This is a genomic window from Paenibacillus thiaminolyticus (genome assembly GCF_003591545.1).
GTDB classification, from domain to species: domain Bacteria; phylum Bacillota; class Bacilli; order Paenibacillales; family Paenibacillaceae; genus Paenibacillus_B; species Paenibacillus_B thiaminolyticus_A.
The window spans coordinates 1-57,671 of the sequence record NZ_QYZD01000001.1 but is presented as its reverse complement, the minus strand read 5'-3'; the positions used below and the strand labels follow the sequence as shown (position 1 = coordinate 57,671).

Below are 57,671 nucleotides of genomic sequence, written 5' to 3'. Positions count from 1 at the left end.
CTGCAGCCGTCCGCGCAGCAGGTTCATTCGCTCGGGAACGCCATAACAATCCGACCGGGTACGGAGAATCTGGCCTTCTTCCTCCAGCCGGGCAAGCATTGCAAGAAATGCTTTGAAATCGGCAGCATCCTGAATATCGAAATGCTGCTCCAGTTCTTGATAGGTCATCGGCTTATAAGCGGTTTCGCGCATAAAATCCAACAACTGTTGTTCCGTTATCATGTCCTCACCTCACACCTCGCCATGACCTTGCTTGTAACAGTATACCAATATATACCCCCGTATACACGTAATAAATGCGAAAACATCAGCAGCCGCGGCGTTCCTTCCATTCGATTGCTTCCAGCAGATTCAAGAGCCGCTCCTCTGGCACAGAAGAAGGCTTAGTACCCAGTCTTCCCGGAGAGGCGGAAATCGTGCCATGCAGTTTTTGCCGTACCTCAGCCGGTCCATCCGTTCGCCACCTGCTAACGACAACCCGTTCAAGCCGTCCCTTCACAGACCGGCATTCAAACAGCAAAAAAGCGGAGACGTCCGTCCCCGCTTGCTCATTTCATTATTTCGTTCCCAAATAAGCCACAATCATCGATACAATCATAAAGCCTGCAGCCGTTACGATGGTTGCACGCTGCATGAACAGCTCCAACCCACGCGCCTTTTGCTTTCCGAAGAGATGTTCCGCACCGCCGGAGATGGCGCCTGACAGGCCGGCACTTTTCCCTTTTTGCAGCAGGACTATGCCAATTAATCCGATTGAAAAGATGACGAGCAATATTTTCAAGAAAATTTCCACAACTTCCACCTCCAATGCGATAACACCTTCGAAAACGTTCAGCTGCATGAAAACAGCAATATTATTGTAGCACAGGACTACACATTAGGCAAGGACCTCGCCCTGCTGCCACTAAAAAGTTGAACAGGGCTTCCCGAAGGCTTGCCCCGCTTCCGGATGCCCGCAGCCCAACTTCCCTTACTCCTGCTCGCCGTGCTGAACCTGGCGCAGCGCATTATGCCGAACCGGTCCGACATACTGGTTCAGGCGGAACGAATGGCGGATCGCTTCCGTAATGAACCGCTTCGCCGTATGGACGCTGTCGCGCACCGAATGGCCCTTCGCCAGCTCGGCGGCAATCGCGGCCGAATACGTGCAGCCTGCACCGTGCGTGAAGGTGGTGTCGATGACTTCCGCCTCCAGCAGCTCGAAGTCCGCTCCGTCATAGAGCACATCGACCGAGGTCGGCAGGCCAATCTTGGAGCCGCCCTTCACGAGTACATACTTGGCGCCTTTCTCATGGATCAGAGCCGCCGCCTGCTTCATCTCGTCCAGCGAACGGATCGGAGCCATGCCTGCCAATTGCGAGGCTTCGAACAGATTCGGCGTAACGACAGTCGCCTTCGGAACAAGAATGTCGCGCAGCGCGTCATTCGTCTCCGGATGTAGAGCTTCATCCGCTCCTTTGCAGACCATGACCGGGTCTACGACCACGTTCGGAATGTTATGCTTCTCCATCGTCCGCGCAGCCAATTCAATGATATCAATCGAACCCAGCATCCCCGTCTTCATGCCTTGAATGCCTACGCTCAAAATCGTCTTCAACTGTTCTTCTATTGTCGACAGCTCGATCGGGAAGACGCGGTGTGCCCAAGAGTCGTCCGGGTCCATCGTAACAATAGTCGTAAGCGCGGTCATGCCGTATACACCGCGTTCCTGGAATGTCTTCAAATCGGCTTGAATGCCTGCGCCCCCGCTGGAATCAGAGCCTGCCAATGTGAGTACTTTCTGAATCGGTTTCATCGTATTGCCCCTTTTCATGCCGCAAAGTTAAAATGAATTCATTATAGAGGTTGTTCAAAAAATCGTCTTTTAACCGCAGCCGGCCGCCGACGCCTTGAACATTCGCTTATAACCGATTATAATCACATCTCCCGAGATCACAAGCTATTTTTCGACAATGGTAATCTCCCCAAGATCCGCTCTTGCCCGAATCACCATATCGCTTTTCATTTTCGAATCCGGCGCGTCGATATCTCCCAGATTCGTACGCAGATCATATACGCCGTCGAATTGAGGCGATACCGATATTTTGATGCTGCCGAGATTGCTGCTGGCCGTTATCGGATGCGGTTCCTTCTGATCGATGACGATATTGCCGGCATCCGCCTTGGCCGTGACGGGCTGAATAGTATGCAGCAGCTTGACCTGGCCGAGAGAGGAGCTTGCATCGATCACCGCATCCACGTCCTCCGCCAGCACCGAGCCGGCGTCCGAGGACAGCTGCACTCGGTTACCTTGCAGCTGCTTTACAATGACTTCCCCGAGATTGCTGTTCGCCTCCAGTTCATCTACCCGGCCGCCGGAGATGTGAATTGTTCCCATGGCTACATTAGCCTTCAGACGCTCCAGTACCTGTGTCTCCGTCGCATGAATCGTGATTTCATGCTTCTGACTTTGCGTGTTGACGCCGATAAGCCGAATCCATTGCTCCGGCTCCCTGGTTCGGTAGTCGAGAACAAGTGTTCCATTTTTCACCTTCGCCTCGCTCAGGTTGGATACCACCTTATCCGGTGCCTGCCCGTTAATCTCGATTTTGTTCTCCCCGTCGAACACCCAATTGACCTGAATACTGCCGCGGTCTCCTTCCAGCTCGAGCCGCTTCAAATCCGTTCCGGCCTCGATCGTATATTCATAATGCGGGAGCTGGGAAGTGGTCAGCGTCTTGGTCCCGAATGCAAATAGACCTAATACACCGGCAGCAATGCAGCCGATTCCGACCATATTCAGAATGGACTTATTCATCTATCTTCTCTCCCTTCCTGCAACCCAATAGAAATACATGCTATTCAGGCGGCCATAGGCGCGGAACAACAGGCCGATGCCCTGAATCATGAAAATTCCGATACCGAACATGATGAACATGATGGACAGTTCCGCTCCGTAGAAAGCTCCCCCGAAGGCCAGCTTCAACAGATACAGCAGTGGAGCAATCAACAGAGTGAACCCGACGCCAGCCAGGGCAACGCATAATCCCCATCCGGCGATAAGCAGCGGAACAGCGAAAAAACAAGAGAAGATAGCGCCGATAATACTGATCGCGCTTCTCGGTGGAGGGCCATACCCGTCCCTGTAAGGCATATCATACATCGGCGGCGGCATAGGCGGCGTTCCGTGCGGTGTTCCGTGCGGTGTTCCTTGCGGCACATCATGCGGCCCACCATGATGGCCACCATGCGGGCCGTAGCCTGCCCCCTGCATGTCCGGCTGGTAAAAGCTTGCAGGCTGGTCTGCCCGGCCTTCGTTCCCTCCGGCATTCCCCTCATCCCGGGCCCCCAGCAGCTCGACCGCCAGTTCTTCCGGATCGCCGAGCTCCCTTGCAATCTCCTCTTCCGTCCGCCCTTGCTGTTCGCCGAATGCGAAATGGGCGCTGTATTCCGCTAAAATCTCGTCCCTATCTTCAGGCGGGAGCGACATCAATCCATACTTCAGCTTTAATAAAAAATACTCTTTATGCACTCTTTCTCACCCCTGCAATCAAATGTTCTACCTTCTTAGACTGAAAAAATCAGACGTTCCCTTCCGCCTCTGCGTGAACGGCCTCGCCGTTGTCTTCGTTATCAAGCTCCTGGTCTCCATCGGCAGCCGTATCCAGCAGCCTTTGCACGCCGTCGACGAACTTCTCCCATTCGCTGACCAGCTCCATCATGTACGCCTTGCCGGCAGGGGTCAGCTTGTAATATTTGCGCGGCGGTCCTTCCGTGGATTCCTGCAGGTAGGTCGTGCAGTGCCCATCCGCGACCATGCGGCGAAGGACGGGGTATAATGCCCCTTCCGCTACCTCCACATGCTTCGATATTTGCTGCGCGAGCTCGAAGCCGTACCGATCGCGCTGATTGATCAGCACCATCACGCATAAGCCGAGCACGCCTTTTTTGAACTGAATAATTTCCTTCAATATCGTTCACCTGCCTTATATCGCAATACTCTGCACTACTCTATGTTATGATCAACAATCAGTATTGTTCATTGAATAGTAGCTGATATACATTATATCCAGACCGCGACCCTCACCGCAAGAGGCAAATGTAAAAACTAGCCTCAGGTCCAGCTTATGCCTGAACTTTCGTTTTAGGACAACTGTTGACCAGCACCCTATCATTTCAAGGGGCTCTATCCCTAAGCAATAAAAAACCGGACCCCCTCAGGAGTCCGGTTCGCTTAGACGTCCGCTTGTTTCGGCTCGTCTTATTTTTTGAGGTTGTAGAACGACTTCAGGCCATCGTAGCGGGAAGTTGTGCCCAGGTTGTCCTCGATGCGGAGCAATTGGTTGTACTTCGCTACGCGGTCCGTACGGGAAGGTGCGCCCGTTTTGATTTGACCAGCGTTCGTTGCCACGGCGATGTCGGCAATCGTGCTGTCTTCGGATTCGCCGGAACGGTGAGAGATAACCGCTGTGTAGCCTGCACGCTTCGCCATTTCGATCGCATCGAACGTTTCGGTAAGTGTACCGATTTGGTTCACTTTGATCAAGATGGAGTTGCCGATGCCTTTCTCAATACCGGTAGCCAGACGCTCGGTGTTCGTTACGAACAGGTCGTCGCCGACGAGCTGAACTTTACCGCCCAGCTTGTCAGTGAGCAATTTCCAGCCATCCCAATCGTCTTCGGAGCAGCCGTCTTCGATCGTGAGGATTGGATATTTGTCCACCCAAGAAGCGAGCAAGTCAACGAATTCAGCGGATGTGAAGGATTTGCCTTCGCCAGCCAGCGTGTATTTGCCGTCTTTGTAGAACTCAGTGGAAGCGACGTCCATGCCCAGGAATACTTCTTCGCCTGGTTTGTAGCCTGCTTTTTCGATTGCTTCGATGATGATTTGGATAGCTTCTTCGTTCGAACCGAGGTTCGGCGCGAAGCCGCCTTCGTCACCTACAGCCGTATTCAAGCCTTTGCCTTTCAATACGGATTTCAGGTTGTGGAAAATTTCCGCACCCATGCGAAGCGCTTCTTTGAAGTTAGGAGCGCCAACAGGCAGAATCATGAACTCTTGCACGTCTACGTTGTTGTCCGCATGCTCGCCGCCATTGATGATGTTCATCATCGGAACAGGCAGCTGCTTCGCGTTGAATCCGCCCAGGTAAGTGTAGAGAGGCATATCAAGCGCATGCGCCGCTGCGCGAGCTACCGCCATCGATACCGCCAGGATCGCGTTAGCGCCCAGCTTGCCTTTGTTCGGCGTGCCGTCCAGCTCGATCATGGTGCGGTCGATCAAGACTTGATCCAGCGCGTCCATGCCGATAATTTCAGGAGCGATAATTTCGTTTACGTTTTTCACGGCGTTTTCCACGCCTTTGCCGAGGTAACGGCCTTTGTCGCCGTCGCGAAGCTCAACCGCTTCATGCGCGCCAGTCGATGCGCCGGATGGCACGATCGCATGGCCGAAGCCGCCGGACTCAAGCTTTACTTCGACTTCTACTGTAGGGTTGCCGCGGGAATCAAGCACTTCGCGTGCGTATACGTCCATAATCATCGTCATAGGGGATACATCTCCTTTGTCATTCATCTTCTTAGCTTTCACAATAGCTGTATTGATTATTTCTTGTCAATTAACGAAGTCCCGGTCATTTCTTCCGGCTTCGACAGCTGCATCAGATCGAGAATCGTCGGCGCGATATCGGCCAGGATGCCGCCTTCGCGCAGCTCGACGTCCTTCGCGGTGACGATGAACGGCACCGGATTCGTCGTATGCGCCGTGAATGGACGGCCTTCCTCGTCGAACACCATATCGGCATTGCCGTGATCCGCCGTAATCAGGCAGACACCGCCCTTGGCCAGTACCGCTTCGACGACGCGGCCCATGCACTCATCCGTCGCCTCGACCGCCTTGATCGTCGGCTCCAGCTTGCCGCTGTGCCCGACCATGTCCGGGTTGGCGAAGTTGAGAATAATCGTGTCATGCACATCCGATTCAATCTCGCGCACAGCCGCTTCGGCCACCTCATACGCGCTCATTTCCGGCTGCAGGTCGTAGGTCGCAACCTTAGGGGAAGCGATCAGAACGCGCTTCTCGCCTGGAAGCTCCACGTCACGGCCGCCGCTGAAGAAGAACGTCACATGCGGATACTTCTCCGTCTCGGCAATGCGAAGCTGCTTCTTGCCCTGCTGGACAAGCACCTCGCCAAGCGTATTATCAAGCTGCTTCGGCTTGTACGCCACGAATCCCCCGACGGTCTCCGCGAACAGCGTCAAGCAGACGAAGTACAGGTTCTTCGGGAACTGGTCTCCCCGGTCGAAGCCGCGGAAATCTTCGTTCGTGAACACCTGGGACAATTGAATCGCCCGGTCCGGGCGGAAGTTCGAGAACACAACCGCGTCGTTGTCCCGCACGAGGCCGACCGGTTCATTGTTCTCGTCGACGATAACCGTCGGCATGACGAATTCGTCAAATACCGACTGCTCGTACGATTCCTTCACCGCTTGCAGCGGATCGCGGTATCTCGGCCCGTCGCCGTATACCATCGCGCGGTATGACTTCTCCGTCCGCTCCCAGCGCTTGTCGCGGTCCATCGCATAGTAACGGCCTTGCACCGTTGCGATGCGGCCGACGCCAAGCTCGTCGATTTTGGCCTGCAGGCGCTCGATATAACCGATCGCACTGTCCGGCGCGACGTCGCGGCCATCGAGGAAGGCGTGAATATAGACCTTCGTCAAGCCGGCCTTCGCAGCCATTTCAAGCATAGCGAGCGTATGGTCAATATGACTGTGCACGCCGCCGTCCGACAGCAGGCCGTACAAATGAAGCGCCGTATCGTTCGCTTTCGCATGCTTGACAGCCCCGAGCAGCGTCTCGTTCTCGAAGAATTCCCCTTCGCGGATCGATTTCGTAATCCGGGTCAGATCTTGATAGACGATACGGCCCGCGCCGATGTTCAGATGGCCCACTTCGGAGTTGCCCATCTGGCCTTCCGGCAGACCGACCGCTTCACCACAGGCGGTAAGGGTCGTATGCGGGTACGTATTCATATAACGATCGTAATTCGGCTTCTTCGCCTGCGCGACCGCATTGCCTTCCGTCACGTTGCGCAGTCCGAAGCCGTCCATAATAATCAGAGCTACAGGTCTAGGTGCAGACATCTTACTTCGCCCCTTCCACCAGTTGAATGTACGAACCCGGCTGCAAGCTGGCGCCGCCTACCAATGCGCCGTCTATATCGCTCGCTCCCATATATTCGCGAACATTCTCTGGCTTCACGCTTCCGCCGTACTGAATGCGGACCGCTTGCGCCACTTCCTCATTGTACAAGCCGGCGACAACGCTGCGGATGTAGCTGATCGAGTCATTTGCATCTTGAGCCGTCGAAGATTTGCCCGTGCCGATCGCCCAGATTGGCTCATAAGCGATGACGACAGTCTTCGCCTGCTCCGCGGACAGGCCTTGGAACGCCGCTTCCGTCTGCACTTTGCACACGTCGTTCGTCTTGCCGGCTTCGCGCTCTTCCAGCGACTCGCCGACGCAGACGATAGGCGTCAGGCCATGCCGGAATGCGGCATGCATCTTCTTATTCACGATCTCGTCCGTCTCCGCGAAGTACGCGCGGCGCTCGGAGTGACCGATGATGACATAATCTACGCCGAGGTCTTTCAGCATCGCACCGCTGATCTCCCCCGTGAATGCGCCGGAATCCTCAAAATGAAGGTTCTGCGCGCCAATCTTGATAGATGTTCCCTTCGCTGCTTCCACCAAAGCCGGCAAGTTCGTGAACGGTGCGCAGATGACGCTTTCTACGCCTTCTACTTCCGCCTTCCCTTTCACGTCTTGAATGAAAGCGACGGCTTCCGGGACCGTTTTGAACATTTTCCAGTTCCCTGCAATAATCGGTTGTCTCACGCAAGCTCAACTCCTTCTGCACAGCAGAAGCGGCGGGATCGCCGCTGCCGCTTCACTTCCTTACTTATCGTTCAATGCCACTACGCCAGGCAACTGCTTGCCTTCCATGAATTCGAGGGACGCGCCGCCGCCGGTCGAGATATGATCCATCTTGTCTTTCAGATGGAATTTCTCTACCGCTGCCGCAGAATCGCCGCCGCCGATGACCGTATAACCTTCGGTCTCTGCGCAAGCCTGAGCGACTTCGAGCGTTCCGTGAGAGAACGGTTCGATCTCGAACACGCCCATTGGTCCGTTCCATACGATCAACTTGGAGTTCTTGATGACATCCGCGTAGATTTCGCGCGACTTCGGCCCGATGTCAATACCTTCCCAATCCGCCGGGATCTCGTCGATAGCGACGATCTTCGTATTGGCATCCGCGCTGAAATCATCCGATACGACGATATCGACCGGCAGGTAGAAATTCTTGCCGAGCTGCTTCGCCTTCTCGATGAAGCCAAGCGCGACATCCAGCTTCTCATTGTCGCACAGCGATTGGCCGATCTCGTAGCCTTGCGCTTTGAAGAATGTGTAAGCCAGACCGCCGCCGATAATGACGTTGTCCGAGATTTCCAGCATCTTGTTGATGACGTCGATTTTGTCTTTGACTTTGGAGCCGCCGATAATCGATGTGAACGGACGTTCCGGATTGGACAACGCTTTGCCCAACACCGACAATTCCTTCTCCATCAGCAGACCGGATACGGCTGGCAGATGATGCGCGATGCCTTCAGTCGAAGCATGCGCCCGGTGCGCTGCACCGAAAGCGTCGTTCACATACACGTCCGCAAGCGCTGCGAACGCCTTCGCCAGTTCCGGATCGTTCTTCTCTTCGCCTTTGTGGAAGCGAACGTTCTCCAATACGACAATGTCGCCGTCGTTCATGCGGTTGATCTCCGCTTGCACCTGCTCGCCGATCGATTCGTCCAGCTTCTTGACCGGCTTGCCGAGCAGCTCGCTCAGTCGGTTCGCCGCAGGCGTCAGACGCATCGACTCGACCACCTCGCCTTTCGGACGTCCCAGGTGGCTCGCCAAAATAATCTTGGCACCTTGCTCCGCCAAATACTGAATCGTAGGCAATGTCTCGCGAATCCGGGTATCATCGGTAATCTTGCCGTCTTCCAACGGCACGTTGAAGTCTACCCGCACAAATACGCGCTTGCCTTTTACGTCGATGTCACGCACGCTTTTCTTGTTCATCTCGCGTTCCTCCTATCACTCGCATGAACGGGCCTCTCTTCGAGAAGCTTGCGTTCATCGGCTCCATACGGTTCTGTTCTCTGTCCGGTATGCGGTGCTGCCGCGGCAGCTTCGCTCTCTATTCGCTCTCTATTCGTTCTGTATTTGTTCTGTATATCTTTCGTTGCCGTCTCTTTCTAAGTCTAAGCGGGCTCTATCTATTTTATATCTTGTACGGTTCGGTTCGTATTCCTTACGGAATCGTTCACGGGCTCTCTCCAGCCCTGCCGCCCTGCTTCCAGTCCACGGATGGACCTGACAGGAGCGTCTCTATCTATCGTGCGGCGCCGGATTCGGTACGTTCATGTCCGGCTTCTCTATTCATTCTTGTATCTATTCGGTCAGGTTCTCGATATGCCGTACGCGCACGTATGCATGGATCAAAGAGGAGCCCTTTGCGGTTACTCCTCTTTGATTGTCAATGCTATGCGATTACAGGCCTTTTTTGGCGATAAAAGCTACCAGGTCAACAACGCGGTTGGAGTAGCCCCACTCGTTGTCATACCAAGATACGACTTTTACCATATTGTCGCCTACAACCATCGTCGACAGCGCGTCGATTGTGGAAGAAGCTGGGTCGCTGTTGTAGTCGCTGGATACGAGCGGCTCTTCGGAATAGTTCATGATGCCTTTCAGCGGGCCGTTAGCCGCTTCTTTGAGGGCACCGTTCACTTCTTCAACCGTTACGTTTTTGGACAGTTCAACGACCAGGTCCGTTACGGATACGTTAGGCGTAGGAACACGCATAGCCATACCGTTCAATTTGCCTTTCAGCTCAGGCAATACCAAGCTAACCGCTTTTGCAGCGCCTGTAGTGGAAGGAATAATGTTCTCAGCAGCTGCGCGAGCACGACGCATATCTTTGTGCGGCAGGTCAAGAACGTTTTGGTCATTGGTGTAAGAGTGAACGGTTGTCATCATGCCTTTCACGATGCCGAACTTGTCGTTCAACACTTTCGCGAATGGAGCCAAGCAGTTCGTTGTGCAGGAAGCGTTCGAAATGATGGTGTGGTTAGCAGCATCGTATTTATCTTCGTTAACGCCCATAACGATCGTGATATCTTCGTTCGTAGCAGGTGCGGAAATGATAACTTTCTTCGCGCCGCCTTTCAAGTGCATTTCAGCTTTGTCTTTCGCTGTGAAGATACCCGTCGCTTCAACAACGATTTCAACGCCGTTAGCGCCCCATGGCAGGTTCTCAGGGTTGCGCTCAGCGAAGACTTTCACTTCTTTGCCGTTAACGACAATCGCGCCTTCTTTGGCCTCTACCGTAGCGTCCAGTTTGCCGTGAGTCGTGTCATATTTCAACAGATGAGCCAGAGTTTTGACGTCTGTCAGATCATTGATTGCGACAATTTCGACTTCCGGATTACCCAGAGCTGCACGGAACACGTTACGACCAATTCGACCAAAGCCGTTAATACCCACTTTCACCATGATGATTCCTCCCATTTCCTAAGTAGATTGATTTTTATTGCTCAAGACGGCCCGTAGGCACATCGAGACCACTATGCTTCAATACTTCAACCGCTGCCGCTTCATCAATGACCAGAATGTCTTCATGCCCGTGGCGCAGCACGGCTGCAATGGCTTCGCCCTTGCTCTTCCCGCCTGCGACGGCGATTACCACTTCAGTACGCGTTATGTCCTCCAGGCGCAAGCCCAGAGACAACATCGTATGTACGACGCGGCCATCCCGGTCGAAGTAATACCCTAGCGCTTCGGCGACAGCTCTCTTGTGCTTCAATTCTTCCCGTGTGGCTTCGTCTACCTTCCGGCGCGCAGCCATCACTTGGGCGTCTCCGATGCCGTGCACGATGATGCGCGCTTGCCGGATAACCCGCAGAATCTCCTGAATATTGGGCTCTTGCTTCAACGATTGGTACGCTTCTTCACTCAATTGATCGGGTACATGAAGCAGCCGGTATTGAGCTCCTACGCGCTTAGCCATCGTCGAGGCAATCGTATTCGCCTGGTATTCCAGACTCTCTCCCAATCCCCCTCGGGCCGGTACGAACCAGTTGCCCTTCCATGGTGTGGCGCTCGTCAATTGATCTGCCACCGCAGCCAATGTGGAGCCGCCGGTCACCGCGACAACATCTTCCTTGCCCATGACGCTGCTGAGAGCGCTGCATACTGCGGTGCCCAATTCATCCTTCACGGCGGGCGACACATCCGAATCGCCAGGCACGACGATGACCTGAGTCAGTCCGAAGGCCTGACGGATGCTCTCCTCCAGATGGCGCATGCCGAGCAGTTCGCCCATCAAGGGCTCCAACTGGCGGACAAGCTGCCTGCCTTCCTCGCTGATGCGCATGCCCATGCTGTCGATCTCGATCAGGCCCTGCGCCTTCAGCAGGTCCGTCTCCGCCCGCAGCACGCGCTCGGTCATCTGCAATGACGTCGCGAGCGTCCTCCTGCCGATACAGTCGGACAACATGATCTGATGCAGGATGGTGTAACGCTTCTTCAACAGTTCGATGAGTTCGGGCAGTAGTCGCTTCTGTAATTGTAACCAATCACGCATTTCTCTCCACTCCTGCTCCGTAACCAACCATTGGACCAAAAACGTCCCATCGCAACGATTTGTGTCCCACCATTATTCTAGCGAATAATCGAGCAACTTGCAAGTATCCCGCCTCTATAATGGGCAAGGAAAGAATAACTTATTCATTGTATTGCCCAGCAGACGGCTGATTATATCTCCGCCTATCGTATCTTACCCATTTGCAGCTCTTTTTGGACAAGGCAAGAGTCCGGCTCCGGCCGCGAAACCGCATAGATTCGGGAATGGCCTTTACGAAAAATCAATGATGGTGTAAAATGAATGACAGTCAGTCACCCCGTTTCCGGCAAACTATGATTTACTACGGCGGTGAAAGCACATCTTTAATTCGCTGGCCGGATGAACCGCACCGCCGGCAAGAAGAATTATTTGTATCATCACGCGTTCCGTGCAGTACACCATTCTCACGCATGAATGTCCTGCTGCATTGGCATTGTAAGACAACAGGAGGTTTTATTATGGCTTGGCTGCTTGTTCTTGTCGCCGCCTTAATGGAGATTGTGTGGGCTTCCGGCCTGAAGTACGCATCAACGACATGGGAATGGATCGGCGTTATCATACTCATTACAGTCAGCTACCTATTGCTTATCCAGTCCTATCGGAGGCTGAATGTCGCTATCGCCTATACCGTGTTCGTCGGCATCGGCACGATCGGCACCTATGTGGCCAGCATCTATCTGGGTGAAGCGTTCAACGGGCTGCAAATAACGTTCCTGCTCGTGCTGCTGACCGGCATTATCGGCATGAAGCTGTCGACCCCGAACCGCGAGGAGAGCGGGAACCGTGAAGGGAGTGAGTCCTAATGGCCTGGTTTTATTTAATCTTGTCCGGTCTGGAGGAGATCATTTCGGTCGTCGCCATGAAGTATGCTGATGGCTTCAAGAAGAAGACGCCGCTTGTCATTATCACGCTCGGGCTCGTCGCTTCCATTTATTTGCTGACCCACGCGATGAGCGTCATCCCTGCCGGGGTCGCGTATGCGGTCTGGGCCGGTGTCGGTGCCGTCGGGATTACGCTCGTCAGCTTGTTCTGGTTCAAGGAGCACTATACCCGGAAGCAATTCTTTTTCCTGGCGCTGATCGTCGTCGGTATTATCGGACTCCGCCTGACAACCTGAGCGTTGTTCTGGTGTTCGCTGCCTGTCATTATCGAGTCTTATTTATTTCATTTATTTTACTCTTGCATTCCTGTGGCCTATCCACTATAATAAATTTTGCGTCTTCTGATTGTGCGCCCGTGGTCCAATGGATATGACGTAGGCCTCCGGAGCCTGAGATCAAGGTTCGATTCCTTGCGGGCGCGCCATAAGCATCTTGATGATGCCTTTGTTATGAAGCGATATATTTAACGAATAGCCTACAGACATTCAGAACATCTCGAACCGCTCCTTCCGCATAGGGAGCCGGGGACGGATGTTTTTTCGTTTTTGCTGTAAAAAGAGAGACGGCCAAGCGGCCGTCTTTTTTAGATCTCCGGGCCGAATTCCTTCACCGGATCCCGCTTCTCTTCTCTTGCGTGCAGCCTCGTTTCTCCGGCCTACTGCCTATCGAACACAAACCGCCAACTGTCCTCATGAATCGGCCGCTTTGCGGTCAGGCGTACCCGATAGATCGTGCCGCCCCATGAGGCATATAACCGCTCGTCTTCCACCGCGATTGGCTCCAGCCGGGTATTCCACAGCGTCTCGTCATAAGACATGCAGGCCTTCGGGATCCCGGCTTCGTCAGCCAAGACTATCCGGCCGGACTCGAAGCGCGGCTCATTGGGGCACATCCAGTTCAGCGACACGTCGCTGCTTGGCGCCTCCAGTTGCACCGTCTCTTCTACAATGATGCGGGCAGCGGAGACGCTCTCGCCTTGCCCGCTTCCCCCCGGCTTCTCCCGCAGCAGCGTGAAGATGCGCGTCCATCGGCAAATGCCGGAGGCCGCAGGATAGGCCGGGGCAATGTCAGCCGTTAGGCGCGATAGACCGCCAGCCGCTTCATGACGGGCTTCACCGACCGGAAAGTGCGCCCAGGCGCTTGCTCCGCCCCGTTCACCGTCGGGACGTTGTGATATCCGGACTGCATCGTCCAGATCGAATACCGTTCCGGGCTGAACGTCTTCGCCGTGTAGGTGCCGACGCCAGCGTCGATCCACAACGGGCATTGATCGGCATAGACGATGAAGCTGCCGATGTCATTATGGTTGTGGCTCTCATCGTTATGACCGCCCTTCGCGGCCAGGAACCAGCCGTCGCCCCGCTCCCGCGCCACCATCACTTCCACGCCCGGCATCCATCGGTCGAGCGGCAGCGCCGGCGGCTCCGCTGCCGGACCTTCCATATCCGGCAGCGCGAACAGGTCGAAGAGCATTCGCTGCAGGCCGGAATCTCCTCACCCTCCCAATAGCGATGCCCTCCCTGCCGGCGGTAGACATGCCGCCCGAAGGCCTCCAGCCGGGCATCTCCGACCGCCTGGCCGAAGCGGGCAATCAGGCCGGGGGCACGGTAATTCTCGCCGCCGAATCGGCGAAGTTGACATATGCATCCCCGCCAATATGCATATGGAGAATATAAGCGGCCATATTCCGGATTTTCGGCTCATGGAATACATCAATCGCACCGTCCGTGGCGCCATGCAGAAGCTGCAGGGCATCATACAGCGAAGCGGCTGCCCGCACCCAATAAGCGGGACCTTCATCGCACCCGCCATCCTCTTCATAGGAAGCGATGAACCGGTCGAGGCTGCGAAGCGCCTTGTGGACAAGAGCAGTGGGGCGCTCCGCCTTCTCCTCGGCGAGCAGCAGCACGGCCAGGCAGTTGGCATTGCACCATGGATTCCAGTTGTTGATGAGGAGATCTGGCTGGAACGACATCCACCAGTAGCCGTCCTCCCGCTCGTACGAATCGAGGATGCGCGTCTCCAGCTCCCGGCGAAGGTGCTTGCCCAGCGGGGGACAATGGTCATCCAGCGCATCTCGGAGCACATAGTACGACCAAGCCAGCATGGCTGCCGTCTCTCCGGCGCCGAGATCGATGACCGGCCGCTCGATATCGGGAAGCGAATTTCTCTTCACGCGGCTACTCCCGTTCAGATGAGCTGGCCAGCACCAGGTACTCTCCTCGCACATCGCCCAGATGCCGTTCACGAGATTATCCAGGAAGCGCCTTTCATATTCCATGCATTCGGCCAGTACGAGACGAACCAATGCCTTGCGGCGCGCGACATAAGGCTCCTGATACCGCGTCCGGTTCCCCGTCCGGACATAATCCATATACAAGGTGGCTGGCAGCGCTGGCCACTCCATGCCGAGACAAGCCTCTGCCTCGCGAATCCAGAACGACCGGAGTCCAACGCCAGCCAAGCGTCCCGCCGCGCAGCGGCCGGAACCGGTTCATAGACAGGAAGTGGAGCGAGCGCCACTCCGATAACGTCCGGACGATACTTTTCTGTCAGCATAAATCATAGCCTCCTTTTCTTTTGCCATGTTGCTTCCGAATCTGAACGTTAGCGCTTTCAATTATGCTATACTAGAACATATTTACCCCGACATTTTGAAAATGATAGTCGCAGCAATGCGCCGACGCCATCGGCCTGAACAGGGACAGTACCGCAAGCAGATGGCCGAACAGGAATAAGCCATTAGGCAGTTCTATGGGGCCTGACGCCGTCTCATTTCTGCGATCTGGTCTGATGACCGTGTCATTTCTACGATACCGGTCTGACGCGCCTCATTTCTGCGAGACAAGTCTGAGCCACACTATTGAGATGTGATTCCCGGCCTAGTGCCCATCAATACTGCAAAAGTGCAGGATTTTCACCGAAGCCTCTTTTCGCCAAAGTGAATCCTGCAAAACTACATTAATTTTAGCTCTAGATGGGGCAAGCTCGGAAAAAGCGAGCAAAATCCTGCATATTTGCAGGAATCCTAGCGAATTTGCCCGGAACAAAGATAAAATGCTGCATTTATGCAGGATTGGTGCGTCCAAGTCGGTAGAAAGGTGGTATGAGAGGCGATCACGTCTATGACCGCCCTAATGCGAGTCCGAACATCATCGGGGCGAGGCGAGCATCTGGCGGGGGATGCAGGTTATCTCGCGCATCGCTGTTACCCCCAGCTAGGCGCAGCGACCATGCATCATACGGTACGCCGTTGCTAGGTGCTGCGCAGCGTACCCTCAGTAGACCCTCACCTCAGGTACAGCGCACCACACTGCAGGACCCACCGCGGTACGCAGCCCGCCACGGCACAGGGCCCCAGATCCCGCTCACCGCCGTGTGCAGCACACACCTGTGCCCACGCCAAAAAGCAGCAGGCCTGGAATGCCTGCTGCAATGGCGCTAGCCCTTCACCGCGCCGAGCGTCAGTCCCTGCACGAAATAGCGCTGCAGGAACGGATAGAGCACGACAATCGGGAACGAGGCGAGCACGACCGTGGCCATCTGTATCGAGACTCACGGCGGGAGGGGCACGTTCGGATCGAGGTTGGAGAAAAAAATGGCTCCGGGGAGGAAAAGCGCCCACAGCGAGTTGATGAGCCCAGTCCCCTTCACGATCAGATAGGTCGGGATCATGTCGCCGCCGAACAGCATCGTGAACAGCACTAGGAACATGATGACCCGCCGGGCGCTGAACTGCGGCCGGGAGCATACATAAGCCAGCAGCGCCGTCAGAATAACGTTGATGAACGTGCCGACGACCGTCAGCCACACCGTATTTTTCAACGACAGGAAAAATATGCCCGTATCGAAAATGTAGCGGTAAGCCTCCGTCGTCCAGGTCGACGGCCAGAGGATGAACCGGCCGGACAGCGACTCCTCCGTGGTGGCAAACGACATCGCGAAGACGTGAATGATAGGCAGGATCGTAATGACCGCCAAAACGATGAGCAGTGTTACATTAATGAAATTGAACCACCGATCCCCGCTTCTTGCGCGCATTAACACAGATGTTTACTCCTTTCATGCCGCCATGCGCTTGATAGCTGCGCAACTGCGGTCATGTACTTTCGGCCACGCGCCTATGGCTGTGGACGTTCGCCTGCGGCTTCGCGCCGCGAACCGCGGCACCACTCGCCAGCCAGCGCACTCCAGCAACGCATGGCGGCTTTCGGAACTACAGCAGCGCCGGCTGAACGATCAGCCGTTCTTCCGCTTCTGGTACGCCTCGTTGAATTCCTTGATGACCTGCTCGCCACCTCTGTCCTTCCACTCTTGAATCACCTTGTCGTAATCGTCCACCGGACGTTCGCCAAGAATGATCTTATTCACTTGGTCCGTCAGGTACTGGTCAAGTTCTTTCCCTTTTTCACTGTATGTCGGCGAGAACAAGCCGACCGACTGATCGCTGTACGGCTCGCCTTCCATGGCTACCTTGAATGATTCGTCCTTCATTTTTTTCAGTTCATCCGTATCGTCCGGGTTGTAGATCCACTCTCCCTTGGCCGCATGGTTCGTCAGCAAATATTTACCCGTGCCTTCGGTCAAGCCTTTGTCCGTCAACATTTTCTCGCCGTTCTCTACTTTGAAATGCTCGTGCTCCACGCCCCATTTCATGAACCTAGCGCCCTCGTCGCCGATCTGATCGTCCAGGATGGAGAGCAGCTTCTTCGCCTTCCCCTCATCCTTGCCCAGGCTGGCCGGCATAACGAAGAACCCGTAGAAGCCGTGATACTTGCCGCAGCCCTTATAGCCGTCCGGGGCCGTCAGCGGTGGAATCGGGGCGACGCGGAAATCTTTATTGACGCTGTACGCTTTGTCGAACCAGCTCTTCGTGAAGGCGGTATACGTCCAGTTGCCGATAATGCCCGCTCCCGCTTTGCCGGTCTGGAAGTCCTCGCTGGTCTGCGCGCCATTCTTAATCGTATAATCCGGGGTGATGAGCCCCTCCTTGTAGCCTCGCGCCAGGAACGCTACCGCCTCCTTCGCGTTCGGCATCAAGTATCCGTGCGTAATCCCGCCCTGACCATCCTCGAACCAACCGAACCGGAGCGCCCGGTATAAGCCGAACAGTCCGTTGAACCCGCTGATTTTGCCGTCCAAGGCGAATCCGTACGTATCCTTCTTGCCGTTGCCGTCCGGATCGTTCTCCGCGAATGCCTTCATCACGGTATACAGCTCATCGTAGCATGTCCCAGATTTCCTGAGGAATCTTGCTCAGGTTCGGGTAGTCCTTGATGTAATCCTCGATCGGCAGGAACATACCGTTCCCCGCCCAGCTGAAGTAATTGGCGTTCGTATCCTCCAGCAGCATCAGATCCGGCATATCCCCCGAAGCGACCGTAACGCCGATCTTGTTCGCATAATCTCCCGCTGCGACCGGAATATATTTGAATTCGATGCCGTACCGCTCCTCGATCGCCTTGATGCCCGAGCTGTTCGTCGTCGGAGGCGCTGCGCCGTACAAGATATTCATAGCCGAGACGCTGTACTTCTTGCCTTCATTCCCCGCACTCTGTCCTCCGTCAGCATTCGATTCCTTGGTTCCTCCTCCGCTGCCGCAAGCCGTCAGCAAGCCGACAGCCATCGAACAGGCCACAAGGAGCGCTACGATTTTTTCCCCTTGAATTGCATGATTACATCCTCCCCCGATTTGATTGTGGAATCATGATGGGCACTCCATGATGTAAGCACTTACAACAATGGAGGCAACCCACGCTAGAATACGCCGCGCTCCCCTATCCGCTTCGCCAGCTTGTTGGCCCCGGTAGATCAGGATAAGCCCAATCAAGCCTTTCATCAGCCCGACCGCGGTCGAGAAGCTGAAGTTGCCGTTGGATTCTTTCCAGATGACCTGCATCACCAGCATGGACCGGAAGTTGTCGGGGTTGGACAAAATATCAATTTTGGACATTCCCATATCGACCAGCATGTTGTTCACGGCGCCATCGCTCTGGAACATCAGATAGAAGATCCCCGCCACGACGACCCAGGACAGAAAGTGCGGCATGTAGAAGACCGTTTGCAGCATCCGCTTGAACACTCTTTGCGTTACCTCATGGATCATAATCGCCAGAAATATCGGAATCGTGAAGGCAAATACAATCTGATACAAGCTGATAATCAAGGTGTTCAGAAAAATACGCCCGATATCCGGATTCTCGAAGATGCGGTAGAAATGCTTCAATCCGACCCACTTGCTGTCCCAGATGCCGAGCATCATGTTGTAATCCTTGAAAGCGATTACGACTCCGAGCATCGGCAAATATTTGTAAATGACGAAGAACAGCAGAACAGGCAGAGCCATGAGCCATAAATACTTTTCGTTCCACAGCGTTCTCCCGATGCGGCTCCATCTCCCTCTGGCGCGAGGATCGCAGATAGATGAGGGTGCTCCTGCTGACATTGGCGTCACCTCCTTTGTGCTCCTATTGTAGGTCACGCCTGAATGACACGGAAACGTTCACTTTTTGATGCTCATTTTTTGAGCCTTACTTCCGGGATTGCAAAAAATGATACACGCATCTATCCGAATCGTTGCTCAAAAAAAGCTGAAAAAACAGTTTGACCATCTTTGACTTTTGACTGACAATCCGATATGATAAGGATACGGTTCTTGTCATTCGCGGCAAAAGCATATTGTGTTTAAGAGGCCGTGAATTGGTTAATATTTAATGTTATTGATGCTGAGGAGGGATTATCGTGAGTTACGTTCCTATAGTTGTCGAGCAGACGAATCGAGGCGAACGGTCGTACGACATTTATTCCAGATTGCTGAAGGACCGCATTATTTTTCTCGGCTCCCAAGTGAACGATGTGGTGGCCAATTCGATCATCGCTCAAATGCTGTTCCTGCAGGCCGATGATCCGGACAAGGATATTCATCTGTACATCAACAGCCCCGGCGGATCCATTACCGCAGGGATGGCCATTTACGATACGATGCAGCATATCAAGCCGGATGTATCGACGATCTGCGTCGGCATGGCGGCGTCGATGGGCGCCTTCCTGCTGAATGCCGGAGCAAAGGGCAAGCGGATCGCGCTGCCGAACAGCGAGATTATGATTCACCAACCGCTGGGAGGAGCCGAAGGGCAAGCGACCGATATCGAGATTCGCGCCCGCCGCCTTCTCAAGATGCGAGACAAGTTGAATCATATTTTGGCGGAGCGCACGGGACAGCCGCTCGAACGGATCGAGAGAGACACCGACCGCGATTACTTCATGTCGGCCGAAGAAGCGCTCGAATACGGCCTCGTCGACAAAGTGCTTCACAAGTAATTCCGTCATCGTGCTATACATCATGAGATCAATAAGCTGCTCGTATCGCGACTGCGCATACGGCAGCTTTTTCTATGCCGCCATGTTGAATTGCCGATCGCTTTCATCGTATTATAAAATGATGAGCCAGAATAGGATTTGCAAATATGATGATTCCGTAGAAGAGGAGGCGGGGACTTGCCAACGGTAAGAGATATAGCACGTGCAGCGGGTGTATCGCCGGCGACCGTATCGCGGGTTCTTACGGGCAAAGGAAACACATCCTCCGAAGTGAATGAAAAAGTAGAGAAAGCGATCCGGGAGCTCGGTTATGTGCCCAGCCCCAAGGCGAAGCCTAACACACCAGCAGCCCAATCTCGCACTATCTGCTATACGATCGCGCGTGAACCTAGTGAAATTTTCGGGAATCCGTACTATTCCAATGTGCTTCTTGGTTTATCCAATGCGACTCAAAAATACGGATACGACTTGCAAATTTCCGCCTTTCGCTCTGTCGATCAGCAAATCGAGAAATGTTTGACGCTGTACCGGAACAAGAGAGTGGACGGATTTATTTTATCCGGGGTCATGTCGGCGGACAAAAGCTCGCTCATTCAGAGCCTGCAGCAGAATTCGATTCCGTTCGTCATGATTGGGCGCAGCCTGCAGCATAATATCTTTTGCATTCATAGTGATAATTTCCGGGACGGATATGTCACAGCCCAGCATTTGCTGGACGAGGGGTACCGGCGGATCGTGTTCCTGACCGAGAGTCTGGATGTCGATGTCGTGCGCGACCGGATCGGGGGGTACAAGCAGGCGCTTCACAGCAATGGCCTGGAGGCGGGAGACGACGGCGTCGTCTTGTGCGGCTCCGAAGAAGCGGACATGATTGCGGCTCTTGACGAGTACAACTCCGGCGGCAGATCCTTCGATGCCATTATCGCCGCGGACAGCGTATTGGCGCTCGGTGTATTGAAATATTGCCGGGATCGCGATCTGCGCGTGCCGGAGGATGTCGGCATCATCGGCTTCAACGATGCGGGCTTTCTCAGCAAGATCTCGCCGTCGATCAGCTGCACGACCATTCGCGGGGAGCACCTCGGACTGGAGGCGCTGGAGATGCTCATCGAACTGATGGACGACCCGGAGCGCATTAATAAGAACAAGACGGTCACGCTGCCTTCTGAGCTGATCGTGCGTCAATCGACCCAACGGAGAAAACATTCAACATCCCATACATGATAACAAAAGAGGGCGGAACGATCGCCCTCTTTCTCATTACCATTTTAATTCGATGGTGCGCTTGATCTTATCGTCTCGAACCGCGTTGACGACGTAATGGCGCCGCTCATCCACGTACCAGCCTTCCGCATGATCCTCCGGCTTCGCCTCCAGCCGCGTAAGCCCTTCGATAGCGACCGCATCCGGATCGAGGCCATGAAGATAGAAGCATAGCTTGCGGGAAGCCGGCTCATATCCCCTGTGCTCATACTCGAAGCCAAGGCTCAACCCGCGACCGGTGCATTCCACCCCCACGCGAAGCAAATTATAAGCGCCCTTCTCATAGGCATACGTCAAGCCGTCATCTTCATACAGCACATAGGAGGATGTCGGCGCCCCGCCGTACAGATGGAACAGCAACGACCCCTCCGTCTCATCGGCCGCATGCTGCTTCAGCGGCTCATGCGGAATGATCGCGCCGATCCCGCTCCGCTTCGCTGCGACCGTCCCTCCGTGCAATTTGTCCGGATGTATCGTCTCACTTGTCTGCATCATACCCTCTCACTTTCCGCACATCATTTCGACGAAGGCGTTGAACCCATAGATAGACAGCAGCATAATGAGCGAAGAGCCGATGCATACCAAAATATTGGTGCGGAATCCGGCGGCATGCTGATTCATCTCCCGCTCGAAGCCGATAATGCCCCCGAGCACAAGCGAGAGAAGCAGCCGCAAGCATATGCTAGCCGGATCCAATGTCCAAGGGCTTGTCATCGCATGTCTCCTCCCCGCCACTCCTGTTTTCTCATCTCTATCTTTTTACGAAAAAATCTTACGCTGCTCTGAATCTGGCTTGCTTCGTTATGATTTCGTCGCCCCCGCCGTCAACCCGGAAATGAGGTACCGCTGCAGGAACAGGAACACCGCGGCAATCGGAATGGCGATAAGCATCGAGCCCGCTGCGAACCGGGTGAAGTTGTTGCTGAACTCCTGATTGACCAGGTTGAACAAGCCTACCGCGAGCGTATAGTTCTCCGAACTGCGAATAACGATCCGCGGCAGCAGGAAGTCCATGAACGGCGTCATGAAATTGAACAAGGCGACTACGGCCAATATCGGCTTCGCTAGCGGCAAAATAATCTGGAAGAAAATCCGGAAGTGGCCCGCGCCGTCAATCTTCGCCGACTCGTCCAGATCACGCGGAATCGTGTCGAAATAGCCTTTGATCAGAAAAGCGTGCATCGGAATGGACGATCCGACATAGACCAGAATCAAGCCGGCCAGCGTATCGAGCAAACCCAGAATGTTCAGCAAAATATAAATGGCAACCATCCCCATCAATACCGGGAACATCTTGATTAGCAGAAGCGCATACAAGCCATGCTTGCGCCCTCTGAAGTTATAGCGCGAGAACGCATACGCCAGGAACGTCGTCACAATCAGCGACAGCACCGTCTTCCAGCTGGCGACAATCAGCGTGTTTTTGTACCACAGCAAATATTCGCTGTCCGGACTAGAGAACAGCCAGGAGTAGTGCTCCGTCGACCAGTTCTCGGGAATAATCTTGGCGCTGTATAAGCTGGTGCCCGGATTCAGCGAGACGCCCAAGGCCCATACGAGCGGATACACAATCACGATAAACATGAACAAAATGAATGCATAAATGCCGGTAAGCTCTAATCTCGATTTCCATCTCGTACTCATCAGACGCTGCCCTCCTCCTTGAACGATCGGGTTCTCCTGAATTGGAAAAAGGCGACGGTTGCCACAATCAGGCCCAATATAATGGAGATAACGGCCGCCATATTATAGTTCAACGTTTCAAAGGTAAGCTTGTACACCCATGAAATGACGATGTCCGTCGATCCGGCCGACTGCCCGCGAACCGGCGGTCCGCCTTGGTTGAACAAGTAGATCAGGTTGAAGTTGTTGAAATTACCCGTATATTGCATAATGAGCAGCGGAGCGGTCGCGAACAGAACATGCGGGAGCGTAATGTAGCGGAATCTTTGCCACTTGCTCGCTCCGTCGACCTCCGCCGCCTCGTACCAGTCGCTTGATATGCTTTGGAGCACCCCCGTGAACAAGGCGAACACGAAGCTGAAGCCCAGCCATACTTGAATAATTATGATGGCTACCTTGGTCCAGAGCGGATCGGACATCCAAGGAATGGACAGCCCCAACGGCCCCAAAATTTGCCGGTTCACCGCACCGAATTGATCATTGAACATGGCGGCGAACACGAGGATGGATACGAAGGAAGGAACGGCCCAAGGAAGAATGAGCATCGTTCGAATGAATTTTTTGAATTTGACGCGCTGGTCGTTCACGATTACAGCCAAGAACATGGCCAGGGAAATCTGCAGCGTCGTCGCGACGAATGTCCATACGAGCGTCCACGACAGGACGGAGAAAAACGTATTCCGCCAGATCGGAACGGAAAAAATATTTTTAAAGTTTTCAAACCCTACCCAATCGAGCAAAAAACGGGGCGGTGAATTGTAAATATTGTAATTCGTAAATGCTAAGGAAACCATGAACAACAGCGGCAATATCAGTACAAACGTAATCATGAAAATGCCGGGACCGACGAATAGATAAGGAACCCCTTTATCCCACGCCTGCTTGAAGCCTTCGCGAATCGTCGTGATCTTCCAGCCTTCGCGAATTTTCTGCGCGTCATTGCGCGCATCGGTCAAGTTGATCCAATAGAAGATGAGAAGAAAGACGGTCAAGATGAGCGAAATAATACCTTGAATGAGCAAAGAGCGGGAATCATCAACCCCTTCCAACGTCCCCAGCGTCATGAGCCCCCAATACCCAATGTTCAAAAAATCAGCGAACACGATGAAAAATGAGAGAAATAAAACCAAAAATAATGAACCCTTGATATATCTCCGGTTATACAGTTGCCCCAACCCCGGGATAATGGAGAGCTGCATCGCCAACTTCGGGTTATGCGCACTGATTTGCGGCTTGTCGGTTCGTGTCTGTTGTTCTCCCAATCTAATCAAGCCTCCTCGTTGACATCCGCAATGCGAATTCAAGCGGATGGGGATGCGGACCCGCACCCCAATCCGATAATCATTCCTTACTTATTGGCGTTATTGATCGCGATTTGTTCTTTGATTTGATCGACCGCTTCATCCAGCACCTCTTTGGCGTCCTGCCCTTGGGCCAGGAACACGAGCGCATTTTTCATCGGCTCCCATGTCTGGGAGATTTCCGGGTTATTCGGCGTTGGCGTAGCGAATGTGGACTGCTCGGCCACGGCTGAGAAGTAAGGATGCTTCGTAATGAGATCGCTTTCTAAAATGCCCGGACGTGCTGGAATTTCCCCGGCTGTCTGGAAATGACTCGCTCCGTTCTCGTCATTGGTAATGAACAAAGCCAGCTCGGTTGCCCACTCCTTATTTTTGGAGAATGGGGACAGCACCAGACCTTTGACGCCCAGGAAGGAAGGCGGGCGTTGACCGTTGGCCAGCTTCGGCAACGGCACGGCGCCCAGCTTGTCTCCCAGTGCCGATTCATAGTTTTTGATCGACGACGGTACCGAGACGACAGCGGCAACCTTGCCCTCCTTGAACAAGCCGTCGATGACGTCGCCGTTAATCGATGCCGGAATCAGCTTTTTTTCGAACCAGGATTGAATCAGATTCGCGCCTTGGACAGCGCCTTCATTATTCAGCCCGATATCGTCCGCGTTGTAGCCCGTAGCCGGGTCATACCCGAACACATAACCGCCGTTGCCCTGCAGGAACATGTTGGCGTAGTAGAAATTCGTCGCATCGAACAAGAATCCGTATTTATCCTTCGACGCGTCCGTGAACTCCAGCGCAAACTTCTCTAGCTCTTCCCATGTTTCTGGCGCATTTGGCATCAGCTCCTTGTTGTAGAACAAGGCGGTCGTCTCGACGACCATAGGCAGATTGTAGATTTTACCGTCAATCGTGACGGCCTTGATCGCCTCAGGCGAATACTGGCTAATCTGCTCTTCGCTGATCTGGAACGGCTCAGCCAGCCCTTGCAGCACGTTGCGGCCCATGGAGTTATGGGTGGCGCTCCACAGGTCAGGACCGCGGTCGGACGGTCCGTCGAGTGAGAACGCTTTCGCCTGTTCGCGCGGGTTGAATGGAATCACTTCCACATCAATGCCCGTCTTCTCCGTAAATTTCTGCGTAATCGCCCGGAGCGATTTCAATTCCGGCTCATTTTCCGGACCCCAGATTTTCAGATGCTCCGGCTTCGGCGGCATCTCCCCTTCTTGTTGCTGGGCCGTATCCGTATTCGGCTTGGCCTGTTCCGCCTCCCGCTTCGGCCCGCAGGCCGCAAGCGACAGGACGACGGTTAATGAGAGCAGCAGCAATACCATTTTCTTAGCCATACGTTAGTTCCCCCTTGAGATCATGGTTGAGATTTATTCGTATACGTGCTGACCGAGATGGTCTTTATGCAACGATTTACGCTCACATTGGCCTTGCGAATCGAGAATATAGTGCACGATCGCCGCGTTATATACGGGATGAATGTCCCCGGGATTGACGATCTGCTTCATATCCGCGGTCGTCTGGCCATGCCCGAATACCGCAATACGCGCATCGGTTCCGTAATAATCGGTCAGCTTCGCGTCGACGAACTTCTGCACGCGCTTGCGGACGATAGCATGATTCTCCGGCCAGGTTGGCCACCACTTGCGCTCCATATCCTGATACTCCACGAATTGGACATGCGGGAATTCCTCTACAATCTGCTGGCAGGCTTCCCAATCATAATCCCGGTAGTCCTTCCATTCTTCATTAAATATTTCGGACATTTCCGGTATGAGCACAATACCTAGACCCTGCGCTTTGGCAAGGGGCGTCGCGGTCTGAATGACTCTGCGCAGCGGACTGCAGAAGATGGCGTCCAGTTGGATTTCCTCGAAAAACGAAGGGATTTGCTCCGCTTGCCATCGTCCCACTTCCGACAAGCTGCAGTTCGGTCCGCCTCCTTGTCCAATATTCATGGTCGATTGTGCATGGCGAATGACATATAAGTGCATAGCTGATGTTCTCCTCTGTGTTGTGATAATCATTTATCCGTCCGGAGGGCTGCCGTTAGCCCGGCCCGCCCGTTCGAACGCTCCTTTCGGCAGATGCCCCGTATCGTTCAGCTTCATCAGCTTGGTCGCATGCTCGCCGAAGACGATGTGGTTCACCCCCGTATTTTCCTGGGGGAACCGGATATGTTCCGCTGATGCCATCCCGAGCGCTTCGCGAAGCAGATATTCATTGAAGTTCCCGTGACAAAATACCGCGATCCGCTCCTCGCTGCACGCCCGGAGCTTCCGCAGCGCTTCCTGCGCGCGCCGCCTGACGGTCTCGGGGCAATCGCCGCCCGGGCATTCCCATCCGTCCGTCTCCATCGTCTCCTCGAATACGGCTTCCGGGACCATCTCCAATAACAATTGCTGAGAAGGACCGGCGAACCGGCTGCCTTCCCTGACTTCATACAACGCTGTCATCACCTGAATCGGCAGACCGAGCAGTCTTGCCAGCGGCTGCGCCGACTGCATCGCCCGAATCAACGGACTGGAATAGATGGCGCTGATGCCCCGATCCCGCAAATATATCGCCACGCGCGCGGCTTGCGCATGGCCCTGCTCGGTTAGCGGCGAATCGGGCATATCGCGGTCCGGCAGCGTGTTGCCGACCGATTGTCCATGCCGTACAAGAAATAACTCCATAATCGCTCCCTGCTTATTCTGTAATCTGTGGAACCGCATGCAATCCGCTCTGCGACTGTAATGCCATCCTTCCCGCAGAGTTTTCCTTGAGTGCTGCCCATGGGTGTTGTCATTGGGCGTTGTCCTCAAGTGCTGTCCTTGGACTCTGTCCTTGAGCGTTGTCCTCAAGTGATTCCCATGAGCGCTGTCCTTGAGGTTATCGTCAAGTGCTGTCATTGGGCTCTGTCCTGAAGCGCTCTCATTGAGTGCATCTGTGCCCGCCTCTTCCCGGCCCGTTGCCGGCGCTTGATAGCGGGTAGTCAGGCCCCATTATGTGCCCTCGAAGGTCGATCTGGCGGTCGATTGACGAATCATAAGCTTCGATGGAAGCGTGACGTTTTTTTTGAGACTCATCGCCTGCGGTTCATTCATAATCTCATTCAGCAAATGAAAGGCTTCCGCGCCTAGGTTGGCCCCGTTCATCTCCACGCAGCTTAATGTCGGGGATACCTTGACCAGATAAGGGGCATCATTGAACCCGATAATCCCGACTTCCTGCGGAACGCTCAGCCCGGTCAATTGGCAGAACTTCAATACGCTGAGCGACATGACGCTGTCCATCGTAATGACGCTGTCTACGACGATGCCTTCGTCCAGTAGACGCTGCAGCGCATCTATAATATCCTCTTCTTCCGTGCCGACCTGCACGATGCGCTCGGGGCCCGCGTCCAGCCCGGCTTGCTGTACTGCCTGCCTGTAACCGGATATTCTCGCCGCAAATACATCAAGCTTCGTATCCTGTGTCAATACGACGAGCTTCCGGTAACCGGCGTCGATCAGATGCCGGGCGGCCATAAATCCGTCCCGCTGATTGTCGTTATGGACAGAGAATACGTCATGGCGGAACGTGCGGCCGATCATGACGAACGGAATATGCTCCTCATGGAAGGTCCGCAGCAGCCGCTCCTTGTCAGCGGACAAGATCCCGGTCAGAATAAGCCCGTCGACCTTGTGCTGCTTGTACAGCTGCACGCATTTCTCGATCTGACGATCGACGCTGTGGAACACCGCCAGCTGCAAATCCATGCCATGCTGCTCGACAGTGCTCGATACCCCATACAGAACGCTGTCGAAGAACGGGTTCCCGAAAATATCGGTCGAGTTCCGGGCGATGGTCAAGCAAATGGTCCTGCTGCCCGTGACAAGAGGGTTGGCGCCTCCGGGGCGAACATAGTTCGTCTTCCGAATCGCCATCTGAACTCTGGCCCGCACGTCTTCCGAGGTATTGCCTTTGTTCGATAACACTCTTGATACCGTTGCTGGAGATACGCCAGCCAATTTTGCGACATCCTTGATGTTGGCCACGAAATCCCCCCCGACACCCTATGAAACAAAAACTGAAACAAATGAAACACTTATTGTTTCATATTAAACCACATTTCTGTCGAATTGAAAAGAGAAAATGTCGGACTTGGCTTGAATTCTTTTATTTTATGAAAATAATGCTGATTTTGACGTATTTTCAGGAAACAAATCCGAATTTTGTTTCACAAAATAATGAAACAAGTTCACCTGATGTCACAATGACTGCGAGATGATTCATTGTTTCCGGGACATTTCTATGTCGCTATGTTCGGTTGTTTCCTCTGCCCACTTCCCACCTCCACCTCCACCTTCCACAGCCGAACCACGGCCCACCTCCACCCCCGCAAAGCTGCAAAAATACAGTATTTTCACAACCTCCGCTCCTCCAAAATAAAAATCCTGCAAAACGGCATCAATTACGCCCCCTTTCCGCTCAGACTGCGACAAAAAGGACAAATTCCTGCATTTGCGCAGGAATTTGCTCGATTTCACCCCCGACAGCGTTAAAATACTGTAAATTTGCAGGAATCTCACCACATCCCCCCCGATTGGAGCACCCTAGAGCATCACGCGGACCAGCCTCCCCTCTCCCTCGGCGGCAAAATAAAAAGCCATCCTCACCGCCACTGCTGACGAGGGAATGGCTATCTACCCATTTCACCTTAATCTTCATCTCCAGCTCTTTGAATAGTGACTATTATGCTTATCCATGTTCACGGTCAGCGTACGCCCGGCCGGGGAATTCCCCTCCATATTAGCGAACTCGCTAATGAAGCTGTTTTCCTTCAAGTTATCGCTCTGAATCGTATCGGTAATATACTAAGCTCCTCGATCATTAGTCTTACGAAGATATGTAGTGAAGTAGCTTACGGAAACCTTCGGCACTCATTAAAAAACCCCTCGCACACACGTTCGTATATAAAAATAAAAAAAGAGCCGCATCGCAAGCGACGCGGCATATATTATGTTCTAGGGGTAAACTGTAAACCATGAGAAAGATGAAACGGATGTCCTTGTTCAACGGATGATATCCGGCTGTCCAAGGTTCAATCGATGCAGGGCAACCCTCCTTTGCAAGAACTCATCTGTCATTCGGTCCATAATCAGAATACAATGGCTACATTAAAGAAAACTGAACCGAACCTTAAAATTAGATAAAAATGAGCATGGTGCCAAAAATAAACGGAACCCCGGAGGAATTCCCCCCCGGGGGCTCTGTGCATTACGGTTTAGTTCCCTGTGTTCCAACGGTCGTACGCCGCTTGATAGATTTCTACGATGCGGTCGCCGCCCATCTTTTTGCAAGTTTCGAGATATTTATCCCAGTTCGTCAACGGCTCTTGGCCTGTTACGAATTTTGCTTCCATTTGCTTCACGTACGTATCCAAGTCGGAACGGATGCTGGATACTTCCGATTGCTCGTCTTGCGACAAGTATACGCTCGGGAATGGAACCTTTGCGATAGGCAGAATCTTCTCATCTGTTTCCTTCTTCAGCCATGCGTCGAATTCGCCGGAGAAGCCGCGCTTCGTATCTTCGTTCGTAATCTTCGGTACGACAACGCCGTAGTCCGGAGTCAGCGTCGCGCGATACTCTTCACGGTCGCCGCCGCCTGGCACATCCAGCCATTTCTTCGTATGGTCGTCTTTATTCACATACTCCCACAGGATGCCTTCCGGACCGTTGCTGAGCAGCTCGGCGCCTTCCGTGGAATACAGGTAGTCTACCCAGCGCATCGTTGCTTCCGGATGCTTGTTTTTGTTCGTAATCGCAAAGGCGCCTTTCGCCAGACCCGGATGCTTCGCAGCTACGGCCTTCACGTCGCTGTCGACCGGGCGGTACATCGGATCGTCCATGCTTGGCTCGCCGCCGAGCGTGAAGTAAGCATGATAGTCAGAGAAGAGGCCGATCTGGTTGTTCTTCCCTTTCGCCTTTTTCTGCTCATTGGTTTGCGAGAACGTTTCTTTGTCAAGCAAGCCTTCGGTCCACAGCTTGTTCAGGAACGTCAAGTATTCCTTGTAGCCTGGCTCCATTGGCGTATAGTGAACTTTGTCCTGAGTATCGGAATAGATAACTTCGTTGTAAATGCCCCATGAGCCGAGCAGCCACATGCGGAGATCGTCCAGCTTGACGGAAGCGAGCGGAATCTCGTCTTGCTTGCCGTTGCCGTTCGGATCTTCCTCTTTGACACGCTTCAGATAGGTGTACAGCTCATCGATCGTTTTAGGGACCTCCATGCCAAGCGCTTTCAAAAACTTCCCGTTGTACCACAACGGTCCACGATACCAGCCGGCATCGAGATCGATGTTCGGCAGTGAATAAATATGTCCATCCGGCGTGGTAATCGATTTGCGGATATCCGGATTTTCGTCGAGAAGTTTCTTCAGATTCGGCGCGTACTCCTCAATCAAGCCTTCCAACGGAATGAGGACACCCTGTCCGCCATAATTGACTTCATCGGAATCTTGCAGCTGTCCGGAGAAGAACACGTCTGGATAGTCTCCGCTCGCGAACACGAGGTTTCTCTTTGTATCGAAGCTATCAGCCGGCGCATTGCGGAATTCGAACTTGATGTTCGTCTTTTTCTCCATTTCTTTGAAGAAGCCCATATCCTGCCAGTTCTGAATTCCGACGTCTTGCCCCATCATCGTCAACGTAATCGGTTCCTTGACGATCGGGAAGCCGTCCTTGCTGACATCGCTTGCGGATTCGCTGCTAGTATTGCCGCTGTTGCCTTCTGCCGCAGGCTTGTCCGAAGAGCCGCAAGCCGCCAGCAGGGTGAAGAGCATCGTCATGGACAGTAGAATCGCCCATGTCTTTTTGAGCTTTTGCATGCGTAGATCCTCCCTTTTGTGTTCATTATACGTTACCGGGTGAAGCACATATAATAAGCAAAGACTGGTAGTCTTCGTTATTATCCGATGAAGAGGAAGCGGACGGCTGATGCGTTGAACATCAGCCTTTGACCGAACCAATCATGACGCCTTGCACGAAGTAGCGCTGCAGGAACGGATAGACGACGATGACCGGCAAGGTCGAGACGATAATGACGGCATACTTGATGAGAGAAGCGACCTCCGCCTTGTTGTTCAGCGCAGCGGCGACCGAGCTGTTGACCGCCGCGCCGGTTGTCTCGGCCGACATCTCCTGCAGAACAAGAATCTGGCGCAGAATCATCTGCAGCGGATACTTCGCTTCATCATTCAAATAAATCAAAGCTCCAAAGTAACTGTTCCAGTGGCCTACCCCGTAGAACAAGGCCATGACCGCAATAATCGGCGCCGACAGCGGAAGCACAATTTTGATGAACAGCCTCATATTGGTGCAGCCGTCAATCTGAGCGGCCTCCTGAAGCTCATTCGGTATCGTCGACTGGAAGAACGTCCGGGCTACAATAATATTCCAGACCGATGCCGCGCCCGGCAGAATCAGCGCCCACATGCTGTTGATCAGGCCCAGGTTTTTGACGAGCAAGTAACCGGGAACCAGCCCGCCGCCGAAGAACATCGTCACCATGAACATGGCCATGAAGAAGTTGCGTCCGACGAAATCTTTGCGGCTCAAGGCGTACGCCGCGGGCAAGGTCACGATAAGGTTGACCAAGGTGCCGACAACCGTATAAATAATCGTGTTTTTATACCCGGACCAGATTTTGGCGTTATCGAATACCCTCGCATACCCTTCGAACGTAATCCCTTTCGGGAACAACCACATTTCTCCCGAGTTGACCAGCTTCGGATCACTGATGGATGCGCTGATGATATAAATAATCGGATAGGCGACGACAATGAATGCCAGTATCAGATAGATATAGTTGCAAAAGACAAACACTTTATCCGCTCTCGTTTCTTTCACGACAGAAGCCATCTGCTGCTCCCTCCTTCCTACCACAAGCTCGTTTCGCTTGTGCGGCGCGCGATTTGATTGACTGTAATGAGCAAGATAGCGTTAACCACCGAGTTGAACAAGCCGACAGCGGTGGAGAAGCTGTACTGGGCATCGACCAGACCTGAACGATAGACGAAGGTGGAGATGACGTCCGATGCTTCCATGTTGAGCGGGTTCTGGAGGAGCAAGATTTTCTCGAAGCCTACGCCGAGAATGCTGCCCATGTTCAGAATCAACAAGATGGTAATCGTCGGCACGATGGTCGGAATATTGATATTCCAGATGCGCTGCCAGCGGCTGGCGCCATCCATAATCGCGGCCTCGTGGAGCTGCGGATCGACGCCGGAGAGCGCCGCCAGGTAGATGATGGTGCCCCATCCGGTGCTCTGCCATACGCCCGACAGGACATAGACCGTCTTGAACCATCTCGGGTCCGTCAGGAAGGCGGCAGGCTCGAAGCCCAGAAACTCGATGATGTGTACAAGAATCCCCGTCGATGGCGACAAGAACGTAATGATAATACCGGCCATAACGACGACGGAGATAAAATGCGGCGCGTAGGTAACCGTTTGCACGGTTCGCTTGAAGAAGCCGTCTTTTACTTCATTGAATGCCAATGCAAGAATGATGGGAAGCGGAAACCCGATCGCCAGCTCGTACAAGCTGATGCTGAGCGTGTTCCACAGCAGATCCCAGAAATAGTAGGAGTTAAAAAACCGCTCAAAATGATCAAACCCTACCCAAGGGCTTCCTGTAATCCCCTTGGCCGGAATAAAGTTTTTAAACGCGATTTGAATCCCGTACATGGGACCGTAGTGGAAGATAAGAAAATAAAGAAATGCAGGGGCGATAAAAAGATACAATTCCCAAGTTTGCGCCATGCGCTTCCATACCGATTTCTTTTTGGCGGCCGGCATGTTCATCGTAAGAGCGCTGTCTGCGTTTCCTTGCATCGTCTCCACTCCCTCCTCTCAATTGATAGCAATATTCTTGATGTCTATAGGTTGTGCGCGGTCAGCTTGGCTGCCTCGCACCTTGCTAACGCTTACATGTAAAATTGTAGCCATCAGGCCATCGGGCCGTAAATATGTCGATTTCGCACTGTCAATTTCTACATCTTCGGCTGGCCTAGAAGAAGTCATTTCCTTATAAAGCGCTGTCATTTCCGTATTGGCCAGCGAAAGACAATAGGTCATTTTTGATGTGAACGTTCGCATCACAAAATCGACACATCCCCTTGCTTGGCAAGCAAAACGGCAGGCATTCTCTCCTTGCAGAGAAAATGCCTGCCGCTCTCATTGCTACTCCTCAATTGCGGATGAATGGCCTCCGGTTCCGTACAGCTTCCGATATTGTCCCGGCGTATGTCCGGTTTCTTTCTTGAATTTGCGGATGAAATTCGGCACATCCATATAACCGACCCGGATAATAATATCTTTGAGCGGTTCGTTGCCGCTCTTCAGATGGCGGATCACTTCATCCATACGGAGCTGCCACACATGCTGCGAGAACGTATGCCCGGTCTTCTCCTTAATGGATCGGCTCAAATAGGAGACGGAGACCCGGTACATCTCGGCCAGCTTCTCCAGACTCAGATCATATTCGCAATAATGCTCCGAGATATAAGTTACGACCTCGTCGGTCAACGAGCGCTGCTCCGACTCTTCCTGATGCTCCACTTGGCTGCAAATATAGACAACCAGCTCGCACAGCTTCGCCTCCAACTGCTCCAGCGTCTCGAACCTCGTCAGATCGGGCACCTGCTGCGCCGTCTCCGTCAAGCCCAGCTCAGAGGCCGTCTTCAGCACTGTATTCAGCACGTCGAAGCACATGCACCGCAGCAGCGGGATCGCCGGCTCTTGCTGCTGCAGCTTCCGGAACACCGCTCCGATCGTGTCGACCGCCACCGTCGCATTGCCCTGCTTCAAGCTCTGCGTCAGCTTGATGAGAGAATCTTTGGCGATCCAGAAGTTCTGATCCTGCTCATAGGTCAGATTCGAGAAGAACGTGACGCTGCCCTTGCCGTTCACGATCCGGTACTCCAGCGCCGATGCGGCTTCAATATAAGATTGGTTGAGCTGTTCGGGACTCGTGTACAAGCTGCCGATGCCCATCGTCGGAATTGCGGTCATATGCTCCTCGACAAGCTGGTGCACATCTTCCACGAGGGCCTCCATGCGCGCTTCATCATTCGCTTCCGCCCCCGCCTCCATGCTGATAATGAGCGCCAGCTGCTCGGTGTGGGACAGCTCGACGCCATAGGCCATGGCCCTCCCTCTCGCCAGTCCGAACTCCGTAAACTGCTGCACGAACGCTTCCCGTTCCTGCGCGGAAGAAATCCGATCTACCATATATTCCCATGCTATAATTATAACAAACATGCTCCTGCCCGAGAGGACAAGCCCTAATTGCTGCAGCATTTCCTCCGCATCCTCCCGGCTAGGGGCACCACGTTTCAATAACGTTAGCAAGTACTGATTCCGGGCATACGGCTCCTGCAGATCCACCTGATTCCGATAAGACATCAGCGTCTCCCGAATCCATTCCAGCTCCGACTTTCCATTGCTTCCGTCCTCCGCAGCATCATCAGACCCGCGCTTCAGATTGGCGAATTCGAGAAGATCGCGAATCGGGTGGTATTGCCGCTTGGCGAGTAGGATGGCCAGCATCGAGCCGAACAGAATCGTGACCGCGAAGATCATCAAAATAAAGATCTGGATATGAACGACGCGGCCGAAGAACTGCTTCGACGGCATCGCGGTGACATAAGTCCAGCCGTTGGAGTCCGACTTGACGGCGACGACGGATTGCCGCACTTCACCGAGCTGCTCCGTATGAATACCTGCCTCTACGGTGGCAAGCCGCCGCACCGCCCCCTCCTCCATCTCGCCGCCATGACTGGCGGCCGCCAGCACCCGGCCATCCTGATCGAAGATATAGGCAGTGCCCTGGAAATTGCTCAGAACGGCCTCCATCATCCCCGTCAGCATCGACTCTTCAATCAAGTAGGTGACGGTGCCATGCTTATAGCCTTGATTCGTAGGAATCGGCACCAGATAAGCCAGCATCCGGTTCTGGCCATGGCGGTTCACGGTCACCTGCTCGGTCGGGCGCATCGTCGGCACCTTCACGGCATTCAAGTCCCGAACGAACGTATTCTTGTTCCAGCTGGAGAAGTCGTACACAAAGTCGAACATCGTGTCGACCGACATCATTCCCCGGGAGGAGTAGATCACGTCATCCCCATGAAAATATAAAAACATCTCATTCACGATCGAGCTGTTGGCTTTATACTTATCCAGCGTATCAATCGCTTCCCCGCCAAAATAGTCGTGGCGCACCATATAAGGAGTCAGCTTGCTGTCGAAGCTGATCCGGGCCGCGATCTCCTCCAGCTCCTTCATCCGGCCATCAATATTCCGCTTCGCCTGCTCCAATTGACTGATGCTGGATTGCTCGATCTCGGATCGCAAGTTATTGACGGCGTTTTGATAAATAATAAATGTCATCACAATCAAGGGCACCAAAAAAATCGATAAATACGACAGTATATATTTAAACAACAGCTTGGATTTAAAATGATTCCATCGCATTCCCTATGGCCCCCTACTATCAAATTGACAATTTGCAGAATGAGACATTTTTCGTCTGTAAGCGTTTTTACATTATATCATATGGTATATCATTTTTATATCTTTTTCGACACTTTACAACCACAACCCCTTTCTGCAGGTATAAAAAAAGCACCATCCGGCATAAAATCCCGGACAGCGCTAGAGAAATAGAGTTCTGATCTTGCAATGATTTTCGATTAGATATACCAGCTTATGGCCTTATCGGCCGCTCTTCAGCTCCGTCCACAAGCGGTCGTACAGTTGAATCGACTTGCCGACATCGAGCAGCCACTCCGTGCGTCCAAGCTCTTCATCCGTCAGATTGATCATCGGATTGTTCAAATATTCCTCGCTGTGGAATTCCTTCGCCTTCGTAACCGGGTTGCTGTAGCCGACGAACTCATAGTTCTTCGCGCTATTCTCCGGATCAAGCATGAAGTTGATGAATTTCTCGGCCAATTCCTTGTTCTTGGCTCCCTTAGGAATGGCGTAGGTGTCCGCGAAGATCGTGCTGCCTTCCTGCGGAACGACATACGCAACATCCGGATTCTCCTCCGCGATGAAGGCCGCGTCTCCGGACCATACCGTCCCGATCCAGCCCTCTTCCTGGATCATCTTCTGCTTGATGTTGTCCGTATCGAACGCGACCACGTTCGGTACCAGCTTCCGCAGGTCGTCCGCAGCCGCATTGATGTCGGCCTCGTTATCCGCGCTGTTCGATTTGCCCGCTTTTTTGAGCGCCATCCCGATAATCTCGCGATTGTCGTCCAGCAGCAGCACCTTGCCCTTGTACTCGTCCTTCCATAGATCGGCCCAGCTTGTCGGCGCCTCGGCAATATGCTTCTTATTATAGGCAATGCCCGTTACGCCCCACATATAAATAATAGAATGCTCGCTATTCGGGTCATATTCCGGATTTTTGAAACGGTCTACTACGTATTGGAAGTTCGGAATGTTCTCCTTATTGATCGTCTCAAGCAAATCCTGCTTAATCATGCTGGCCACCATATAATCCGATGGCTGTATGAGATCATAGTTTGCTCCGCCAGCCTTGATCTTGGCCAGAAGCTCCTCATTGTTCGCGAACACCGCCATATTTACCTTGACGTTGTTCTCTGATTCGAACTTCTCAATCATCTCTAGATTGAAATTATCCGCCCACGTATACAAATTCAACGTGTCTTTGCTCGAAGAGCATCCGGCCAACGCGGAGATTGTCAGCATTCCCGCCAATACGGCAGCGAACCATTTCATTTTTTTCAATTCTTTCTACCCCTCTCTGATCCGCAGGATCCCAATGTTTGATTTCAATATGCTTTCGTTCAAAACGGCAGCATCGAGCTTTTCTTCTCGCCGTTGCCGCGGTTCAGCATCCACTGCGCCAGCACAATCAGACCGACGCTTAGCACAATAAGCAGTGTGCACAGCGCATTAATCTCCGGCGAAATGCCCCGCTTGACCGAGCCGTAAATATAGATCGGCAGCGTCGTCGAGTTCGGCCCCGCCACGAAAAAGCTGATTAGGAAGTCGTCGATCGACAGCGTGAAGGCAATCAGCGCCCCCGCGATAATGCCCGGCCATATCGACGGCAAGGTGACATAGCGGAACGTCTGCCATGGCGTCGCTCCCAGATCCGAAGCCGCCTCTTCCAGCTGTCCGCCCATATTCGCGAGCCGGGAGGAGACGATGACATATACATACGAGATACTGAACGTAATATGCGCAATGATGACCGTCGTCTTGCCGAGCGGCATATTCAGCTGGCTGAACAGCACGAGCAGCGACAGTCCCATAATGATGTCCGGCACGATGATCGGCAAGTAGAGCAGGCCGGCGATTCCTTTTTTCATCCGGCTCAGCATGCGCCGCATGGCAAGCGCTGCCATCGTGCCGAATACCGTGGATAACACCGTCGATACGAGCGCAATAATAACGCTGTTGCTCAGCGCCTCCATCACCTGCCGGTTCTGGAACAAAGACCCGTACCATTTGAAAGTAAATCCGCTCCAGCTTGCATTCAGCCGCGAATCATTAAATGAAAAGATCATAATCAATATGATCGGAATGTAAATGAACAGAAGCAGCAGGAACGAGTGGCAAGCCAACAGCGGATGCTGCTTCGATGCGGATGCTGTCTTCATGCCCTCGCCTCCTTCGATGCCTCATATTTGGATCGGAGCGCCCACTGGAACAATCCGATAATAATCAAGGCGCTGATGACGAACACCACCGACAAGGCAGAGCCGAACGGCCAGTTGCGTGCCCCAAGGAACTGGTTCTGAATAATATTGCTCAGCATTTGCGCCTTGGCGCCGCCCAAAATATCGGTGACCACGAACATGCCTGTCGTCGTGACGAAGACCAGCACGCTTCCGGTCATAATCCCCGACTTCGTCCGCGGCAGCGTAATATGCCAGAATGCTCTCCAGCGGCCTGCACCGAGATCGCTGGCCGCTTCCAGGAGCCGCTTATCCATTTGCTCCAGAGCGACATAAATGGGCAGCACCATGAACGGGATGAACGTATACACCATCCCGAGCAGCACGGCTCCTTTGGTATACAGCATCTGAAGCGGCTCTTGAATCCATCCGACATCCAGCAGCACCTGGTTCACGATGCCCTGCGTCCGCAGCAGCAGCACCCAGGCATAGGCACGGATCAAGAAGTTGATCCAGAACGGAACCGTAATAAGAATGAGCCACATCTTCTGCCGCCCCGGGCTCGCCTGGGAAATGTAATAGGCCAGCGGGTAAGCGAGCAGCAGGCAGATCGCTGTCGTTACAATCGAGAGCCATAGCGTATCCCAGTAAATGCCCAAGTAGAGCGGGTCAAAAAAGCGGGCATAATGTTCCAGCGTAAACGTAAATATGACATTGCCCAACTCGTCGCGTTGCATGAAGGATACGGCGAATACCGCGAGCATTGGCACGACGAGAAATATCGTCAGCCACAACACGACCGGCGCAATGATGCCGAAGGAGCGTCTCATGGGCCGATAATCACCTCGTCTCCCGCGTTCCAATGAACGCCGACACGCTGTCCGATGTGCCATGAACGGTTGTCCGTAGAATCAAGCACCGCTGTCACCGTAGTCTGTTCATTTTCCATATGAACAATCAATTTATGAATATTCCCCAAATAGACAATATCCTGAATAATTCCCGCCTTGCGCACGCCTTCCGTCTCCTCCGAGATGCGAATCTTCTCCGGACGGACGGTGAACATATTGTCTTCATGGAAGACATTGTTCTCACCGACGAACGTAGCTGCAAACAACGTCTCCGGGCGTTCGTAAATTTCTTTTGGCGAGCCCACCTGTTCGACGCGGCCGTTGTTCATGATGACGATCCGGTCGGACATCATCATTGCTTCTTCCTGATCATGAGTAACATAGACAAACGTAATTCCCAAATTCCGCTGCAGCTGCTTCAATTCGCCCTGCAGGTTTTTGCGGAGCTGCAAGTCAAGTGCGCCGAGCGGCTCATCCAGAAGCAGCACCTTCGGCTTGTTGGCGATCGCCCGCGCAATGGCGACACGCTGCTGCTGGCCACCGGACAGCTGATGCGGATATCGCACAGCGAGCGGAGTCAGCTGTGTGAGCCGGATCGCTTCAGCAATGCGCTCACGCTGTTCCGCTTGCGGAATTTTTTTCATTTTTAGACCGAATTGAATGTTTTGCTCCACCGTCATATGGGGGAACAAAGCGTAATGCTGGAATACGAGATTCAGATCCCGTTTGTTCGGAGGCAATTGCGTCACGTTCACGCCGTCCAACCGAATCTCGCCCGCCGTAGGCAGCTCGAAGCCGGCAATCATACGCAAAATCGTGGTCTTGCCACAACCACTTGGGCCGAGCAGCGTTAGAAATTCTCCCTCATCAATCGTGAGCGACAAAGGATGTACTACGGGTTGCCCGGCAAAGTGCTTCTCCACATTTACCAGTTGAATCAAGAGCATCAACCCCTTATATCGTCAGCCTATCCACGGGATACGGCAAGCCGCTCCTGTCGGGACGCCGCCGCCGCGAATACCGGATAATCATGCGATAAGAATGCATACGCGCATACCTTGTCCCCTTATCCATTAAGCAAAAAAAGCCATATCCGTTGGTATGGCTTCCCGTTCGTTCACGTTGGCGTTTTTGCATATTCAATATACATCGTTTTGCTTAGTGATACAACTATTTTTACGTAATTTCGACAATTGCATACATTCATCTTCAATGGATTGACTCATTTCATCCATCTAAAGGGCTCCCACCCACATTTTTGTAACCCCGCGCAAAGGCCCCTCGCCCGTACGCGAATCGTCGCGGCGCGGGAAGGGGCCTTCGTCTTTAGGCTCTTATTTCATTTCGAACATAACCTGCACTTGCGCGCGCAGCTTCACCTGACCGCCCTGAGGAGCCGAGCCGGCAGCGTCAGCGGCGGAAGCGTTCATCATCGACAGCTTCTCGCTCATGACCCGGACCGGCTGCCAGTCCGCGCCGGATTCCACAATCGCAAGCGCCGGTCCGATCTGGCGATTGGCTGCCTTGGCCAGCGCGCCCGCCTTGCTCGACGCATGCTTCACAGCCTTTTCAAGCACTTGAGATTCGAAGGCGTCGCGCTTCTCGATATCGAATTGAATCTGCTGCACCCGTGTCGCATCGGCTCCGGCTACCGCGTCCACCAGATTGCCCAGCTTCGCGAGGTCGCGGTAAGCGACGCGAACGGCATGGCGGGCTTCATAACCGACGACCTTCGGTTCGCTGTTCTCCGCATATTTATAGACCGGGTTGACGGAAAAATCGGTCGTTTTCACTTGGGTATCCGCAATCCCGTATTTGGTCAACACCTGCTTCGCCTTGTCGAATGCCGCGGCATTCAGCTTTTGGGCTTGCGCCGCCGTATCCGCCTTCGATTCCGTGACGATATCGACATAAGCAATATCCGGCGTAACCTCCAATTCGCCTTGTCCCATGACCGTAATCGTGTTTTTTTCCATGATCGAAGCCTCCCCTGCCGCTTGTACCGACTGCGGAGCTGCAGCTCCCCATGCGCCGAACAGCAATGTGCCGACGACGACGGCTGCCACCGCCGTCCGCCGCCACTTCCGTCTCTGTGGGTTCACATTCATCATCCCATACCCCTCCATCGCTTATATTGGTAAGATTATCAACTTGCTTACGATTTAAACGAGGGTATCACCAAATATGTTGCACCCGACGCATGAATTATTTTCCGGCCGCCTCTGCGTCCTTCATGTGAGCCGCTGCTGTTCGATCGTGTACCTGATTTTCATTGTCATTTGATGTAACTTATGTTACATTCTACTTGTAATTATCCTATATGTTGAAAAAGGAGGGAATTTCTGTTGTTTGTGCATAAATGGATGAAACGTGTCGCCGTAATCGCTATGGCAGTCAGTCTCCTTTCCCCTGCCACCTTGTTCGCGCAAGGTTCCGGCCAACACGAGTTGAATCAACAGAATGTACCTGAACGCGGGAGCTCCCAGATCTACATAAAGAACGTGGTTCCTTTCGACGGCACGGCCATCTACCACTGGACCGCCAGCTTCCAGACAACGACCCACTATCAGATTCCGAACGATATCGATATTCCGAAGGACAGCCACCGCAAAAATATTTTGGTCTATCTCACCACAGAGAAAAATACCGGGAACAACACCGAATTCGATGTCGAGCTGGAACGGTATTATCCATGGTCCGGCTGGATTAGGGAAGACACCAAGACGGGGTATGTCGGCTGGACTGCGGACGAAGTCGCCTTCAAGGGAATCAAGGATGGCGAGAGGTACCGCATCCGCATCCGGGGCAATGTGAAGGGCACCGCCGATGTATTCAGCCAATGGTAAGCCCTGGCGTATATGACACAGGACCTGAGCGTCATGCTCAGGTCCTGTCTTGATTCCGGTTCCAGGAATAACGGCAGACGAGCCCGGCGCCTGCATAGAGGCGCCGGGCTCGCCAGACACTCGGTATGGAAATAGGCGGCAGTCATTTCCGCCGCCCTTCCTGTATCATCTGCCTTCTGCCTTCAGCCGGCATGCAGGTCCAATTAGTTTTCCAACTCTTCCTTGCTGACCAAGGACACTAAAGCGCTTACAGCCTGTTCTGCGTCCGCACCGTCTGCCGTAATGGTGATGGACGTGCCTGAGCCGATTGCAAGACTCATGATCCCCATAATGCTCTTCGCATTTACTTTTTTATCTTCCTTTTCCACGAAGATATCCGAAGAATATTTATTCGCTTCTTGAACGAACAAGGCCGCCGGTCGTGCATGCAATCCTGTCTTCAAACGTACCACAACTGGTTGTTGAGCCATGCGGATCATACCCCCTACATTTCCTGTATAGTTTACTAATCAATTCACGTTTACGCCATTTTCTTCAGTTTATCACATTATAGCATTTTAAACGATGGTGCACTAGGAATAAAATTCATCCGTTTCTTATTCTTTCAGCCAATTCATCAATTTTCCGCAGCCGGTGATTGACTCCGGACTTACTGACCTTCCCCTTGAGCATCTCGCCGACTTCCTTCAGATTCAGATCAGGATGAGCCAAGCGCACCTCCGCCACTTCCCGGAGCTTGTCTGGAAGCTGCTCCAACCCAATCTCCTTCTCAATCAGGCGGATATTCTCGATCTGGCGCACGGCCGCGCCAATCGTCTTGTTCAGATTCGCCGTCTCGCAGTTGACAATCCGGTTCACGGAGTTCCGCATATCCCGCATGATGCGGACGTCTTCGAACTTGAACAACGCCTGATGCGCGCCGATAATATTGAGGAACTCAATGATCTTCTCGCCTTCTTTAATGTACAGCACGAACCCTTTTTTGCGTTCGATGAACCGGGCATTGAGCCGGAATTCATTGGCCAATTCAACAATAGCCTTGCAATGCTCTTCGTACATCGATGAAATCTCGAGATGGTAAGAGGATCCCTCCGGATTGTTAACCGATCCGCCGGCAAGAAACGCCCCCCGCAAATAAGCCCGTTTACAGCAATTGTTCGCGATAATCCGCTTATCTATTCCATCGGTGAACTGGAACCCCTCGGATACGATATGCAGATCATGCAGAATCTCCTGCACCTGGGAAGGAATGCGGACGATATACACATTATTTTTCTTCAAGCGCATTTTTTTACGCACCAGCAATTCCGTATGCACCTGATAGAACTTTTTGATGAACGTGTATATCCGGCGGGCAATCGCCGCGTTCTCCGTCGAAATATCCAGAATGACCTTGCGGTTCGAAGAGAGCTGGACGGAGCCGTTCATGCGCATTAACGCTGCCAATTCTGCCCGTTCACAGCATGCATCGGACTCAATTAACGTCAATTCCTTTTTCGTCTGCGCTGCAAAGGACATTCTCCGCTCACCTCTTTCGTAACATCCAATTCTCCACCAGCTGATAAATGTGATGGCTCAGCTTTTCCGCATCATGCCGCAAATACGTGCGGAACAATACGAGGGAATCGGCGATCACCTTGTAACCTCTCTTCGTCACTTCATCCAAATCCAAATGCACTGCACGCGCCCCCTGCTCGGCGTAGCGGTCCTGCACTTGCGGCGGGATCTCTCCGTCATTAACGATGACATAATCGAAGAGATGCTCGCCTACATGCTGCTGGATGGCTTCGAGATGGTCACTGACCTTGTAATTATCCGTCTCTCCCGGCTGCGTCATGACGTTGCAGACGAAGATTTTGACGGCGACCGACTCCTTGACCGCTTGTGCCAGCTTCGGGACAAGCAGTGTCGGGATAATACTCGTATATAGACTTCCCGGACCGACCAGGATCGCATCCGCCTCCTGCAGCGCCTGCACGGCCTCAGGAAGCGCCTCCACCTGCTCCGGTTCGAAGAAGACCCGCTTGATGCGCTGGCCTGCCTGCGGTATCGCAGACTCGCCCTCCACGATGGTGCCGTCGTTCATCTCCGCATTCAGCACAATCGCCTGATTGGCGGCCGGCAGCACGCGCCCGCGAACGGCCAGTACCCGGCTTAATTCACGGATGCCCGCGACGAAGTCGCCCGTTATATCCGTCATGGCCGCCAGGATGAGATTCCCAAGGCTATGCCCAGCCAGGCCGGTTCCATTCGGGAAGCGGTATTTCAGCATCTCTGACAACGAGGGCTCCACATCCGCCAACGCCGTCAAGACGTTGCGAATATCCCCCGGCGGCGGCATTTGCAGTTCCTGGCGCAAAATACCGGAACTTCCGCCGTCATCGGCGACCGTGACGATAGCCGTAATGTCCAACGGCTTCTCCTTCAGGCCGCGCAGCATGACAGACAGGCCGGTACCGCCGCCCATAACGACGATGCGCGGCAGCTCGCTCTCTTCTCCTATCCGCACTTCAGTATCCCCCCATCAATGCCGATCGCGTTCGGAATCCCGATGGCTTACGCGAACGACCTCCGTCTCGCTGGAACCAATCGTGCGGCCCAAATATTCCGCGACAGCCACGGAACGGTGCTTCCCGCCAGTACAGCCAATGCCGATGACGACTTGGCTCTTCCCTTCTTTGCGGTATTGAGGAAGCAAAAATTGAAGCAAGTCGAGCAGCTTGCTCAGAAAGGTCTGCGTCTCCGGCCATTTCATGACATAGTCATAGACTTCGATATCTTGGCCGGTATGCGGACGCAGCTGATCTACATAATGAGGATTCGGCAGAAACCGCACGTCAAAAATGAGATCCGCATCGATTGGAACCCCATATTTGAAGCCGAATGAGGTAACGTTGACCGACATGCGGTTCTGATCGGCCTGCGTGAACCTCGAGACGATGCGTTCTTTGAGCTGTGCCGGCTTGAGAGTGCTCGTGTCAATCACTTGATTGGCCCAGCCCTTCAAATCCTCCAGCAGCTTGCGCTCCATCTTGATGCCTTCCAGCGGCATGCCGTTCGGCTTCAGCGGATGGCGGCGCCGGCTCTCCTTGTAGCGTTGGACGAGAACTTCATCCGTCGCATCCAAGAACAAAATTTCACAATTAATTGTATAATGTTCTCTAATATAATTCAAAGACTCCGATAACGCCGTGAAGAACTCTCGCCCCCGCAAATCGATGACGAGTGCGACCTTCCCGATTTTCCCTTTGGATTGCTCAATCAGCTCCGCAAATTTGGGAATCAGAACAGGCGGCAAGTTATCTACGCAAAAAAATCCGAGATCCTCCAGGCTTTGTACCGCGATGGTCTTGCCGGCCCCTGACATCCCCGTAATAATGACTAATTTAGCAAGCGCTGCCGTTTCTGTTGACTCGATCATCGTCCGTCCTCTCCCTTACCAATGCCGATTACGAACGCAAGAACAATCCAGCCGCACCAATCATACCCGCATCATTGCCTAGCTCAGCCGGCACGATCGATACGCCGCGCGTAACCGGTTCAGGTGATAGCTTCTTGAACGTCTCACGGATTTGCTCGAACAAGAACTCGCCCGCCTTCGACAAGCCGCCGCCGATTATGAAGCGCTCCGGATTCAAGGTGACGGCGACCGCAGCCATTGATTTGCCCAAGTAGAAGGCTGCGCGCGAGATAATGCGAACGGCAACCTCGTCTCCAGCCTTCGCCGCATCGAACACATCCTTCGCCGCGATGTCCTCCAGCAGCGACAGGGACGTGCGATCGCCGCGCTCCACCGCGTCCTTCGCCATGCGAATGATGCCGGTTGCGGAGGATACCGTCTCCAGGCAGCCTATCTTGCCGCAGCCACATTGAATCGCTTCCAGATCCGGAATGACAGCGATATGGCCCAGCTCTCCGGCCATGCCGGAAAATCCTTGTACAATCTTCCCATTGATGATAATGCCGCCGCCGACGCCGGTTCCCAGCGTATAACAGACGCAGTTATCGATGCCTTTGCCCGCGCCGCTCCACGCTTCTCCCAAGGCGGCCACATTGGCATCATTGTCAATCTTGACCGGCTTGCCTAGCCGCGCTTCCAATATGGCACGAATCGGCACATCCTTGAAGCCTACGTTGGGCGCCAACAAGATAACGCCTTCCTTCACATTTGTAAACCCAGCGACCCCTGCACCAATTCCAGCCACCTGGCTCCAATCGTAAGGCGACTCCTCCACGATTCGGCGAATATAGTTCTCAATGTTGTCTATGACGGTATCGTGGCCCTTGGCAACTTCAGTCGGACCTTCAAATGTTTGCAGCAGCCGGCCTTCCGTATCACAAATACCAACCTTGATAGCCGTTCCGCCCAAATCGACACCCACGTAGATTTGCTCAGACATGCGTCATCCACCTTTGTAGTTGTAATCGTATCCTTAATCGTATGTTACTTCAGTTCCCACTATACGCGAACGCTGTAAACAGGTCAAGGCGTGCGCGGCCTGCCCGGAGGGGCGTTCAAGGCTCTTCCCGGGCCGATTCTGCCCGCGCGCTGCCGTCCGCTAGCGAGATCAAATACGGAGCCCGCAGGCTCCGTCTCAACGATGAAAATGTTGCAAAAAATCTACTTTATCGGTACCGGAAAGCCTGAATCCCGCTCCCGGAAATCCCAGTCATGCGGAATGGTTAGCCCAATGTCTTGCTCCAGTCATGGACCATGCTGCCTTCCAGGAATTTCTCACAGTCAAGTGCTGCCTGGCAGCCGGATCCGGCCGCAGTAATCGCTTGGCGGTATTTCATATCCTGCACATCGCCGGCCGCGAAGATGCCCGGGACACTCGTCTCCGTCGTGCCCGGCTTCACGATTACGTAGCCGTGCTCGTTCAGCTCCACCTTGCCGCGCAGGAAATCGGTATTCGGCTTATGCCCGATCGCGACGAACAGGCCGTCCGTCTCGATTACTTCCTCTACGCCCGTCTCGTTGTTGCGCACTTTGAGGCCGGTCACGCCCATACCCGTCGCCAGCACCTCCAGCGGCGTGCGGTTCAGAGCCCAGGAGATCTTCTCGTTCTCGCGTGCCCGGTCCTGCATAATCTTGGAGGCGCGCAGCTCATCGCGGCGGTGCACAATCGTCAGCTCGGATGCGAAGCGAGTCAGGAAGCTAGCTTCCTCCATCGCCGAGTCTCCGCCGCCGATGACGACGATTTTTTTGCCCCGGAAGAAGAAGCCGTCGCAGGTCGCGCATGCGCTGACCCCTTTGCCGATATTATCCTGCTCTCCAGGGATGTTCAAATATTTCGCGCTGGCTCCGGTCGAAATAATGAGCGTCTCGGCCCAGATTTCCTCCAGACCTTCGCCCGTCAGCTTGAACGGACGCTGCGACGTATCGATCTCCGTTACCCAGCCTGTCACGAACGTCGTGCCGAAGCGCTCCGCCTGCTTGCGCATGTTTTCCATCAGTTCAGGGCCCATAATCCCGTCCGGGAATCCAGGGAAGTTCTCTACATCGGTTGTCGTCGTAAGCTGGCCTCCCGGCTGCGGACCTTCAATAACGAGCGGATTCAGATTGGCCCGCGCCAGATAGATCGCTGCGGTGTAACCCGCAGGTCCTGTTCCGATAACGACCGATTTATACACTTTCTTCTCCATAATAAAAGGCCTCCTTCACTATTAGAGGTTATTCAAAAAGTCCGCTTCTGCGCACAAAGGGGGAACGCAACTCGGCATCCTATACTGCAATCCTCTTCCCGGTGCAGAAAAGCTACTTTGTAAATACGCCTATCGACCTGGGAAAACGCGTCTATTGGTAGATGTTCTTTTCGGTTGTCTCTGCACGGAATGCCTCTTCTATGCGCTTGGCATGCTTGGCGACCGTCGCGGCGGATACGGCGTACCGTTCCCCCGCCTCGCTGCTCGTGATCGGGTGGCCGTGCTTCTTCGCGATGATATATTCAATCGCCGCCGCCCAGCTGTCCGCCTTCGCGATTCGCGGCACTTCATTAGGATATGACCGACGGAGAAATTCAATCCAGATCTTCTCCGCGTCATGCATCTGAATCAAGTCATAGCGGCCATTCATCCCGGTCCGGATCGCATCGATTACCTGCTGCCAGCCCGGTTCCCATCTCGGAAGCCCGCTTAGCAGATGATATCCGTCCACGAGCTGCTTCTTGCCGTTCCATTCCACTTCAAGCGCGTCCTCAACGCCGAGCAAGCGCAGCACATATATGGTCAACTCCTTCACGTAGCCATCCTGCTCCGGATCGAGCAGCAGCCCCCGGAGCGTCTGCTTCGCCTCTTCGTCATTAATCAGGCTCATCGCCTGAAGCGCCTGCAGCTTCGTCGCGGAGTCGCCCGAGCGCAGCGCCCAGAACAAGGATGAGCGGACGAGCGGATCCGACTTCAACTGCCGCTCCCATTCGGCGGCCGCTCCCGGTTCTCCGGCTTCGGTCCGGACTTCCCGTTCCGCTGCCGCGGACCGTTCGGCCCGCCGTCCGGGGCGCGCCTTCGCCTCGTAAGGAATGCGGTAATGATAGCTAGGCATCGGATCCGGATGGCCTCCTCCGCGTTGCTGAAGCAGCTCCAAGTAATACGAGCCGATGCCGCTCTCCGGATCCAGGCGCCGGCAGGCTGCCCACCAGCCGGCCGCTTCATCGTACCGGCCGAGATGGCAGGCCGCGACCGCCGCGCAATGATAGACGCCCGGCTCGGCAGGCGATCCGGTCGCGAGCAGGCGCCGAAGATGGCGGTAAGCCTCCTCATGCCGGCCGAGAATGCCCAGCGTGTTCGCCAGCTTGAAGGCCGGCTCCCGATGGAACGGCTGCAGCTTCGCCAGCCTCTCCATCAACTCCCGCTCCTGTTCCGTTCGCCCGGCCTGACGCTCGAATATGGCCAGATTACATAGGGCGTGCAAATGGCCGGGATCCAGCTCAAGCACCTGATGAAGCATCTCGCTGGCTTCCTTGAAGAAGCCCATATAATAATAGGCCAGCGCCAGATTGTTCCGGGCAGGCAGATCGTCGGGCTCCGCCTGAAGCAGCCGCTCGAGAATACGCCCCGCCTCCAAGAACCGGCCTTCTTCCATCATCCGCCGGGCTTGATGATGCTCGGCTTCCTGCCCGCTCTGGGCTTCCCGGAGGGCTTGTCCGGCCGTATTCGCCGGCTCGCCGCTTGCCTCGGACTCCGCGGCGCCGCTCAAAGCGGCAGCGGCCTCCTTCAAGCCTCTCGCCGCTTCTTCGAAGGCCGCCGCATTGGCGGGCGGCCGGGATCCCGGGTACGACCCGGGCCGATTCATCTCGTCATGAAGCATTTCCTTCATTTCCAGCGCCTCGCTGCCGTAGGCCCCCTGCGGATCCAGCGCCAAGTAAATATCGAGCGCCGCCTCCGCCTCCTGATAGCATTCAAGATAAGCGAAATTATTCGCCATATAGTAATAACATTCACTCATGGATGGATCGAGCTCATTCACAATATGGCGGAGGATGAGATTCGACTCCTCGAAGCGCCCCGTCTCCGCCAACGCCCCAGCCAGATTGCACTGGTGAACCGCATCGCCAGGCTCGCATTCGGCCGCTCTGCGGAAATACCGCAATGCCTTGTCATATTGCAGCCGATCTAATAATTTTACCGCGCGATCGGAATACGCGGCCGCATCTACCGGGAACATCACGACGTTGCCATGTGCATCCGCGTTGTCCCTGCTGGTTCGATGTGGCTTCTCTCCTGCCATCGCCAAGGCACCTCCTGCCGCATCATCGTTGTATACATAACCTTCAGTATACCATAATGACGCGCCTTCCCCCACCCCTTCGTCGAGCCGTTCCGAGGCGGATGCGCATGGATATTTCTACCACAAGGAGAGACAATCATACCACTACCCGAGGAGAGACACTCCCACAATGTCGCAACCTTCTCAGGCGGGCAACCGACTCATGGCATCACTCCGCGTAGCCGCATTCCGCATTTCGTGCAGACAAGACGGCCCCGGCTAAGGGCGCTTCCGCCTCCTGGACGCAAAAAAGCGGCCCCCCGCTCCGCGAAAATATGGAACAGGCGTCCGCTCATGAAGCTGCTTACGATTCAGTTGAAGGCTTGATCTTGCCGTGCGCATGATAGGTATCGCGGCGCGGCCCTTGGTGCCGGCGCTCCAGCTCATTCAGCACCTGCGCGAACGGCAGCTTCCGTTCGCGCAGCAGCACAAGCAGATGGAAGAGCAAATCCCCGGCCTCGCCGGTCAGCTCTTTATTATCGCCGTTTTTGGCGGCAATCAGAACCTCGGCGCTCTCTTCGCCAATCTTTTTCAATATTTTATCGAGTCCGGAATCAAATAAATACGTCGTATACGCCCCTTTAGGCCGCTCCTCCTCCCGTTCGGCGATGACCTGCTCCAGCTCCGCCAGCACCCGATACGGATCCGCAGCCAGTGCCGTATCCTCTGCACCAGCCCCGGACCTCGCCCCCAGCCCCTCCGTCTCTTCAGACAGCGGGGCCGTCTCGCTGCGGTCTGCGTCGAAGCAGGTATACGTGCCCGTATGGCATGCAGGACCGTTCGGGATCACCTGAATAAGCAGCGTATCCCCGTCACAATCGGCGGCCATCTCGACAATGCGCTGGGTGTTGCCGCTGGTGGCGCCTTTATGCCACAGCTCCTTCCGGGAGCGGCTCCAGAAGACCGTCTCCCCCGTCTCGTATGACTTCAGGAGCGACTCGCGGTTCATATAGGCCATCATCAGCACCTCCCGGGTCCCCGCATCCTGCACGATCGCCGGCACGAGTCCCTGTCCGTCCCAACGGATGCGATCCGCCAACACCTCTCCATAGGCGCTCAATCCGGCTGTCACTCTCGATTCTGTCATCGCACATTCACTCCTTGCTGGCGCAGCGTCTCTTTAACTTCCTGTACCGATACCTCTTTATAGTGGAAAATGGACGCCGCCAACGCCGCATCCGCCCCGCCTTGCTGGAACGCCTCCAGGAAATGCTCGGTACGCCCGGCACCGCCGGAAGCGATAACCGGAATGCCCACCGCATCGGACACGGCGCGGGTCAGCCGAACATCGAAGCCGTCCTTCGTTCCATCCGCATCCATGCTCGTCAGCAGGATCTCGCCGGCTCCCAGCTTCTCGGCCTCCCGAGCCCATTCCACCGCTCGAAGACCGGTTGGCGTGCGCCCGCCGTGAATATAGACCTCCCATTCGCCCCACTCCTCATGATAGCGGGCGTCCACCGCGACGACGATGCACTGCGAGCCGAAGCGGCGCGCCCCGTCGCGAATGAGGGACGGCTGCTGCACCGCCGCCGTATTGATTCCGATCTTGTCTGCGCCCGCGCGCAGAATCCGCATCATATCATCGACATGTCCGATGCCGCCGCCCACCGTGAAGGGAATCGAGATCTCGGCCGCCGTCTGCCGGACGACCTCGACCATCGTGGCCCGGCCCTCCACCGAAGCAGAGATGTCCAGAAAGACCAATTCATCGGCGCCCTCCCGATCATACAGGGCGGCCAGCTCCACCGGATCGCCGGCATCGCGCAGTTGCACGAAGTTAACGCCCTTGACGACCCGTCCGTCCTTGACGTCGAGGCAAGGGATGATTCGTTTGGCTAACATTTGCATTCCTCCATTCCTCGCAGGCGTCCATTCAATCTCATGGCATTCGCATCGGCTGTCCATTCTTCAGACCCTTTATCCTCAGGCCCTTTAGACCAGGCCGAATCGGCCATCGACCCACTTAGACCGGCGGATCGACCCGCTAGACCGTCGGCTAGCGCCCGCTGCTTCCGGCCGCTTCAGCCAACCGGATCGCCTCCTCCAGGCGAACGCTGCCGGTATACAGCGCCTTCCCGATAATGGCGCCGCTGACCCCGTCCTTCGCCCGAGCGGCCAGCGTCTCCACATCCGCCATGCTGCTGACGCCGCCCGAGGCGATGACCTGCTGGCCACAAGCCCGGGCCAACGCCGTGATCGCCTCCACATTCGGCCCGCGCATCATGCCGTCGCGGGAAATATCCGTAAAAATAAACGTCTTCGCGCCAACCTCAGCCAGCTGGCAGGCCAGCGCTTCTGCCTGCACCTCCGACGTCTCGAGCCACCCCCGCGTCGCGACATAGCCGTCGCGCGCATCGATGCCGATCGCGACATGGCCGCCGTGCCGGGACAGCACGTCTTCGACGAACGCGCGATCCTCAATCGCGGCCGTGCCGAGAATGACCCGCGCCACGCCCGCTTCCAGCAGCCGCTCCACATCCGCTCGCGTCCGCAAGCCGCCGCCGACCTGCACCGGCACGCCGACGGTGCGGGCGATCTCTCCGATAAGCCGGTCATTGACCGGGTGCCCGGCCTTGGCGCCGTCCAGATCGACGAGATGTATCCAGGACGCGCCCTCCCGCTCCCAGCGGCGCGCCACATCAAGCGGGGATTCGTCATAGACCGTCTCCTGGCCGTAATCGCCCTGCACGAGCCGAACACAGCGTCCTCCCCGAATATCGATGGCCGGATAAATTGTAAATGCCGTCATACACTTACCTCCTTGTCACTCAAACCCCAGACAACCCCCACTCAAACGCCACTCAAAAACCTTCACTCCCCCCCCTTACGCTTCCGTGCTCTCCTTCTTGCTCACTTTAGCTGCAACACCCACACGTGCTCCCGCAGCCCCACCAATCCTGCAAAATTACAGTTTTATTTTTTGGGGCAAGCGTATTCGACGCCAATCCTGCAAAAATACATCATTTTTCCCATGTATTCCGCATTTCACCCTTTATTTCACGAAATTGATGCAACGCTGCAGGAATTTCTTCTTTTCACAGCAGAAACAGTCAAAAAAACTGCACTTTTGCAGCTTTCGCCCATTATCGCCCCTGCCGCGCACTTTTGCAGCTTTCGCCCATCATCGCCCCTACCGTGCACTTTTCTGCTCATGCCTCCCGCTTACGTCTCGTGCTTTTCCTTGCCCGTGCCTCCGCCTTCGCCCTCGCGATGGACCCTTAGGCAACAGAGCCTATTTAACGACAGAGCCCCTCCGGTCTCGGATTGTAGCTCAATCCCGAATCCGTCCCGGGCCCTCGGCCAACTGGAGGAACCGCTCCAGCAGGCGCCGGCCCACTTCCCCGCTCTTCTCGGGGTGGAACTGCATGCCGTACAGACGGCCCCGGCCGACCATCGCCGTCACCGCCCGGCCTCCGTATTGGCAGGTCGCAATGACATCCTCCTGCTTCTCGGCCAGCACATGATACGAGTGGACGAAGTAGACATGCCCTTCCTCCAGCCCTGCGGTCAGCACATGATCCGGCTGCTGCCATTGCAGCCGGTTCCAGCCCATATGCGGCACCTTGTAGTGGCCGCCCTCGAAGCGGACGACCCGGCCGGGCAGCAGCCCGAGACCGGCATGGCGGCCGTGCTCTTCCCCTTCCTCGAAGAGCAGCTGCATGCCGAGGCAGATGCCGAGCGCCGGCTTGCCGGCCTGCACCGCCTCCGTGAACGCCCGGCCCAGGCCGGTCGCCTGCAGCGATTCCATCGCATCGCCGAACGCGCCGACGCCGGGCAGAATGATGCCCGCGGCCTCTGCCAGCTGCTCGGGCTCGCGGCAGATAGCCGCTTCATAGCCAAGGCGTTCCACCGCCGTGCTGACGCTGTGCAAGTTCCCCATTCCGTAATCCAATACCGCAATCATCGCTTACAGCACTCCCTTAGTGGACGGAACTCCTTGCACGCGCGGATCGATCGCGGTCGCTTCATCCAGCGCCCGCCCCAGCGCCTTGAACACGGCTTCGATAATATGGTGCGTGTTCTGCCCGTAATGAACGATAACATGGAGCGTCATCCGGCTCTCCAGCGCCAGCTTCCATAGAAACTCATGCACCAGCTCGGTATCGAACGCGCCGACCCGGGCGGACGGATAGACAGCGCGGTGCTCGATATGAGGCCGATTGCTCAGATCGATGACGACTTGAGCAAGCGCCTCGTCCATCGGCACGAAGACTGAGGCATAGCGCCGGATGCCCGCCTTGTTCCCGAGCGCCTCGCGCAGCGCCTGGCCAAGACAGATGCCGATATCCTCCACTGTATGGTGGTCATCAATGTCCGTATCGCCATCCGCCCGGACCGCGAGATCGAATTGGCCGTGCTTCGCGAACAGGTCCAGCATATGGTTCAGGAATGGCACGCCCGTCTCTAGGCGGCTTGTGCCGCTTCCGTCTACATTGAACGACAACTGTATATCCGTCTCATTCGTTGTGCGGGCAATGGCCGCTTCCCGCGTTTGCAATGCTCCATACTCCATTGATCGTTCCGCCCTTCTTCTCGTGTATGCTGTGTTGCGGTACCGCCCGCCGGACAGCTTCCTCTGCCTCGGCGGCCGCTGTCTATTCCTTCATCTGCCCGAGCCGGATTCCGATCGCGCGGGCATGCGCCTCCAGACCTTCGTGGCGGGCCAGCTCCATAATCCGCTCCCCGTCCCGCTGCAGCGCCTCCCGGCTGTACCGGATCAGACTCGACTTCTTCATGAACATATCGACGTCGACCGGCGAAGAGAAGCGTGCTGTGCCATTCGTCGGAATGATATGGTTCGGCCCGGCGTAATAGTCGCCTACCGGCTCGGAGCTATACTCGCCAAGGAAGATCGCCCCGGCATTCTCGATCGCGCCTACCCATTCCATCGGGTCGGACGTCATAATCTCCAGATGCTCCGGCGCGAGGCGGTTGATCAGCTCCACGCCTTCCTTCAGCCCGGGCACGACCATGATCGCGCCATAGCCTTCGATCGACTTCGCCGCAATTTCCCGGCGCGGCAGCGAGGCGAGCTGGCGCTCCACCTCGGCGGCCACCGCCTCCGCCAGCGGGCGCGAGTCGGTGACGAGCACGGCCGATGCCATCGCGTCATGCTCGGCCTGGGACAGCAGATCGGCCGCCACATAAGCCGGCGTGGCCGTCGCATCCGCCAAGACGACAATCTCGGAAGGGCCGGCGATGCTGTCGATATCGACCGCGCCGTACACTTCGCGCTTCGCCAGGGCGACATAAATATTGCCTGGCCCGCAGATTTTGTCGACCGGAGCGAGCGTCTCCGTGCCGTAAGCCAGGGCGGCGATCGCCTGCGCCCCGCCAACCTGGTAGATCTCCTTCACGCCAGCCTCCGCCGCCGCGACCAGAATATGCGGGTCGATCCCGCCCTTCCCGCCGGTCGATGGCGGGGTGACCATGACGATCTCGGGCACGCCCGCGACCTGGGCAGGAACGACGTTCATCAGGACGGAGGAAGGATAAGACGCGCTCCCGCCGGGCACATAGACGCCGACCCGCTTCAGCGGCCGCATAATTTGCCCCAGCAGCGTGCCGTCCGGCTGGAAATCCATCCATGACGTGCGCTTCTGCTTCTCGTGGAAGGCGCGGATATTCGCGGCCGCCTCGCGCAAGGCGGCGAGGAAGGCGTCCTTCACTTGCCCGTAGGCCGCCTCAATCTCCGCCGGAGCGATGCGCAGTTGCGCCGGAGCCAGCTCCATCCGGTCGAACTGTCCGGTATAGCGAAGGACCGCTCCATCCCCCTCCTTCCGCACGTCCCGGATAATCGCCTGAACCGTCTCCAACTGTTCCCGGGTTCCGTAATCTACCTTACGCTCAACACGCCAATCCGCTGCTTCGATAATCCGCATGCTGCTCTTCCCGTCCTCTCCTGAAATGTATCGCGCGCGTTCGTCGTATCCTCGGCTCTATCCAACAGCAAATCCCCGATCGCCCGCGTTCCCGCAGTTCCATCTATCCTTCCATATCTCTCGCAATGTATCTGCTATCTGTATAAATCCACAATTACCCACATAACTCCGGATCAAAGTACACGAACCTAACCGCAATTCCCGGCTCCAACCGTCCCGATCACCCGCGTCCTCCATAACTGGCTGCGAAGGCCGGTTGCCGATTCGCCACCGATTCGGCCGCTGATTCAGCTATTAACCGCGGACACCCTTCATCGCGGTCGACGAAGCGCGAAGCGGACGGCGAAGGCCCGCACCGCCTACAGCTGGCACGACGCGCTGAATCCGGTCGCACAGCTGCTGAATCGCTTCATTCTTCATCCGGTAACTGACCCGGTTCGCGATGAGCCGGCTCGTAATCCCGAACATCTCTTCCAGCTCCACCAGCCCGTTCTCCTTCAACGTCTTGCCCGTCTCGACCATATCGACGATCCGATCAGCCAGCCCGATTAACGGAGCCAACTCAATCGATCCGTTCAGCTTAATCACTTCCACCTGCTGCCCTTGCTCCCGGAAATACTGCGAGGCGACATTCGGATACTTCGTCGCGACCCGCAGATGAATGGATGGCTTCCATGACGGAAGGCCAATCACCGACATCCGGCAGCGGGCGATGCCAAGATCGAGCAGCTCATAGACATCCTTGTTCTCTTCCATCAGCACATCTTTGCCGGCGATACCGACATCCGCAACCCCGTATTCGACATAAGTCGGAACGTCGACCGGCTTCGCCATAATGAACTGCATGCGCGCTTCCGGCACATCAATGATCAGCTTGCGGGAATCCTCTTCATCCTCGGGGACCGGCAGCCCCGCATCGCGGAACAGCATGGAAGCCTGCTTGTAGATCCGTCCCTTCGGCATGGCCACCTTCAACCAATCCTGCATCGTATCCCTCCTGTCTTCTCGCGGGCCGCGAGGCGAAGCCCCATTTCCACTCCCGGCCTCGCTCCCATCATCTCTTCTGCATCACGATTGCACGAAGGTGAGCACCTCGTGGTAGCGGCCCTGCGGCTGGCCCGCGGCTTCCATCCCTTCCCGGGATGTCACTCCCGCCGCTTCGTCTATCAGCAGCCGCGTAACAGCAATAACGCCTTCCGCCCGCAGCCGGCCGGCTTCCGTCAAGGCTTCCGCCCGTCTGGCCGCCTCATATTGAATCAGCACCGGCTTCGCCTGCTCTTCTTCGTTCTCGCCAGGCCGGGACAAGGCATCGATAATGCGCGTCGTCTTGAGCGCGAAGCCCGTCGCCGGAGCAGGACGGCCGAATTGCTGCAGCAAATGATCATAACGCCCGCCGCTCATGACCGGGAACCCCATGTCTGCGGCATATCCTTCAAAAATCGTGCCCGTATAATAAGAAAAGTCCCCCAGCATCGTCAAATCAAGCAGCAGATGCTCCGCAACCCCATACGCCTCCAGCACTTCCCATACTTGCTCCAAATGATCAAGAGAAGCAGCCATCTCCGGCTTGCCGGACAGCGCGCGCGCCTGATCCAGCACCTCGCGGCCGCCCCGGAGCTGCAGCAGCGCCTCCAACGGCTCAAGCCGCTCGGCATCCAGCCCGAGCAGGCTTGCCTGCGCCCGGTAGCCGACCACGTCGCGCTGAATCAGCAGCTGCTTCAGGCGCAGCTGGTTCTCCTCTTCCCCGGGAAGCGCATCCTCGAACAAGCTCTGCACGTATCCATGATGGCCAAGCGCTACTTTGAACCGCTCGATTCCCGAGGCCTTCAGGCAGGCGATCGCCAGCGCGATCACCTCCGCATCGGCCTCCGGCGAACCGTCGCCCGCCAGCTCCGCGCCCGTCTGGAAAAACTCGGCCTCCCGCCCCGCCTCTTCCTCCATCGCCCGGAACACATTTGCATGATAGGACAGGCGGATCGGGAACGGCTCCTTCCCGAGCAAGGAAGAGACGACGCGCGCGATTGGCCCCGTCATATCCGAACGCAGCACCATCGGCGTCCCGCGCTGGTTCAGCAGCTTGAACAGCTTCTGATCGGAGGTAGCGCTAGCCGTCCCCACCGTGTCATAGAATTCCATCGTCGGGGTAATAATTTGTGCATATCCCCAGCACTCCATCGTATGGAGCACCTTCCGCTCGATTTCTCTTAGCTTGCGAACCGCTTCCGGCAAATAATCCCGCACGCCGGATGGCTTCTCGAACATTCTCGGCTTCGACATGGACTCACCCCGTATTTCATACTTTTGCTTTAATATGGTAAAGTACTACCAAGTTAATTTATTAGCAAAATGAAGTAAAAATTTAAAGGTAATATTATCACGTATCAACGTCATCGTCAATCCCTCAGCGGTTCTTATGTTGTTCTTCTGTGATAATGTCACCCTATAACTGTTCTGAGATAATGTCACT

At 54.9% G+C, this 57,671-nt stretch carries 56 protein-coding genes, 1 tRNA gene and 1 pseudogene (1 of these 58 running past the window's edge); 6 read left to right on the top strand and 52 right to left on the bottom strand.

Going from position 1 to position 57,671, the window contains the following annotated elements:
* The 12 genes from rnr to DQX05_RS00225 form a co-directional block, all read right to left on the bottom strand.
* Positions 1 to 222 carry the 5' portion of a ribonuclease R gene (gene rnr, locus DQX05_RS00280; RefSeq protein WP_119789895.1) on the bottom strand. It extends 2,643 nt beyond the left edge of the window, so only the first 222 of its 2,865 coding nucleotides appear in the window; the start codon lies at positions 220 to 222; the stop codon falls past the left edge of the window.
* Between the two features lie 334 nt (positions 223 to 556).
* Positions 557 to 793 (bottom strand): preprotein translocase subunit SecG, encoded by a 237-nt coding sequence (gene secG, locus DQX05_RS00275; protein ID WP_040733900.1) that lies wholly within the window; start codon positions 791 to 793, stop codon positions 557 to 559.
* A gap of 177 nt (positions 794 to 970) precedes the next feature.
* Positions 971 to 1,795: a pyridoxine/pyridoxal/pyridoxamine kinase gene (gene pdxK / locus DQX05_RS00270; protein ID WP_119789893.1), complete on the bottom strand. Its 825-nt coding sequence runs from the start codon at positions 1,793 to 1,795 to the stop codon at positions 971 to 973.
* A gap of 144 nt (positions 1,796 to 1,939) precedes the next feature.
* Positions 1,940 to 2,797 carry a DUF4097 family beta strand repeat-containing protein gene (locus DQX05_RS00265; RefSeq protein ID WP_119789891.1) on the bottom strand — a complete coding sequence of 286 codons (858 nt, stop codon included), beginning with the start codon at positions 2,795 to 2,797 and terminating at the stop codon, positions 1,940 to 1,942.
* Positions 2,798 to 3,511: a DUF1700 domain-containing protein gene (locus tag DQX05_RS00260; protein ID WP_119789889.1), complete on the bottom strand. Its 714-nt coding sequence runs from the start codon at positions 3,509 to 3,511 to the stop codon at positions 2,798 to 2,800. It lies immediately after the preceding gene.
* Positions 3,512 to 3,560: 49 nt separating this feature from the next.
* Positions 3,561 to 3,950: a PadR family transcriptional regulator gene (locus DQX05_RS00255; protein WP_119789887.1), complete on the bottom strand. Its 390-nt coding sequence runs from the start codon at positions 3,948 to 3,950 to the stop codon at positions 3,561 to 3,563.
* Positions 3,951 to 4,240: 290 nt separating this feature from the next.
* Positions 4,241 to 5,527, bottom strand: coding sequence for a phosphopyruvate hydratase (eno, locus tag DQX05_RS00250; RefSeq protein ID WP_119789886.1), 1,287 nt, complete (start codon positions 5,525 to 5,527; stop codon positions 4,241 to 4,243).
* 56 nt (positions 5,528 to 5,583) lie between these two features.
* A complete protein-coding gene (gpmI, locus tag DQX05_RS00245) occupies positions 5,584 to 7,125 on the bottom strand; it encodes a 2,3-bisphosphoglycerate-independent phosphoglycerate mutase (protein ID WP_119789885.1) in 1,542 nt (513 codons plus the stop codon).
* A 1-nt stretch (position 7,126) separates the two neighbouring features.
* Positions 7,127 to 7,879 carry a triose-phosphate isomerase gene (gene tpiA / locus DQX05_RS00240; protein WP_087440241.1) on the bottom strand — a complete coding sequence of 251 codons (753 nt, stop codon included), beginning with the start codon at positions 7,877 to 7,879 and terminating at the stop codon, positions 7,127 to 7,129.
* Between the two features lie 60 nt (positions 7,880 to 7,939).
* Positions 7,940 to 9,121, bottom strand: coding sequence for a phosphoglycerate kinase (locus DQX05_RS00235; protein ID WP_119789884.1), 1,182 nt, complete (start codon positions 9,119 to 9,121; stop codon positions 7,940 to 7,942).
* A gap of 471 nt (positions 9,122 to 9,592) precedes the next feature.
* On the bottom strand, positions 9,593 to 10,600 hold the full coding sequence (gene gap, locus DQX05_RS00230; RefSeq protein WP_220483149.1) for a type I glyceraldehyde-3-phosphate dehydrogenase: 1,008 nt from the start codon (positions 10,598 to 10,600) through the stop codon (positions 9,593 to 9,595).
* Positions 10,601 to 10,631: 31 nt separating this feature from the next.
* On the bottom strand, positions 10,632 to 11,687 hold the full coding sequence (locus DQX05_RS00225) for a sugar-binding transcriptional regulator (RefSeq protein ID WP_119789881.1): 1,056 nt from the start codon (positions 11,685 to 11,687) through the stop codon (positions 10,632 to 10,634).
* Between the two features lie 497 nt (positions 11,688 to 12,184).
* Here DQX05_RS00225 and DQX05_RS00220 point away from each other — a divergent pair, with 497 nt between their 5' ends.
* From DQX05_RS00220 to DQX05_RS00210, 3 genes are all read left to right on the top strand, one after another.
* Positions 12,185 to 12,529, top strand: a complete 345-nt coding sequence (locus DQX05_RS00220; RefSeq protein ID WP_119789879.1) for a DMT family transporter — start codon at positions 12,185 to 12,187, stop codon at positions 12,527 to 12,529.
* Positions 12,529 to 12,843 (top strand): DMT family transporter, encoded by a 315-nt coding sequence (locus DQX05_RS00215; protein WP_119789877.1) that lies wholly within the window; start codon positions 12,529 to 12,531, stop codon positions 12,841 to 12,843. The genes DQX05_RS00220 and DQX05_RS00215 overlap by 1 nt, the downstream gene beginning before the upstream one ends.
* A gap of 113 nt (positions 12,844 to 12,956) precedes the next feature.
* Positions 12,957 to 13,031: transfer RNA gene (locus tag DQX05_RS00210), tRNA-Arg, on the top strand.
* Positions 13,032 to 13,681: 650 nt separating this feature from the next.
* On the opposite strand, the gene DQX05_RS31570 is transcribed toward DQX05_RS00210, so the two are convergent.
* From DQX05_RS31570 to DQX05_RS00190, 6 genes are all read right to left on the bottom strand, one after another.
* The gene (locus DQX05_RS31570; RefSeq protein ID WP_259391711.1) at positions 13,682 to 14,080 is read right to left on the bottom strand and encodes a heparinase II/III-family protein; all 399 of its coding nucleotides are present in this window, start codon (positions 14,078 to 14,080) and stop codon (positions 13,682 to 13,684) included.
* 118 nt (positions 14,081 to 14,198) lie between these two features.
* Positions 14,199 to 15,071, bottom strand: a complete 873-nt coding sequence (locus DQX05_RS31565; RefSeq protein ID WP_259391710.1) for a hypothetical protein — start codon at positions 15,069 to 15,071, stop codon at positions 14,199 to 14,201.
* A 1,091-nt stretch (positions 15,072 to 16,162) separates the two neighbouring features.
* Positions 16,163 to 16,654, bottom strand: a complete 492-nt coding sequence (locus DQX05_RS00200) for a carbohydrate ABC transporter permease (RefSeq protein ID WP_259391709.1) — start codon at positions 16,652 to 16,654, stop codon at positions 16,163 to 16,165.
* A gap of 192 nt (positions 16,655 to 16,846) precedes the next feature.
* Positions 16,847 to 17,815, bottom strand: coding sequence for a type 2 periplasmic-binding domain-containing protein (locus DQX05_RS00195; protein WP_259391708.1), 969 nt, complete (start codon positions 17,813 to 17,815; stop codon positions 16,847 to 16,849).
* Positions 17,816 to 17,825: 10 nt separating this feature from the next.
* Positions 17,826 to 18,233 (bottom strand): extracellular solute-binding protein, encoded by a 408-nt coding sequence (locus DQX05_RS31560; RefSeq protein ID WP_259391707.1) that lies wholly within the window; start codon positions 18,231 to 18,233, stop codon positions 17,826 to 17,828.
* Between the two features lie 78 nt (positions 18,234 to 18,311).
* Positions 18,312 to 19,052 carry a hypothetical protein gene (locus DQX05_RS00190; RefSeq protein ID WP_259391706.1) on the bottom strand — a complete coding sequence of 247 codons (741 nt, stop codon included), beginning with the start codon at positions 19,050 to 19,052 and terminating at the stop codon, positions 18,312 to 18,314.
* A gap of 296 nt (positions 19,053 to 19,348) precedes the next feature.
* On the opposite strand from DQX05_RS00190, the gene clpP reads away from it, so the two are divergent.
* Together clpP and DQX05_RS00180 are read left to right on the top strand one after the other, a co-directional pair.
* Positions 19,349 to 19,927 (top strand): ATP-dependent Clp endopeptidase proteolytic subunit ClpP, encoded by a 579-nt coding sequence (clpP, locus tag DQX05_RS00185; RefSeq protein ID WP_119789876.1) that lies wholly within the window; start codon positions 19,349 to 19,351, stop codon positions 19,925 to 19,927.
* Between the two features lie 177 nt (positions 19,928 to 20,104).
* Positions 20,105 to 21,151, top strand: coding sequence for a LacI family DNA-binding transcriptional regulator (locus tag DQX05_RS00180; RefSeq protein WP_119789874.1), 1,047 nt, complete (start codon positions 20,105 to 20,107; stop codon positions 21,149 to 21,151).
* Positions 21,152 to 21,187: 36 nt separating this feature from the next.
* Here DQX05_RS00180 and DQX05_RS00175 read toward each other — a convergent pair whose 3' ends face one another.
* The 19 genes and pseudogenes from DQX05_RS00175 to DQX05_RS00085 form a co-directional block, all read right to left on the bottom strand.
* Positions 21,188 to 21,685: a DUF5110 domain-containing protein gene (locus DQX05_RS00175; RefSeq protein ID WP_259391705.1), complete on the bottom strand. Its 498-nt coding sequence runs from the start codon at positions 21,683 to 21,685 to the stop codon at positions 21,188 to 21,190.
* A gap of 24 nt (positions 21,686 to 21,709) precedes the next feature.
* Positions 21,710 to 21,904, bottom strand: a pseudogene (locus tag DQX05_RS00170) (MgtC/SapB family protein); the annotation flags it as partial.
* Between the two features lie 87 nt (positions 21,905 to 21,991).
* Positions 21,992 to 22,834, bottom strand: coding sequence for a sugar ABC transporter permease (locus DQX05_RS00165; protein WP_119789872.1), 843 nt, complete (start codon positions 22,832 to 22,834; stop codon positions 21,992 to 21,994).
* A complete protein-coding gene (locus tag DQX05_RS00160) occupies positions 22,834 to 24,135 on the bottom strand; it encodes a carbohydrate ABC transporter permease (protein WP_310735632.1) in 1,302 nt (433 codons plus the stop codon). The genes DQX05_RS00165 and DQX05_RS00160 overlap by 1 nt, the downstream gene beginning before the upstream one ends.
* Before the next feature lie 86 nt (positions 24,136 to 24,221).
* Positions 24,222 to 25,514 (bottom strand): extracellular solute-binding protein, encoded by a 1,293-nt coding sequence (locus DQX05_RS00155; protein WP_119789870.1) that lies wholly within the window; start codon positions 25,512 to 25,514, stop codon positions 24,222 to 24,224.
* Between the two features lie 33 nt (positions 25,515 to 25,547).
* Positions 25,548 to 26,171 carry a histidine phosphatase family protein gene (locus DQX05_RS00150; RefSeq protein WP_119789869.1) on the bottom strand — a complete coding sequence of 208 codons (624 nt, stop codon included), beginning with the start codon at positions 26,169 to 26,171 and terminating at the stop codon, positions 25,548 to 25,550.
* A 33-nt stretch (positions 26,172 to 26,204) separates the two neighbouring features.
* Entirely contained in the window at positions 26,205 to 26,855 is a 651-nt protein-coding gene (locus DQX05_RS00145) for a histidine phosphatase family protein (protein WP_119789867.1), read from the bottom strand.
* 309 nt (positions 26,856 to 27,164) lie between these two features.
* Positions 27,165 to 28,199 carry a LacI family DNA-binding transcriptional regulator gene (locus tag DQX05_RS00140; RefSeq protein WP_119789865.1) on the bottom strand — a complete coding sequence of 345 codons (1,035 nt, stop codon included), beginning with the start codon at positions 28,197 to 28,199 and terminating at the stop codon, positions 27,165 to 27,167.
* A gap of 234 nt (positions 28,200 to 28,433) precedes the next feature.
* Positions 28,434 to 28,733, bottom strand: a complete 300-nt coding sequence (locus tag DQX05_RS00135) for a hypothetical protein (RefSeq protein WP_119789863.1) — start codon at positions 28,731 to 28,733, stop codon at positions 28,434 to 28,436.
* Positions 28,734 to 29,428: 695 nt separating this feature from the next.
* Positions 29,429 to 31,033, bottom strand: coding sequence for an extracellular solute-binding protein (locus tag DQX05_RS00130; RefSeq protein WP_119789860.1), 1,605 nt, complete (start codon positions 31,031 to 31,033; stop codon positions 29,429 to 29,431).
* Between the two features lie 121 nt (positions 31,034 to 31,154).
* On the bottom strand, positions 31,155 to 32,066 hold the full coding sequence (locus DQX05_RS00125) for a carbohydrate ABC transporter permease (RefSeq protein ID WP_119789858.1): 912 nt from the start codon (positions 32,064 to 32,066) through the stop codon (positions 31,155 to 31,157).
* Between the two features lie 17 nt (positions 32,067 to 32,083).
* Positions 32,084 to 33,040, bottom strand: a complete 957-nt coding sequence (locus DQX05_RS00120) for an ABC transporter permease (protein ID WP_087440262.1) — start codon at positions 33,038 to 33,040, stop codon at positions 32,084 to 32,086.
* Positions 33,041 to 33,058: 18 nt separating this feature from the next.
* The gene (locus DQX05_RS00115; protein WP_147385135.1) at positions 33,059 to 33,307 is read right to left on the bottom strand and encodes a hypothetical protein; all 249 of its coding nucleotides are present in this window, start codon (positions 33,305 to 33,307) and stop codon (positions 33,059 to 33,061) included.
* 81 nt (positions 33,308 to 33,388) lie between these two features.
* Positions 33,389 to 35,680: a helix-turn-helix domain-containing protein gene (locus tag DQX05_RS00110; protein WP_119789855.1), complete on the bottom strand. Its 2,292-nt coding sequence runs from the start codon at positions 35,678 to 35,680 to the stop codon at positions 33,389 to 33,391.
* A 240-nt stretch (positions 35,681 to 35,920) separates the two neighbouring features.
* On the bottom strand, positions 35,921 to 36,964 hold the full coding sequence (locus DQX05_RS00105; protein ID WP_119789853.1) for an ABC transporter substrate-binding protein: 1,044 nt from the start codon (positions 36,962 to 36,964) through the stop codon (positions 35,921 to 35,923).
* A 59-nt stretch (positions 36,965 to 37,023) separates the two neighbouring features.
* The gene (locus tag DQX05_RS00100; RefSeq protein ID WP_119789851.1) at positions 37,024 to 37,842 is read right to left on the bottom strand and encodes an ABC transporter permease; all 819 of its coding nucleotides are present in this window, start codon (positions 37,840 to 37,842) and stop codon (positions 37,024 to 37,026) included.
* Positions 37,839 to 38,690 carry an ABC transporter permease gene (locus tag DQX05_RS00095; protein WP_119789849.1) on the bottom strand — a complete coding sequence of 284 codons (852 nt, stop codon included), beginning with the start codon at positions 38,688 to 38,690 and terminating at the stop codon, positions 37,839 to 37,841. Before DQX05_RS00095 ends, DQX05_RS00100 begins: the two co-directional genes overlap by 4 nt.
* Positions 38,687 to 39,658, bottom strand: coding sequence for an ABC transporter ATP-binding protein (locus tag DQX05_RS00090; RefSeq protein WP_119789847.1), 972 nt, complete (start codon positions 39,656 to 39,658; stop codon positions 38,687 to 38,689). The genes DQX05_RS00095 and DQX05_RS00090 overlap by 4 nt, the downstream gene beginning before the upstream one ends.
* Positions 39,659 to 40,045: 387 nt before the next feature.
* The gene (locus tag DQX05_RS00085) at positions 40,046 to 40,822 is read right to left on the bottom strand and encodes an SIMPL domain-containing protein (RefSeq protein WP_119789845.1); all 777 of its coding nucleotides are present in this window, start codon (positions 40,820 to 40,822) and stop codon (positions 40,046 to 40,048) included.
* 234 nt (positions 40,823 to 41,056) lie between these two features.
* On the opposite strand from DQX05_RS00085, the gene DQX05_RS00080 reads away from it, so the two are divergent.
* Complete coding sequence (locus DQX05_RS00080; protein ID WP_119789843.1) at positions 41,057 to 41,557, top strand: hypothetical protein; 501 nt, start codon at positions 41,057 to 41,059, stop codon at positions 41,555 to 41,557.
* Between the two features lie 203 nt (positions 41,558 to 41,760).
* Here the strand turns inward: DQX05_RS00080 and DQX05_RS00075 are convergent, their stop codons facing one another.
* From DQX05_RS00075 to DQX05_RS00005, 15 genes are all read right to left on the bottom strand, one after another.
* Positions 41,761 to 42,027 carry an HPr family phosphocarrier protein gene (locus DQX05_RS00075; protein ID WP_006678144.1) on the bottom strand — a complete coding sequence of 89 codons (267 nt, stop codon included), beginning with the start codon at positions 42,025 to 42,027 and terminating at the stop codon, positions 41,761 to 41,763.
* A 115-nt stretch (positions 42,028 to 42,142) separates the two neighbouring features.
* Complete coding sequence (gene whiA / locus DQX05_RS00070; RefSeq protein ID WP_119789841.1) at positions 42,143 to 43,075, bottom strand: DNA-binding protein WhiA; 933 nt, start codon at positions 43,073 to 43,075, stop codon at positions 42,143 to 42,145.
* A 7-nt stretch (positions 43,076 to 43,082) separates the two neighbouring features.
* Positions 43,083 to 44,024, bottom strand: a complete 942-nt coding sequence (locus tag DQX05_RS00065; RefSeq protein WP_119790712.1) for a gluconeogenesis factor YvcK family protein — start codon at positions 44,022 to 44,024, stop codon at positions 43,083 to 43,085.
* A gap of 57 nt (positions 44,025 to 44,081) precedes the next feature.
* The gene (rapZ, locus tag DQX05_RS00060; RefSeq protein ID WP_119789839.1) at positions 44,082 to 44,978 is read right to left on the bottom strand and encodes an RNase adapter RapZ; all 897 of its coding nucleotides are present in this window, start codon (positions 44,976 to 44,978) and stop codon (positions 44,082 to 44,084) included.
* A 28-nt stretch (positions 44,979 to 45,006) separates the two neighbouring features.
* Positions 45,007 to 45,957, bottom strand: a complete 951-nt coding sequence (locus tag DQX05_RS00055; protein ID WP_119789838.1) for an ROK family glucokinase — start codon at positions 45,955 to 45,957, stop codon at positions 45,007 to 45,009.
* A 283-nt stretch (positions 45,958 to 46,240) separates the two neighbouring features.
* A complete protein-coding gene (gene trxB, locus DQX05_RS00050; protein WP_119789836.1) occupies positions 46,241 to 47,203 on the bottom strand; it encodes a thioredoxin-disulfide reductase in 963 nt (320 codons plus the stop codon).
* A gap of 151 nt (positions 47,204 to 47,354) precedes the next feature.
* Positions 47,355 to 49,283 (bottom strand): tetratricopeptide repeat protein, encoded by a 1,929-nt coding sequence (locus DQX05_RS00045; protein ID WP_119789834.1) that lies wholly within the window; start codon positions 49,281 to 49,283, stop codon positions 47,355 to 47,357.
* A 343-nt stretch (positions 49,284 to 49,626) separates the two neighbouring features.
* Entirely contained in the window at positions 49,627 to 50,409 is a 783-nt protein-coding gene (gene hisIE, locus DQX05_RS00040; protein WP_119789833.1) for a bifunctional phosphoribosyl-AMP cyclohydrolase/phosphoribosyl-ATP diphosphatase HisIE, read from the bottom strand.
* Positions 50,406 to 51,164 carry an imidazole glycerol phosphate synthase subunit HisF gene (gene hisF / locus DQX05_RS00035; protein WP_119789831.1) on the bottom strand — a complete coding sequence of 253 codons (759 nt, stop codon included), beginning with the start codon at positions 51,162 to 51,164 and terminating at the stop codon, positions 50,406 to 50,408. Before hisF ends, hisIE begins: the two co-directional genes overlap by 4 nt.
* Positions 51,165 to 51,318: 154 nt before the next feature.
* Positions 51,319 to 52,071 (bottom strand): 1-(5-phosphoribosyl)-5-[(5-phosphoribosylamino)methylideneamino]imidazole-4-carboxamide isomerase, encoded by a 753-nt coding sequence (hisA, locus tag DQX05_RS00030; RefSeq protein WP_119789829.1) that lies wholly within the window; start codon positions 52,069 to 52,071, stop codon positions 51,319 to 51,321.
* Positions 52,072 to 52,593: 522 nt separating this feature from the next.
* Positions 52,594 to 53,226: an imidazole glycerol phosphate synthase subunit HisH gene (hisH, locus tag DQX05_RS00025; protein ID WP_119789827.1), complete on the bottom strand. Its 633-nt coding sequence runs from the start codon at positions 53,224 to 53,226 to the stop codon at positions 52,594 to 52,596.
* A gap of 3 nt (positions 53,227 to 53,229) precedes the next feature.
* Entirely contained in the window at positions 53,230 to 53,835 is a 606-nt protein-coding gene (gene hisB, locus DQX05_RS00020) for an imidazoleglycerol-phosphate dehydratase HisB (RefSeq protein ID WP_119789825.1), read from the bottom strand.
* A gap of 82 nt (positions 53,836 to 53,917) precedes the next feature.
* Positions 53,918 to 55,204, bottom strand: a complete 1,287-nt coding sequence (gene hisD, locus DQX05_RS00015) for a histidinol dehydrogenase (protein WP_119789824.1) — start codon at positions 55,202 to 55,204, stop codon at positions 53,918 to 53,920.
* A gap of 294 nt (positions 55,205 to 55,498) precedes the next feature.
* Positions 55,499 to 56,191 (bottom strand): ATP phosphoribosyltransferase, encoded by a 693-nt coding sequence (gene hisG / locus DQX05_RS00010; RefSeq protein ID WP_259391703.1) that lies wholly within the window; start codon positions 56,189 to 56,191, stop codon positions 55,499 to 55,501.
* Between the two features lie 81 nt (positions 56,192 to 56,272).
* On the bottom strand, positions 56,273 to 57,481 hold the full coding sequence (locus tag DQX05_RS00005; protein WP_119789822.1) for an ATP phosphoribosyltransferase regulatory subunit: 1,209 nt from the start codon (positions 57,479 to 57,481) through the stop codon (positions 56,273 to 56,275).
* Positions 57,482 to 57,671 lie beyond the last annotated feature (190 nt).

Bases quoted from the DNA above. Each gene is read 5' to 3' on its own strand.
- DQX05_RS31570 (WP_259391711.1), bottom strand. From the start codon at position 14,080: ATGCTCTTCGACCTGTTCGCGCTGCCGGATATGGAAGGTCCGGCAGCG.
- DQX05_RS00165 (WP_119789872.1), bottom strand. From the start codon at position 22,834: ATGAGTACGAGATGGAAATCGAGATTAGAGCTTACCGGCATTTATGCA.
- DQX05_RS00150 (WP_119789869.1), bottom strand. From the start codon at position 26,171: ATGCACTTATATGTCATTCGCCATGCACAATCGACCATGAATATTGGA.
- DQX05_RS00005 (WP_119789822.1), bottom strand. From the start codon at position 57,481: ATGTCGAAGCCGAGAATGTTCGAGAAGCCATCCGGCGTGCGGGATTAT.
- DQX05_RS00145 (WP_119789867.1), bottom strand. From the start codon at position 26,855: ATGGAGTTATTTCTTGTACGGCATGGACAATCGGTCGGCAACACGCTG.
- DQX05_RS00095 (WP_119789849.1), bottom strand. From the start codon at position 38,690: ATGAGACGCTCCTTCGGCATCATTGCGCCGGTCGTGTTGTGGCTGACG.
- DQX05_RS00110 (WP_119789855.1), bottom strand. From the start codon at position 35,680: ATGCGATGGAATCATTTTAAATCCAAGCTGTTGTTTAAATATATACTG.
- DQX05_RS00130 (WP_119789860.1), bottom strand. From the start codon at position 31,033: ATGCAAAAGCTCAAAAAGACATGGGCGATTCTACTGTCCATGACGATG.
- hisA (WP_119789829.1), bottom strand. From the start codon at position 52,071: ATGACGGCATTTACAATTTATCCGGCCATCGATATTCGGGGAGGACGC.
- DQX05_RS00065 (WP_119790712.1), bottom strand. From the start codon at position 44,024: ATGGGCGGCGGTACCGGCCTGTCTGTCATGCTGCGCGGCCTGAAGGAG.
- DQX05_RS00045 (WP_119789834.1), bottom strand. From the start codon at position 49,283: ATGGCAGGAGAGAAGCCACATCGAACCAGCAGGGACAACGCGGATGCA.
- DQX05_RS00220 (WP_119789879.1), top strand. From the start codon at position 12,185: ATGGCTTGGCTGCTTGTTCTTGTCGCCGCCTTAATGGAGATTGTGTGG.
- DQX05_RS00055 (WP_119789838.1), bottom strand. From the start codon at position 45,957: ATGTCTGAGCAAATCTACGTGGGTGTCGATTTGGGCGGAACGGCTATC.
- DQX05_RS00125 (WP_119789858.1), bottom strand. From the start codon at position 32,066: ATGGCTTCTGTCGTGAAAGAAACGAGAGCGGATAAAGTGTTTGTCTTT.
- hisIE (WP_119789833.1), bottom strand. From the start codon at position 50,409: ATGACAGAATCGAGAGTGACAGCCGGATTGAGCGCCTATGGAGAGGTG.
- rapZ (WP_119789839.1), bottom strand. From the start codon at position 44,978: ATGATCGAGTCAACAGAAACGGCAGCGCTTGCTAAATTAGTCATTATT.
- hisG (WP_259391703.1), bottom strand. From the start codon at position 56,191: ATGCAGGATTGGTTGAAGGTGGCCATGCCGAAGGGACGGATCTACAAG.
- pdxK (WP_119789893.1), bottom strand. From the start codon at position 1,795: ATGAAACCGATTCAGAAAGTACTCACATTGGCAGGCTCTGATTCCAGC.
- gpmI (WP_119789885.1), bottom strand. From the start codon at position 7,125: ATGTCTGCACCTAGACCTGTAGCTCTGATTATTATGGACGGCTTCGGA.
- DQX05_RS00085 (WP_119789845.1), bottom strand. From the start codon at position 40,822: ATGATGAATGTGAACCCACAGAGACGGAAGTGGCGGCGGACGGCGGTG.
- DQX05_RS00120 (WP_087440262.1), bottom strand. From the start codon at position 33,040: ATGCAAGGAAACGCAGACAGCGCTCTTACGATGAACATGCCGGCCGCC.
- hisF (WP_119789831.1), bottom strand. From the start codon at position 51,164: ATGTTAGCCAAACGAATCATCCCTTGCCTCGACGTCAAGGACGGACGG.
- DQX05_RS00155 (WP_119789870.1), bottom strand. From the start codon at position 25,514: ATGGCTAAGAAAATGGTATTGCTGCTGCTCTCATTAACCGTCGTCCTG.
- DQX05_RS00225 (WP_119789881.1), bottom strand. From the start codon at position 11,687: ATGCGTGATTGGTTACAATTACAGAAGCGACTACTGCCCGAACTCATC.
- hisB (WP_119789825.1), bottom strand. From the start codon at position 53,835: ATGGAGTATGGAGCATTGCAAACGCGGGAAGCGGCCATTGCCCGCACA.
- DQX05_RS31560 (WP_259391707.1), bottom strand. From the start codon at position 18,233: ATGGCTGTCGGCTTGCTGACGGCTTGCGGCAGCGGAGGAGGAACCAAG.
- trxB (WP_119789836.1), bottom strand. From the start codon at position 47,203: ATGGAGAAGAAAGTGTATAAATCGGTCGTTATCGGAACAGGACCTGCG.
- hisD (WP_119789824.1), bottom strand. From the start codon at position 55,204: ATGCGGATTATCGAAGCAGCGGATTGGCGTGTTGAGCGTAAGGTAGAT.
- DQX05_RS00175 (WP_259391705.1), bottom strand. From the start codon at position 21,685: ATGATGCAGACAAGTGAGACGATACATCCGGACAAATTGCACGGAGGG.
- DQX05_RS00090 (WP_119789847.1), bottom strand. From the start codon at position 39,658: ATGCTCTTGATTCAACTGGTAAATGTGGAGAAGCACTTTGCCGGGCAA.
- DQX05_RS00215 (WP_119789877.1), top strand. From the start codon at position 12,529: ATGGCCTGGTTTTATTTAATCTTGTCCGGTCTGGAGGAGATCATTTCG.
- eno (WP_119789886.1), bottom strand. From the start codon at position 5,527: ATGACGATGATTATGGACGTATACGCACGCGAAGTGCTTGATTCCCGC.
- DQX05_RS00100 (WP_119789851.1), bottom strand. From the start codon at position 37,842: ATGAAGACAGCATCCGCATCGAAGCAGCATCCGCTGTTGGCTTGCCAC.
- hisH (WP_119789827.1), bottom strand. From the start codon at position 53,226: ATGATTGCGGTATTGGATTACGGAATGGGGAACTTGCACAGCGTCAGC.
- DQX05_RS00190 (WP_259391706.1), bottom strand. From the start codon at position 19,052: ATGTCAGCAGGAGCACCCTCATCTATCTGCGATCCTCGCGCCAGAGGG.
- whiA (WP_119789841.1), bottom strand. From the start codon at position 43,075: ATGTCCTTTGCAGCGCAGACGAAAAAGGAATTGACGTTAATTGAGTCC.
- DQX05_RS00075 (WP_006678144.1), bottom strand. From the start codon at position 42,027: ATGGCTCAACAACCAGTTGTGGTACGTTTGAAGACAGGATTGCATGCA.
- DQX05_RS00235 (WP_119789884.1), bottom strand. From the start codon at position 9,121: ATGAACAAGAAAAGCGTGCGTGACATCGACGTAAAAGGCAAGCGCGTA.
- DQX05_RS00265 (WP_119789891.1), bottom strand. From the start codon at position 2,797: ATGAATAAGTCCATTCTGAATATGGTCGGAATCGGCTGCATTGCTGCC.